Source organism: Desulfonatronum zhilinae (assembly GCF_900182865.1).
Lineage (GTDB): Bacteria > Desulfobacterota > Desulfovibrionia > Desulfovibrionales > Desulfonatronaceae > Desulfonatronum > Desulfonatronum lacustre.
Map to the genome: position 1 here is coordinate 1 of NZ_FXUJ01000024.1, position 53,002 is coordinate 53,002.

General features: G+C 60.2%; 46 protein-coding genes and 2 tRNA genes. 30 read left to right on the forward strand and 18 right to left on the reverse strand.

The window, feature by feature from the left end; translation table 11 throughout:
• Positions 1 to 339: 339 nt before the first annotated feature.
• From AC559A_RS15755 to AC559A_RS15770, 4 genes are all read right to left on the reverse strand, one after another.
• Positions 340 to 415, reverse strand: a tRNA-Ala gene (locus AC559A_RS15755).
• A gap of 83 nt (positions 416 to 498) precedes the next feature.
• Positions 499 to 1,113 carry an NAD(P)H:quinone oxidoreductase gene (wrbA, locus tag AC559A_RS15760; protein ID WP_028571187.1) on the reverse strand — a complete coding sequence of 205 codons (615 nt, stop codon included), beginning with the start codon at positions 1,111 to 1,113 and terminating at the stop codon, positions 499 to 501.
• A gap of 74 nt (positions 1,114 to 1,187) precedes the next feature.
• Positions 1,188 to 2,219 carry a tRNA (N6-threonylcarbamoyladenosine(37)-N6)-methyltransferase TrmO gene (gene tsaA / locus AC559A_RS15765; RefSeq protein ID WP_498818647.1) on the reverse strand — a complete coding sequence of 344 codons (1,032 nt, stop codon included), beginning with the start codon at positions 2,217 to 2,219 and terminating at the stop codon, positions 1,188 to 1,190.
• A gap of 2 nt (positions 2,220 to 2,221) precedes the next feature.
• Positions 2,222 to 3,565, reverse strand: coding sequence for a sigma-54 interaction domain-containing protein (locus tag AC559A_RS15770; protein ID WP_498818686.1), 1,344 nt, complete (start codon positions 3,563 to 3,565; stop codon positions 2,222 to 2,224).
• A gap of 394 nt (positions 3,566 to 3,959) precedes the next feature.
• Here AC559A_RS15770 and AC559A_RS15775 point away from each other — a divergent pair, with 394 nt between their 5' ends.
• The 12 genes from AC559A_RS15775 to AC559A_RS15830 all read left to right on the forward strand — a co-directional run bounded on the left by AC559A_RS15775 (position 3,960) and on the right by AC559A_RS15830 (position 18,095).
• Entirely contained in the window at positions 3,960 to 4,304 is a 345-nt protein-coding gene (locus AC559A_RS15775) for a c-type cytochrome (RefSeq protein ID WP_498818648.1), read from the forward strand.
• Positions 4,305 to 4,610: 306 nt separating this feature from the next.
• The gene (locus AC559A_RS15780; protein WP_498818649.1) at positions 4,611 to 6,803 is read left to right on the forward strand and encodes a molybdopterin-containing oxidoreductase family protein; all 2,193 of its coding nucleotides are present in this window, start codon (positions 4,611 to 4,613) and stop codon (positions 6,801 to 6,803) included.
• Entirely contained in the window at positions 6,803 to 7,579 is a 777-nt protein-coding gene (locus tag AC559A_RS15785; RefSeq protein ID WP_498818650.1) for a 4Fe-4S dicluster domain-containing protein, read from the forward strand. Before AC559A_RS15780 ends, AC559A_RS15785 begins: the two co-directional genes overlap by 1 nt.
• 11 nt (positions 7,580 to 7,590) lie before the next feature.
• Positions 7,591 to 8,316, forward strand: coding sequence for a formate dehydrogenase subunit gamma (locus AC559A_RS15790; protein WP_028571182.1), 726 nt, complete (start codon positions 7,591 to 7,593; stop codon positions 8,314 to 8,316).
• Between the two features lie 134 nt (positions 8,317 to 8,450).
• Positions 8,451 to 9,746: a rhodanese-like domain-containing protein gene (locus AC559A_RS15795; RefSeq protein WP_028571181.1), complete on the forward strand. Its 1,296-nt coding sequence runs from the start codon at positions 8,451 to 8,453 to the stop codon at positions 9,744 to 9,746.
• A 257-nt stretch (positions 9,747 to 10,003) separates the two neighbouring features.
• On the forward strand, positions 10,004 to 11,014 hold the full coding sequence (locus tag AC559A_RS15800; RefSeq protein ID WP_498818651.1) for a rhodanese-like domain-containing protein: 1,011 nt from the start codon (positions 10,004 to 10,006) through the stop codon (positions 11,012 to 11,014).
• A 262-nt stretch (positions 11,015 to 11,276) separates the two neighbouring features.
• On the forward strand, positions 11,277 to 11,849 hold the full coding sequence (locus AC559A_RS15805) for a biotin transporter BioY (protein WP_498818652.1): 573 nt from the start codon (positions 11,277 to 11,279) through the stop codon (positions 11,847 to 11,849).
• Positions 11,850 to 11,915: 66 nt separating this feature from the next.
• Positions 11,916 to 12,137: a DUF8778 family protein gene (locus AC559A_RS15810; RefSeq protein ID WP_498818653.1), complete on the forward strand. Its 222-nt coding sequence runs from the start codon at positions 11,916 to 11,918 to the stop codon at positions 12,135 to 12,137.
• A gap of 40 nt (positions 12,138 to 12,177) precedes the next feature.
• Entirely contained in the window at positions 12,178 to 12,948 is a 771-nt protein-coding gene (locus AC559A_RS15815; RefSeq protein ID WP_498818654.1) for an energy-coupling factor ABC transporter ATP-binding protein, read from the forward strand.
• Positions 12,949 to 12,952: 4 nt separating this feature from the next.
• Positions 12,953 to 13,696, forward strand: a complete 744-nt coding sequence (locus tag AC559A_RS15820; RefSeq protein ID WP_498818655.1) for a hypothetical protein — start codon at positions 12,953 to 12,955, stop codon at positions 13,694 to 13,696.
• Between the two features lie 120 nt (positions 13,697 to 13,816).
• Positions 13,817 to 14,314 carry a phosphate-starvation-inducible PsiE family protein gene (locus AC559A_RS15825; protein WP_498818656.1) on the forward strand — a complete coding sequence of 166 codons (498 nt, stop codon included), beginning with the start codon at positions 13,817 to 13,819 and terminating at the stop codon, positions 14,312 to 14,314.
• A 115-nt stretch (positions 14,315 to 14,429) separates the two neighbouring features.
• A complete protein-coding gene (locus AC559A_RS15830) occupies positions 14,430 to 18,095 on the forward strand; it encodes a PAS domain-containing hybrid sensor histidine kinase/response regulator (protein ID WP_498818657.1) in 3,666 nt (1,221 codons plus the stop codon).
• On the opposite strand, the gene AC559A_RS15835 is transcribed toward AC559A_RS15830, so the two are convergent.
• Positions 18,011 to 18,460 (reverse strand): PD-(D/E)XK nuclease domain-containing protein, encoded by a 450-nt coding sequence (locus tag AC559A_RS15835; protein ID WP_498818658.1) that lies wholly within the window; start codon positions 18,458 to 18,460, stop codon positions 18,011 to 18,013. The genes AC559A_RS15830 and AC559A_RS15835 overlap by 85 nt on opposite strands.
• A gap of 344 nt (positions 18,461 to 18,804) precedes the next feature.
• Here AC559A_RS15835 and AC559A_RS15840 point away from each other — a divergent pair, with 344 nt between their 5' ends.
• The 3 genes from AC559A_RS15840 to AC559A_RS15850 all read left to right on the forward strand — a co-directional run bounded on the left by AC559A_RS15840 (position 18,805) and on the right by AC559A_RS15850 (position 22,971).
• A complete protein-coding gene (locus AC559A_RS15840) occupies positions 18,805 to 20,508 on the forward strand; it encodes a diguanylate cyclase (RefSeq protein WP_498818659.1) in 1,704 nt (567 codons plus the stop codon).
• A 122-nt stretch (positions 20,509 to 20,630) separates the two neighbouring features.
• On the forward strand, positions 20,631 to 20,843 hold the full coding sequence (locus AC559A_RS15845; protein ID WP_498818660.1) for an ATP-binding protein: 213 nt from the start codon (positions 20,631 to 20,633) through the stop codon (positions 20,841 to 20,843).
• A 64-nt stretch (positions 20,844 to 20,907) separates the two neighbouring features.
• A complete protein-coding gene (locus AC559A_RS15850; protein ID WP_498818661.1) occupies positions 20,908 to 22,971 on the forward strand; it encodes a PAS domain-containing sensor histidine kinase in 2,064 nt (687 codons plus the stop codon).
• A gap of 50 nt (positions 22,972 to 23,021) precedes the next feature.
• On the opposite strand, the gene AC559A_RS15855 is transcribed toward AC559A_RS15850, so the two are convergent.
• The 5 genes from AC559A_RS15855 to AC559A_RS15875 form a co-directional block, all read right to left on the reverse strand.
• Positions 23,022 to 23,885, reverse strand: a complete 864-nt coding sequence (locus AC559A_RS15855) for a YitT family protein (protein ID WP_498818662.1) — start codon at positions 23,883 to 23,885, stop codon at positions 23,022 to 23,024.
• A gap of 67 nt (positions 23,886 to 23,952) precedes the next feature.
• A tRNA-Pro gene (locus AC559A_RS15860) sits at positions 23,953 to 24,029 on the reverse strand.
• A gap of 278 nt (positions 24,030 to 24,307) precedes the next feature.
• Positions 24,308 to 24,814: a cob(I)yrinic acid a,c-diamide adenosyltransferase gene (locus tag AC559A_RS15865; protein WP_498818663.1), complete on the reverse strand. Its 507-nt coding sequence runs from the start codon at positions 24,812 to 24,814 to the stop codon at positions 24,308 to 24,310.
• Positions 24,811 to 25,875: an AmmeMemoRadiSam system radical SAM enzyme gene (gene amrS, locus AC559A_RS15870; RefSeq protein ID WP_498818664.1), complete on the reverse strand. Its 1,065-nt coding sequence runs from the start codon at positions 25,873 to 25,875 to the stop codon at positions 24,811 to 24,813. The genes AC559A_RS15865 and amrS overlap by 4 nt, the downstream gene beginning before the upstream one ends.
• A gap of 56 nt (positions 25,876 to 25,931) precedes the next feature.
• Positions 25,932 to 26,360, reverse strand: a complete 429-nt coding sequence (locus tag AC559A_RS15875; protein WP_498818665.1) for a hypothetical protein — start codon at positions 26,358 to 26,360, stop codon at positions 25,932 to 25,934.
• A 311-nt stretch (positions 26,361 to 26,671) separates the two neighbouring features.
• Between AC559A_RS15875 and purM the strand changes: the two genes are divergently transcribed.
• Entirely contained in the window at positions 26,672 to 27,724 is a 1,053-nt protein-coding gene (purM, locus tag AC559A_RS15880; RefSeq protein WP_498818666.1) for a phosphoribosylformylglycinamidine cyclo-ligase, read from the forward strand.
• A gap of 63 nt (positions 27,725 to 27,787) precedes the next feature.
• Here purM and AC559A_RS15885 read toward each other — a convergent pair whose 3' ends face one another.
• On the reverse strand, positions 27,788 to 29,056 hold the full coding sequence (locus tag AC559A_RS15885) for a radical SAM family protein (RefSeq protein ID WP_498818667.1): 1,269 nt from the start codon (positions 29,054 to 29,056) through the stop codon (positions 27,788 to 27,790).
• Positions 29,057 to 29,416: 360 nt separating this feature from the next.
• Between AC559A_RS15885 and AC559A_RS15890 the strand changes: the two genes are divergently transcribed.
• The 3 genes from AC559A_RS15890 to AC559A_RS15900 all read left to right on the forward strand — a co-directional run bounded on the left by AC559A_RS15890 (position 29,417) and on the right by AC559A_RS15900 (position 34,789).
• Positions 29,417 to 32,614 carry an HAD-IA family hydrolase gene (locus tag AC559A_RS15890; protein WP_051434293.1) on the forward strand — a complete coding sequence of 1,066 codons (3,198 nt, stop codon included), beginning with the start codon at positions 29,417 to 29,419 and terminating at the stop codon, positions 32,612 to 32,614.
• A complete protein-coding gene (aroL, locus tag AC559A_RS15895; protein ID WP_498818669.1) occupies positions 32,611 to 33,225 on the forward strand; it encodes a shikimate kinase AroL in 615 nt (204 codons plus the stop codon). The genes AC559A_RS15890 and aroL overlap by 4 nt, the downstream gene beginning before the upstream one ends.
• A 217-nt stretch (positions 33,226 to 33,442) precedes the next feature.
• Complete coding sequence (locus tag AC559A_RS15900) at positions 33,443 to 34,789, forward strand: glutamine synthetase family protein (protein ID WP_028571171.1); 1,347 nt, start codon at positions 33,443 to 33,445, stop codon at positions 34,787 to 34,789.
• Between the two features lie 92 nt (positions 34,790 to 34,881).
• Here AC559A_RS15900 and AC559A_RS15905 read toward each other — a convergent pair whose 3' ends face one another.
• On the reverse strand, positions 34,882 to 35,328 hold the full coding sequence (locus tag AC559A_RS15905) for a hypothetical protein (RefSeq protein ID WP_156932836.1): 447 nt from the start codon (positions 35,326 to 35,328) through the stop codon (positions 34,882 to 34,884).
• A gap of 207 nt (positions 35,329 to 35,535) precedes the next feature.
• Here AC559A_RS15905 and AC559A_RS15910 point away from each other — a divergent pair, with 207 nt between their 5' ends.
• Both AC559A_RS15910 and lptE read left to right on the forward strand, forming a co-directional pair.
• On the forward strand, positions 35,536 to 37,956 hold the full coding sequence (locus tag AC559A_RS15910; RefSeq protein WP_498818670.1) for an LPS-assembly protein LptD: 2,421 nt from the start codon (positions 35,536 to 35,538) through the stop codon (positions 37,954 to 37,956).
• 60 nt (positions 37,957 to 38,016) lie between these two features.
• Entirely contained in the window at positions 38,017 to 38,514 is a 498-nt protein-coding gene (gene lptE / locus AC559A_RS15915) for an LPS assembly lipoprotein LptE (RefSeq protein ID WP_498818671.1), read from the forward strand.
• Between the two features lie 77 nt (positions 38,515 to 38,591).
• Here lptE and lptA read toward each other — a convergent pair whose 3' ends face one another.
• The 4 genes from lptA to AC559A_RS15935 all read right to left on the reverse strand — a co-directional run bounded on the left by lptA (position 38,592) and on the right by AC559A_RS15935 (position 43,314).
• On the reverse strand, positions 38,592 to 39,080 hold the full coding sequence (gene lptA, locus AC559A_RS15920; protein ID WP_498818672.1) for a lipopolysaccharide transport periplasmic protein LptA: 489 nt from the start codon (positions 39,078 to 39,080) through the stop codon (positions 38,592 to 38,594).
• 363 nt (positions 39,081 to 39,443) lie between these two features.
• A complete protein-coding gene (lpxB, locus tag AC559A_RS15925; RefSeq protein ID WP_498818673.1) occupies positions 39,444 to 40,595 on the reverse strand; it encodes a lipid-A-disaccharide synthase in 1,152 nt (383 codons plus the stop codon).
• Between the two features lie 2 nt (positions 40,596 to 40,597).
• The gene (locus AC559A_RS15930; protein ID WP_498818674.1) at positions 40,598 to 41,602 is read right to left on the reverse strand and encodes a Gfo/Idh/MocA family protein; all 1,005 of its coding nucleotides are present in this window, start codon (positions 41,600 to 41,602) and stop codon (positions 40,598 to 40,600) included.
• A 32-nt stretch (positions 41,603 to 41,634) separates the two neighbouring features.
• Positions 41,635 to 43,314: a DegT/DnrJ/EryC1/StrS family aminotransferase gene (locus tag AC559A_RS15935; protein ID WP_498818675.1), complete on the reverse strand. Its 1,680-nt coding sequence runs from the start codon at positions 43,312 to 43,314 to the stop codon at positions 41,635 to 41,637.
• A 428-nt stretch (positions 43,315 to 43,742) separates the two neighbouring features.
• On the opposite strand from AC559A_RS15935, the gene AC559A_RS15940 reads away from it, so the two are divergent.
• The 5 genes from AC559A_RS15940 (at position 43,743) to AC559A_RS15960 (ending at position 47,498) form a co-directional block, all read left to right on the forward strand.
• Positions 43,743 to 43,967 (forward strand): MoaD/ThiS family protein, encoded by a 225-nt coding sequence (locus AC559A_RS15940; RefSeq protein WP_028571165.1) that lies wholly within the window; start codon positions 43,743 to 43,745, stop codon positions 43,965 to 43,967.
• A 4-nt stretch (positions 43,968 to 43,971) separates the two neighbouring features.
• A complete protein-coding gene (locus AC559A_RS15945) occupies positions 43,972 to 44,706 on the forward strand; it encodes a HesA/MoeB/ThiF family protein (RefSeq protein WP_498818676.1) in 735 nt (244 codons plus the stop codon).
• 14 nt (positions 44,707 to 44,720) lie between these two features.
• Complete coding sequence (locus AC559A_RS15950) at positions 44,721 to 46,769, forward strand: alpha-1,4-glucan--maltose-1-phosphate maltosyltransferase (RefSeq protein ID WP_498818678.1); 2,049 nt, start codon at positions 44,721 to 44,723, stop codon at positions 46,767 to 46,769.
• Positions 46,770 to 46,876: 107 nt separating this feature from the next.
• The gene (locus tag AC559A_RS15955) at positions 46,877 to 47,206 is read left to right on the forward strand and encodes a type II toxin-antitoxin system RelB/DinJ family antitoxin (protein ID WP_498818679.1); all 330 of its coding nucleotides are present in this window, start codon (positions 46,877 to 46,879) and stop codon (positions 47,204 to 47,206) included.
• Positions 47,178 to 47,498 (forward strand): type II toxin-antitoxin system YafQ family toxin, encoded by a 321-nt coding sequence (locus AC559A_RS15960; protein ID WP_035261213.1) that lies wholly within the window; start codon positions 47,178 to 47,180, stop codon positions 47,496 to 47,498. The genes AC559A_RS15955 and AC559A_RS15960 overlap by 29 nt, the downstream gene beginning before the upstream one ends.
• A 154-nt stretch (positions 47,499 to 47,652) precedes the next feature.
• Here AC559A_RS15960 and AC559A_RS15965 read toward each other — a convergent pair whose 3' ends face one another.
• The gene (locus AC559A_RS15965) at positions 47,653 to 48,765 is read right to left on the reverse strand and encodes a KamA family radical SAM protein (RefSeq protein WP_051434286.1); all 1,113 of its coding nucleotides are present in this window, start codon (positions 48,763 to 48,765) and stop codon (positions 47,653 to 47,655) included.
• 243 nt (positions 48,766 to 49,008) lie between these two features.
• Here AC559A_RS15965 and cbiM point away from each other — a divergent pair, with 243 nt between their 5' ends.
• The 4 genes from cbiM (at position 49,009) to AC559A_RS15985 (ending at position 52,377) form a co-directional block, all read left to right on the forward strand.
• Positions 49,009 to 49,659, forward strand: a complete 651-nt coding sequence (gene cbiM, locus AC559A_RS15970; protein WP_498818680.1) for a cobalt transporter CbiM — start codon at positions 49,009 to 49,011, stop codon at positions 49,657 to 49,659.
• A complete protein-coding gene (cbiQ, locus tag AC559A_RS15975; RefSeq protein ID WP_498818681.1) occupies positions 49,656 to 50,417 on the forward strand; it encodes a cobalt ECF transporter T component CbiQ in 762 nt (253 codons plus the stop codon). Before cbiM ends, cbiQ begins: the two co-directional genes overlap by 4 nt.
• A gap of 171 nt (positions 50,418 to 50,588) precedes the next feature.
• Positions 50,589 to 51,356 (forward strand): energy-coupling factor ABC transporter ATP-binding protein, encoded by a 768-nt coding sequence (locus AC559A_RS15980; RefSeq protein WP_498818683.1) that lies wholly within the window; start codon positions 50,589 to 50,591, stop codon positions 51,354 to 51,356.
• A 220-nt stretch (positions 51,357 to 51,576) separates the two neighbouring features.
• Positions 51,577 to 52,377 (forward strand): helix-turn-helix transcriptional regulator, encoded by an 801-nt coding sequence (locus AC559A_RS15985; protein WP_498818684.1) that lies wholly within the window; start codon positions 51,577 to 51,579, stop codon positions 52,375 to 52,377.
• 257 nt (positions 52,378 to 52,634) lie between these two features.
• Here the strand turns inward: AC559A_RS15985 and AC559A_RS15990 are convergent, their stop codons facing one another.
• Positions 52,635 to 52,820 carry a hypothetical protein gene (locus tag AC559A_RS15990; RefSeq protein ID WP_498818685.1) on the reverse strand — a complete coding sequence of 62 codons (186 nt, stop codon included), beginning with the start codon at positions 52,818 to 52,820 and terminating at the stop codon, positions 52,635 to 52,637.
• Between the last annotated feature and the right edge of the window lie 182 nt (positions 52,821 to 53,002).

Genomic DNA, 53,002 nt, shown 5'->3' on the forward strand with positions numbered 1-53,002 from the left:
AATCACAAGTTCGGCTTCTGCTATCTTAAGCTTTTGCATGCGCCTAAGATAACCTTGTTCGGAACTATACGCAAATATTTATGACGCTATGTATAATTCAAAGCTTCTCTTTCGGTATCGGTATCGGTATCAGGGTCGAATTAGGGTTATTGGCGAACAAACAGTATCTATCCCGATACCGATACCGACCCCGATAACTGCATTTTCTCAAGCGAAAAACGCATTGCCGAAGTAGAATTGGTAGAAAACCGACAATCCATAGTGGGAAAAAAGTGGGAATGGAAATGGTGGGAACGAAAAAAGGGTTTAAGCATTTCTGCTTAAACCCTTTGATTTTCTTGGTGGAGCTGAGCGGGATCGAACCGCTGACCTCTTGAATGCCATTCAAGCGCTCTCCCAGCTGAGCTACAGCCCCGTGCGAAGAGCCGGAATCTATTCAAATAGCCGGAGAAGTCAAGTGGGTTGAAAGATTTTTTTTCCGGTTCGTTGGGCAATGGATTACGGCTTGGCCAGTTTCGTCGCGATTTCAGCGACATGGCGTCCCTGGAAGCGGGCGCCTTCCAGTTCGTTTTCGCTGGGCATGCGTTCGCCCTGACCGCCGACGATGGTGGAGATGCCGTAGGGGGAGCCGCCGGTGATTTCATCCATGCGCATCTGGCCCTGGAAGGAATAGGGCAGACCGACCACTACCATGCCCTGGTGCAACAGGAAGGGAATGAAGGTCAGGATGGTGGATTCCTGGCCGCCGTGCTGGGTGGCGGAGCTGGTGAACACGCTGCCGACCTTGCCGATCAGTTTGCCCTCGGCCCAGAGCCCGCCGGTGGCGTCCAGGAACTGGCGCATCTGACCGCACATATTCCCGAACCGGGTCGGGGTGCCGAAGATGATCGCATCGGCCTCGGCCAGTTCGTCCACGGTGCAGACCGGGACCGTCGTGAGTTTTTTTTGCGCGTCCAAAGCGCCCATCTTGGCAAGAACCTCTTCGGGGAGCGTTTCCGGAACCCGACGCAGTTCAACGGTCGCGCCCGGCACCTGACCGACTCCCTGAACCATGGCCTCGGCCAGGGCGTGGATGTGTCCGTACATCGAATAGTAGACAACGAGGGCTTTCATAATGGACTCCTTTGGGCTTATGTTCGGACAAACAGATTGAGTCATGTTCACTGTTCCGCGCTGGGAAGTCAACTTCAGCCCACCATGCTCCGATTCAGCACGTCGATCCGAGCCAAGCTCTCCAGCTCCTCGGCCAGGGCCAAAGCCTCGTCCATGTCCCGCCCCCAACAGACCAGACCGTGGCGTTCCATGAACAGGGCCGGGTAGGCCATGGCCGCCCGGCCCACTTGCTTGGCCAGGGCCTCGCATCCGGGCTGGAGCGGGGCCAGACGGATCATTTTCCGGGACCAGACATCCGCTTCGAAGAGCGGCAGTTCCAGCAGGTCGTCCTGGGGCTTGGCCAGACTCAGGGCCAGCAAATGGGGAGGATGGACGTGCAATACCGCCTGGGCCTTGGACTGTGACGCATATACGGCCCGGTGCAGGGCCGCCTCGGTGGAGGGTCGGCCCGGGCCGGTCACCGTTCCGGAGGCCAGGTTGACCAGGGCCAGGTCGCCGGGCCGCAACCGCCCCTTGGCGCTTCCGGAAACCGTGATGATCATGGCATCGCCCTGGCGCAGACTGATGTTTCCGTTCAGACCGGCCATCAGCCCCCGCTGCCAGGCCCGAACCCCGGCCTCGCGAATCATGCCCGCTTCCCGGGCGCTGATCCGGGGGCCCCAGGGCAGGCCGTAGGGCGTTCCGTCGCCGCGGCCCCGTTCCAGGACCGGCTTGACGTCCACAACCGGGGTCCCGTCCACGGCTTCCAGAGGGAAAACGTCCAACATTCCCCGTTCCGCGTCCAGCCCGACAATCCGGACCTGGTGCAGGCCGAGGGGGTTGGGGCGATGGGGCGAGCGCAGGGCGAAGACCCCTTGCAGCGGGTTGTCCGGATTGCCCCGGGCCCTGGCTTTCAAACGATCCCGCTCGGCCAAATGCATCCAGGTGAAAACCAGGATCTCCGCGCCCAAGGCCAGGCCGTCCAGGGCATCGAGAAACGCGGCGTCGATCTCGATCCGGGCCGTGGGGCCGTTCTCCAGCCCCTGTTTGGGGCAGTCCTCCAGACGTATGAGCGGCGAACGAACCACGCCGACGGGAGTCAGAGCCAAGATCAAGTTCTGGTCCATGGCTACACCTGGATCACGGTTTTCATGTCGACCCCGTACTTGCGCATCCGATTAAACACAGTCACCCGATTGATGCCCAGAATCCGCGCTGCCTCGGACTTATTCCCTCCGGTGCGGCGCAAGGCCTCCACCAATTGCGTCTTCTGATCGGCTTCCGCGGGACAGGCCTGGGAAGCGACGGATTCCGTCGGGCCTTTCGTGGGTACCGGAACCTGAATATCCATGGGCAGATGCTCCGGTTCGATCTGTCCGCGGTCGGCCAGAACAAAGGCGTACTCCAATACGCTTTTCAGTTCGCGCACGTTGCCGGGCCAGGAATACCGCATGAACATGCCCAAGGTCATGGGACTCAATCCCTTGATGTCCTTTTCGCTTTTGGAGCGCAGGCGTTGGATGAAAAAATCCGCCAGCAACGGGATGTCGTCCCGCCGCTCGCGCAATGCCGGCAACCGGATGGGGATCACGTTGATCCGGTAGAACAGGTCCTCCCGAAACAGGCCTTCGGAAATCAACTTCGGAAGATATTTATTGGTGGCGGTGATGATCCGCACGTCCACGGAAAGCTGCCGGTTGTCCCCTACCCGCTCGAAGGTCTTGGTCTCCAGAACGCGGAGCAGTTTGACCTGGACGGACATGGGCAGGTCGCCGATCTCGTCCAGAAAGATATCCCCGCCGTGGGCCGCTTCAAACCGGCCCTGGCGATGACGGAACGCACCGGTAAAAGCCCCTTTGACGTGGCCGAACAGCTCGCTTTCCAACAGCGATTCATTCAGGGCCGCGCAGTTGAACTGCACGAAAGGTTCTTCGGATCGCGGCCCCAGATCGTGGATCGCCCTGGCCACCAATTCCTTACCCGTACCGGATTCGCCGCAGATAAACACTGGCGCGTCGCTTTGGGCGGCCTTTTCCACCAGCCGAAAAATATTCTGCATTTTGGCGGAACGACCGACCATGCCGTGGAAAATGGTCCGCTCGTCCAACAGCCGGGAAAGCTGCTGGAGTTCATGTTCCTTGCGGTCCAGCTCAGAGACGTCGGTCAAGGTTTCCACGGCGCCGAAGGGCTGGCCGTCGTCATCGTAGAGCACGGAAGCCGTTTTCAGGATATGTACGTACGTGCCGTCCTTGCGCATGATGTGACATCTTTTGCGCACGAAGTCTTTTTTTTCGAAGAGTTTGCACCAGGCATGGCGAGCGTCGGAGCGGACGCGCTTGCAGGCGTCGCAATTGAAAATGGAGCAGGAGGACTCGATCAGCTCATCGCGGGAATAACCGGTAATATCTTCCATGGCTTTGTTGACCAACTTGATGGTCCCGTTGGCGTCCACCAAAAGCAGCCCCTCCTGCATGACTTCGAGGATCTGCCGCCAATGCGCGTCGAACGGCGGAAACTGCCCGGCCCGGCCCTGAGCCGGGCCGCCGGATTGAAAGGTGTTTTCAAGTAATTTTGCCGGTTGCATGCTCTCTCCAAAAACGTGTATCATGAGTACGAGACTAAAAAAACCGTTGCCTCGTCGAACGGCTGTTCATCATTTTATGGACATGATTAAACACCTGTCAACGCACACCCTCACACATCAGACCCTGTTGGCGGTCCAAAAAGCAGAAGGAGGGAAGATAAAACATATATCATTCAAAAGCTTATAGCAACACACCCCTAACTGGCATACATTCTGCTTAGTGAGGCGTACCAACCGACATTGAACGCACCCCAAATCATATAACCACGAAAAGGAGACGAACATGAGAAAGCAAACACTGATGGGCATCGGCATCGCGGTCATCCTGGCATCCTACATCGGCATTTCCGTCGCCGCCGAAGCTGGCAACGCCCGAAAGGGCCGGTTCTTGTTCCGCCAGGAGTGCCGCCCCTGTCACATGGAAAACCCGGTGGGAGCTGTTCCTTCACACTACCTCGGCCCGGACTCCAAGACCCAGGCCGACTGGAAAGCGGTATTCGACGCCTACACGGAAATGCCTTGTGTTGAACACTGGGGCGAGAAGCTCTCGGACCAGGATCGCCTGGACATCTATCAGTACTTGTATGACGGAGCCATGGACTCCCCGACTCCGGCCAAGTGCGGATAACGGTGTAACACTGAAACTTATGGCAAGGAGAGCCTGGATGCCCGCCTTCGCGGGCATGACGAGCTTCGAAAAGCGTACGAATTGAAGTCATTCCCGCGAAGGCGGGAATCCAGATGCTTAAGGTAACGTTCTGGCTGCACCCGACCTTTTTGAGCAGTACAGGGCAGGATGTTGTAGGCCCAAAAAGGGCTGAACACTCGTCATAAAGCCGATTCGTTGGCTTGTGAACCGAGAACCGACTCCGGACGTATGCCCGGATTCAGCGGGGCCCGCTGAATCCGGGCTGGGTCCCACGAGGAGCTTGGCATGGATGAGACGACGAAAACACTTTCACGACGTAATTTCCTGCGGGCATCCGCGGCGGCCATGACCGCCGCGGCCGGGGTCCCGGCCCTAACGGGCCTGGTGTCCACCGGACACGCCGCGGCTCCGGCCCCCCAGGCCGGGCCGATCACCGATCACTACACGGCCTGCGACATGTGTTTCAACCGGTGCGGGATGATCGCCAGGGTCCAGAACGGTCGAGTGATCAAGCTGGACCCCAACCCGAAATTCCTCAAGTCCCGAGGCATGCTCTGCGCACGGGGCAACGCGGCCACGGCGCACATCTACGACCCGGACCGACTCAAACACCCTTTGCTGCGCAAGGGCGCCCGGGGCGAGGGCAAGTGGCAGCGCATCTCCTGGGATCAGGCCCTGGACCACACTGCCGAGCAGTTCCAGCGCATCGCTGAAAAGTATACCCGCTGCGGAGTCATGTTCTCCCCCGGCTCGGACATGCAGTCCCAGTTCCTGATCCGCTTCGCCGAGGTCTTCGGCTCCTACAACATTACGTCCCACGAAACCTTGTGCCTGCTGAGCAACGCACGGGCCTACCTGGACACCTTCGGGGAGACCCCCTACCCGGACGTGCTGTACACCAAGTACATCATCATCGCCGGGGCCAACCCCTTTGAGGCCATCATCACTCCGGACTCCATCGACCTGATGGAGGCCCGCAAAAACGGCTGTAAGATTGTCGTCCTGGACCCGCGCTATACCAAGACCGCGGCCATGGCCGACGAGTGGTTCTCCATCCGGCCGCACACGGATATGGCTTTTTTCCTGGCCCTGGCCCATGTGATTATTCACGAGGGGCTGTACGATCGCCAGTTCGCGGACGAAATGCTCTTCGGTTTGGACGAGTTGCGCGCCCATGTCCGCGAATACACCCCGGAATGGGCCGCCGGGGAGACCGGAATACCGGCCGAGGACATCCGGCGCATTGCCCGGGAAATCGCCGCCGCGGCCCCCACGGCCATGGTCTATACCGGACGACGAACCTCGGACTATGAGGATTCATCCCAGATTCGCCGCTCCATGGCCATCGTCAACGCCCTGCTGGCCAACTGGGACCGCCCCGGCGGAATCCTGGCGTCACGGGAAGTCGGCGTACGCGCCCCGTACTTCGACATCCCCTGGTACGACGACAACCCGGACGACCGCATCGACCACGGCATGGCCCCGGGTCTGATCCATCACGAGGGCTCGTTCAAGCTGATGCGCGACGCGATCATCAAGGAAGAGCCTTACCCCATCCGGGGCTGGTTCACCTTCAAGACCAACTTCATGCAGACCGCGGCCAATCGCAAGAAGACCATTGAGATGCTCGACCATCTCGACTTCATCGTCAACGCGGACATCGCCATGACCGACACGGCCTGGTACTCGGACCTGCTCCTGCCCTCTCCCAGCTTTCTGGAACGCAACGACCCGGTCTCGGCCCTGCAGGGCTCCTCGGCCTGCGCCTGCGCCATCTGGCGCGACGCCGTGGTCCCGGCGATGTACGAGTCCCGGGACATGCGCTGGATATGTACCGAGCTGTCCAAGCGCCTGGGTTTTCCGGAAACGTTCGACTTCACCATCGACCAGTACCGGGAATGGCAATTGGCCAGCATCCCCGAAGCGGCCCAGGCCATCAAGGAAGACGGGGTCTACTACAACCCCAGCAAGGTTTACGGCATCTACTTCGACGTGCCGCTGAAGACCCAAGCCCAGAAGATCGAGCTCTACAACCAGCGTTACGCCAACATGGGCCTGGACCCCATGCCGACGTACAAACCACCGCGTCGGGAAGAGGGCAAGCTCCGTCTGGTGGTGGGCCGCACGGCCTTCTTCACCCACAGCAATACCAACAACGCCCTGCTCATTGAGTTCGAAGAGGAAAACACCCTCTGGATTCACCCCAAAACGGCCACGCGGATGGGCTTTGGCGACGGAGAGCGGGTCTTCGTGACCAGCGGTGTCGCCCAGGTGGAACTGGCCTTGAAATTCTTCGAGGGCATTGAAAAAGACACCGTGTACATGGCCACCGGCTTCGGGGCGCTCTCTCCGGGCCAGCGCTTGGTGCACAACCGGGGAGCCAGCATCGCCGAAGTCCTGGAGGATCACGTGGACCATATTTCCGGCAACATGGCCATGCATGAGACCCTTGTAACCGTGAGCAGGAAGGTGGGCTGATGAAAAAATACGCCATGGTCGTGGACTCTTCCGTCTGTATCGACTGCAAGGGCTGCATGGTTTCCTGCAAGGTCCAGAACAACGTGCCCAAGGGGTACTGGCGCAATTGGATCAAGCACACCACCCCGGACTTTTCCCTGGGCAAGCTGACCCGGACCCATTTCCAGCCCGGCGGGTGCATGCAGTGCGACGTGCCCACCTGCGTCACGGCCTGTCCCAGCGGGGCCACGTTCAAGGATCGGGAAACCGGGATCGTCCACGTCAATGAATCCCTATGCATCGGCTGCGGCAACTGCGTGCGGGCCTGTCCCTACGGGGCCCGGTACCGGCATCCGGAAAAACGCGTTCCGGACAAATGCGACTTCTGCTTCAGCTCGGGCAGACTGGCCCGGGGACTGGTTCCGGCCTGCGTGGACACCTGTCCCACCAAGGCACGGGTCTTCGGGGATCTCAACGATCCGGACAGCGAAGTCTCCCGGCTGCTGCGGGAAAAAACCACGGTGCGGGTGACCAGTAAAAACATCGATACCCAGCCCAACCTGTACTATATCGCGGCCACGGAGCCCGCGGACTGGCCAGGAGACGTGGAGTATCCACAGGCCTATTCAGTCATGGCCTCGCTGGTCAATCCGCTGGTCACGGTCGCCGTGGGGCTGTCCGCCCTGGGCGTTGCCGGGATGTGGGCCAAGCAGGCCTTTGCTCCGGACCCGCCAGATCCAGAGGACGACGAGCACGAAGCAAAAGCCCCTGAATCGACAGTCTCCAAGCAGGACTAAAGGTGTGTGCCATGAGTGAAAAACTGATTCATCGACATGACAAGTTGTCCATTTTCATCCACTGGTTCAACGCCTTCTGCTGGATCGCCCTGCTGCTCACCGGCCTGGGGCTGATCAAGAACGACCAGCTCAATCCTCTGGGTGCGTGGTGGCCGAACCTGATGCGCGCCCTGTTCGGGGGCGGCGAGAACCTACTGGCCGTACACCAGTATCTGGGCCTGATCTGGGCCGGGGTGTTCGTGCTTTACGTGCTGCTCAAGCCCAGGGAGACATGGCTCTTCCTGAAAGAAGTCTTCACCGTCTCCCCGTCCAGGGACATGACCTGGTTCATGAAGATGAACCTGAAGATGACCATGGGCAAGAAGGGCTTTCAGCGCTTCGGCATGACCCCGGACATGCCGCCCCAGGGTTTCTACAACTTCGGACAGAAGCTCTTCGCCCAGGCCACGGTGCTGGGCGGGATCGTCATCGTGGTCACGGGCGTGATCATGTTCCTCTCCCCCATCATGCTCGACAACCCTGATCCCGCGGCCTGGTCCCGGACCATCCACTACCTCACGGTCGGCCTGGTCACCGCCGGAATGCTGGTGCACATCTACATGGCCGCCATTTCCAAGGAGGAAAAGCCGGCCTTCAAGTCCATGTTCACCGGCACCGTTCCCGAACACTACGCCAAGCACCATCACCAGTTGTGGTACGAGGAAGTGGCTGGGGAGGAAAGAAAGGTCGAAGGGTGAAGGGTGCGGAGGGGCGGTTCGCGAATCGCCTCTGAGCGAACCGCCTTTACCTGAAAAACCTGGCACTACACGCTGAAAAAACATGCCGCGGGAGAGACGCCCGCAGCGAAACCATCAACCCAAGGAGCGAGAACATGCGAAAATATTCGATTACCATGCGGCTGATCATCTCCGCCCTGGCGGTCCTGTTTCTGGCCGGTTGCGCCGGGCACCACGGCCCCAAAACCGCGAAATTCGACCTGGACCCGGCCCAGGTCCCGGAACCCTACCACACCCTGGTGGACATCGAGTTCGTCAAGCCGCTGGTCTTTGAGGCCATGCTGCGTAGCGAATCGCCCACGGATTTCATGATCATCGACTCCCGGCCCAAACAACCCCGCTACGACGTCGGGCATATCCCCACCGCCGTCAGCATGCCGGACAGCCAGTTCGACAGCCGGGCAGCGGAAGTCCTCCCCGCAGACAAAAGCACGCTGCTGGTCTTCTACTGCGGCGGCCTGCACTGCCCCCTGAGCCACCAGTCCGCCTGGAAGGCCGAGGCCCTGGGCTACACCAACGTGGCCGTGTATCCCGCCGGGGATCCGGAATGGGTCAAGCTGGGCTACCAAGTCTGGACCGCCCGCGACGTGCGCACCCCGCTCCCCGAATTGGACAAGGCCCAGGTTCCTGAACCCTACCACACCCAGATCACCATCGACACCGTCCGGCCCATCGTGGCCCGGGCCGTGCTCTCGGCCACTCCGGTGACCGACGTGATGATCATCGACTCCCGGCCCAAGCAGCCCCGCTACGACGTGGGCCACATCCCCACCGCCGTCAGCCTGCCGGACAGCCAGTTCGACCGGATGGCCGCCGAGGTCCTGCCAGCGGACAAAAACACCAAACTGATCTTCTATTGCGGCGGGACGCACTGCCCCTTGAGCCATCAGTCCGCCTGGAAGGCCGAGGCCCTGGGCTACACCAATATCGCCGTTTACCCCGCCGGGGATCCCGAGTGGGTGGAACGCGGCTACGTGGTCTGGACCGCCGACGGCCCGCACATGACTGTCGCGGCCCCGGCCGCGCCCAAGGCTCCGGCTGAAGAAGGCACCCTGAAAAGCGGTTCGGCTGAAGGGACCATTGACAACGACTTCTTCGTCCAACTGATGAAGGACAACCCGGGGAGCATCCAGCTCATCGACGTCCGTTCCCCGGCAGAGTTCGCCGCCGGACACATCCCCAGCGCCCTGAACATGACCGTGAACGAACTGGAAGACCAGATCGCTGTCTTCAGCACGGATGACAAGCCCATCGTCTTCATCTGCTCCACGGGCGCGCGCAGTGGAGAAGCCTATTACCTCTTCCAGTTCATGCGTCCAGACCTGAAGGACGTCTACTATGTCGACGCCAACGTCAGTTACACTCCCGCGGGTGAATTCACGATTAACTAATGTCTTGATCGAGATTCGCTCGAAGAGATAAACTCAGGCCGTCCAAGCCCCGTACACGGGGGGAGGACGGCTTTTTTGTTCACCTTAGGGATCTGGTTGATATTGTATTACCATTTGTGAATTTGGTGGTGCAGGCAAGATGCCTGTCCTACCATTTAAACATGACTCCGGTTCACACTCGCGGAATTGTAAAGCGCGGGCGGGGCTAAAAAGGTAAATTGAGACCAGCCAACTCCTTGCGACACGGGAGGCTTTCCATGCTCATGAATCGAAACCACTTCGCCAACCGTTTCAAAGTCCTGGCCATCTCCCTCTTTCTGCTCGTTACCGTCTGGCCAGCCTTAGCCGCCGAAGAAACCTCGCCCCTGTTCACCCAGGCCCAGCGCAGCGCGGACCGAGACGGCTACGCCCTGATCACCACCCCGGAACTACGCCGGCTGATGGACGAAACCCCTAACGTGCTGCTGGTGGACGTGCGCTTTTCCTACGAGTTCGTTTCCGGGCATATGCCCGAGGCCGTGAGCCTGCCCGTGGACCTGCGCGACCGGGGCGACCTGCCCCCCGAGCGCCGCCAGGCCATGCTGGACACCTTCGGGCCGGACAAGGATCGGCCCATCGTGATCTACTGCCGGGACTTTCGCTGACTGCTCAGCGAGATCGCCGCAGCCTGGGCCGTGCGCCTGGGATACGCCAACGTCATCCGCTACCCCGCCGGGTACATCGCCTGGCGCGAACACTACCCGGACCTTCAAGTCTGCGAGGTCCGATCTCATCGGCTCCAGCCCGGTCAGTACTTCCCGCCCTGCGTGCTCACCGCCTCGGACAGAACGTCGGATTTCGCCTACCTGGGGCTGGAGCAGGAATCGGCCAATTTTTTCCTGGCCGACGTGCCCGCGGAGTTCGTCCTGCTCAAGTACTACGGCGAGCACTGCCATCAGTGCGTCCAGGAGGTGGACCAGTACAACCGTCTGTTCACCGTGCTCCGCGACGACCCCGAACTCGGGCCACGCCTGAAAATGATCGGCATCGGCGTGGGCGACACCCAGCGCAGCGTGCTGCGCTTCAAGCGCTCGCACCACGTGCCGTATCCGCTCCTGCCCGACGAACGCCAAGTCATGTTCGAATCCGTGGGCGCCGGAGAAATCCCGCTGATCTACCTGGTCAAAATCCTGCCCGACTCCCGGGTCCAGGTGGTGCTGTACCACGAAGGAGGATTGGAGGACGTGGACGGGTTATTTCAACAGATCAAGGGGGCCGTGGTGGAATAGGGAGGAAAGGTGGGGCTTGTGCGATTCTGAGAGGTCTCTTAACATACTTCGGTTACGCGGCCTTGTAACTACTCAGCACAAAGCAATGCTTTTGTCGGGGTCGGAATCGGAATCGGGATCGAAAACGCTGGGATGCGTTCTTATTTTTTCCTGTTTCGATTCCGACCCCGACCCCGATTGCCGGAACAAGAGCGGACGTAAAATGTGCTGAGTAGTTACGCGCCCTTTGTTGATCACCTTCAACCAGGAAGAATCACTCACCATGCCCGCCACCACATCCTTACAATCCCTCCACGTCATGGTCTGGACCGCCTTGATGGCCTCCTTGATCGCCGTGGGGTCGTTTTTGTCCATTCCCCTGGGGCCGGTGCCCTTTTCCATGCAGCCCTTGTTCATCATGCTGGCCGGTTTTCTGTTGGGCTGGCCCCACGGGATGATCGCGGTCCTGCTCTTCGTCGCCGCCGGGACCATCGGCCTGCCCGTGTTCGCCGGGGGGAAATCCGGCCTGGCCGTGCTTTTCGGCCCCACGGGCGGCTACCTGATCGGCTTCGTCCTGGCCGCCGGGGCCATCGGCCTGCTCACCCAGGCCCGCAAGACCGCCCGGACACCCACCCGGACACCCAGTTGGGCCCTCGGCCTGCTGGCCGGTCTGCTGGGTCTGGCCCTGCTCTACGCCTGCGGCCTGCTCAACCTGGTCCGCGTTTTGGACATCGGCTGGAACAAAGCCCTGACCATCGGCTTCCTGCCGTTCATCCTGCAGGATCTGGTCAAGCTGGTCATGGCCGTGGCCACCTGGCGGATCATGCACGGTCGGGGACTGCTGCCACGTGTTTGAGGGCTTGTGTCGCTCATTTCATCCAATGGCCGATGACGAGAAAGCTAAACTATCCCGGGGGGCACCATGCAGAAGAACCTGACCATCACCATCGACGAAGATGTCTATGAAGGGATTTATGCGACCGTCGACCCTGACGACGTCAGCTTTTTCGTAAAGGAACTCGTCAGGCCGCATCTTGCGAAACAAGATATGGATTCGGCTTATGCGGAAATGGCCAAGGACCTTCACCGCGAACGTGAAGCCCTGGAATGGGCGGAAGCCACATTCAAAGACGCCGACCAATGAAACGAGGAGAAGTCTGGTGGGTGATAAATAGGCGACTTCGATGATGACAGCGGGCTTTGTCAACGCGGAAGCACTAACCTATTCTTATCATGCAAGGAACGCCGTTGCTCACGTTGCCTTCACTCTGGACAAAGGGCGAATCCTCGGCCTCGCAGGTCCCAACGGAGCGGGCAAGTCGACGCTGCTCGCTCTGTTGGCCGGACTGCTGCCGCCTTCATCCGGCACCCTCCGGGTCGCTGGAAAGGACGCGCTTCAGGACGGCGAGACGGTTCGGCGCACAACCGCCCTGGTGCTCCAGGAGGCGGATCTGACCATTATTGGGACCACCATCGACGAGGACATTTGTCTGGGGCTGCCGTCCGAGCGACGCGACGAGGCCTTGGATCTGGCCGCCCGCCTGCACCTGCCCGCACCGGACACCCCGGTGCACACCCTTTCCCACGGCCAGAAACGCAAACTCTGCCTGGCCACGGCCCTGCTGCGCCGCCCGGAACTGCTGCTCCTGGACGAACCCTTCGCCGGGCTGGACTATCCGGGCATCCGGGAAATCCGGGCCATGCTCCAGGCCAACCGGGACAGCGGCCTGACCCAGATCATCGCCTGCCACGACCTGGAACCCCTGGCCGATCTGGCCGACCTGTGGCTGGTCCTGTCCGGCGGTCGCCAAACGGCCTTTGGCCCGGCCCGGGAGGTCTTCCCCCTTCTGGAATCCATGGACGTGCGCCCGCCTTGCTCCTGGCGAGCCGGGCTGGGCATCCTGCCCTGGGACGATCGCCACGCCCCATCTCCGGCCACGACCCCACTCACCTGAAAGCATGACCTTCATCCCCCTGCTCGCCCCAACCCCACGCGACGGACTCGGCCGCGCCCTCCTGGCCCTGGACGCCCGCCCCAAGCTGGCCTTTGCCCTGCTCGTCGGCATGATCCTCTGGCAGCTTCCCCTGCCGATCTTGTTTTTTCTGACGCTGTTCGCCGGGGCGTCCTGCCGGGCCCTGGGGGGATTCACCAGGGCCAACGGGACGTTGTGGCGGATGGCGTTTCTTTTTGTTTCGGTCTGGTCCGGACTCAAGTGCGGACTGGATATCTGGGCAGGGGCCGAGCTGCTCGCCGGATTGGGAGCGGGAGCCGAGTTGGGGGTCAGGCTGACAACGCTGTTCCTGCTGGGCTTCACCCTGACCTTGTCCACCTCCCCGCGTCGGTTGGGCCTCGGCCTGGCCTGGTACCTGCGGCCCGTGCTCGGCTCCCGAGCCTGGAAAACCGCCCTGGCCCTGAGCCTGATGATCCATTTCCTGCCCCTGGCCCTGGCGGCCGTCGGCGGACTGCGCCAAGGCCTGACCATGCGCTGGCCGGACTGCCCCTGGCGAGCCCGCCTCCGGCTGATTCCCCTGGCCCTGCTCCGGATACTCAGTCAGACCACCTGGACCCAAACCCTGGCCGTGGCCGCCCGAAACCTGGATTGCCCCGAGGCCTGGCTGCCGGAAAGAGCGGTTAAACCTGAAGAATGGGCCGCGGTCCTGATCCCGATTCTGGTCTTGGGCCTGCCTTGGCTTTGGCCATGAATCCCGATAGATTCAATTGCGAATTGCGATATAAGTCTTGTAACGACTCCAGGGCTTCAGTACTCTTTGGCAACCTTCCCGGCCCTTAGCCGTTATCATCACCCCATGCGAGGGACGCCCATGAAATTCGACTGCGACGACAAACTGCTGTGCAGCTTGCAGTACGTCATCCATTTCGCCGTGCGCGTTCTGGCTGTTTTGATGGTTTTCGTGATCGTCATGGGCGTCATCGACGTCGCCTGGATGCTCTACCAGAAGCTCAACACGGCGCCGCGATTCATTTTGACCATTTCGGACATGCTGGCCACTTTCGGCGCGTTCATGGCCGTGCTCATCGCCATTGAAATTTTCGTAAACATCACGATCTACCTGCGCGAGGACATCATCCACGTCAAGATCGTCATGGCCACAGCCCTAATGGCCATTGCCCGGAAGGTCATCATCATGGACATCGATAAGGTCGAACCGCAATACATCTACGCCATCGGCGCGGTGGTCCTGGCCATGAGCGTCGGATACTGGCTGGTTCACAAGCTGTCCGCCAAGGAGCACCACGAGGAAGACGACTGCATTGCAACCATCGTTCCCCGAGATCGGGAGCCGAAAAACCAAAAGTAACCGAAAGAGTGCATGCCTCTGCGCAGTATCTTCGCCGCTTGAGAACCCGAATACTTTGGACGCGTAAAGTCGGGCCCCGTGGCCCCGTATTCGGGGCCGGCCCCAGGAGACCGGAATGACGTCGAGAATTGACGCGAAAAATGAGCCGGCAAGGCCCGCCGGGACCTCTGAAAAAGCCGCGCTGTGTCGCCTGGCCGAGCAGCGGGTAAGGCCGGAGGTGCTTCAGGAGGTGGAGAATCTTTCCCCGGACGAGGTCCAGCGGCTGTTTCAGGACTTGCTCGTCCACCAATACGAATTGGAGATGCAGAATGACGAACTGCGTCGGGCCCAGTTGGAAATCGAGACCGCACGGCAACGTTACTTCGAGCTCTACGACTTGGCTCCAGTAGGCTACTGTTCGGTGGACGGCAGCGGAGTGATCAACGAGGCCAACCTGACTCTTGGCCGGATGCTGGGCCTGGACCGGAGCGCCCTGCTTCGAAGGCGGATCAGCCAGTTCATCAAAGGAGAGGATTACGGGCGATACTATGCGCTGGTTAAAAACCTGTCCAAAGACCTGAGCAGGAGTTTGACCGCCAATCCGGCCAATCAGAGCGGTTCCGGTCAGTGCGAGGCGCGGATGCATCGTTCTGACGGCACGTCGTTCTGGGCCAAGCTGGAAGCCGTTGCCGTGACCAACGACGATGTTCAGCCCGGGTTTCGGGTGGTGATCAGCGACATCAGCGCCTCCAAGCGGATGTCGGAAGAAATCCTGGAACGGGAGGAATTCTTCCGAATGAGCTTCGAGGAGCACGGCGCGATCAAGCTGCACATTGATCCGGTCGATGGCCGGATCGTGCGCTGCAACAAGGCCGCGGCGGCCTTTTACGGTCTTCCGGCCCAGATCCTCATGGAACGGCGCATCCAGGATTTCTGCGCGGATGGGCCGGAAGCAGCCGAGCGGGAGCTCGAAAAAGCTTGGAACCAGAACAACATGGTGCTTTTTTTCCGTCAGCTGGTCAAAGACCATGTGGACCACGACGTCCGACTGTATTGCAGCCGGATCGTCTTTCGCGGCAAGGAACTGCTGCACTGCATCGCCCACGACGTCACCGAACAGCTTCGGGCCAAGCAAGCCCTGCTGGAAAGTGAAGGCCTCTACCGCGCTCTGAGCGAAGACATGCCCATGATGGTCTGCCGGTTCACCTTGGACCTGCGCCTGACCTACGTGAACACGACCTATTGCGATTTTTTCGGCAAGACGCCCGAAGACCTTGTGGGAAGCTCCTTTTTGGACTTGATACCCGGGAAGGAGCACGATGCGGCCCGACAGGTCATCGCATCCATGACCCCGGAGGCCCCGACCATTGTCCACGAACACCAGGTTTTCGATGGATCTGGAGGTCTGCGCTGGCTACGTTGGACGAATCGCAACCTGATTAACGAGCAGGGAATCGTCACCGCCTACCAATCCGTTGGCGAGGATATCACGGAGCGGAAGAGGGCCGAGGAAAAGCTGGCCGAGTTCGCCCGGATGCTCAAGGAGCAAAACCGCGAACTGGAGCAGGCCAGGGCCAGAGCCGAACAGGCCACCCAGGCCAAGGGGGAGTTTCTGGCCAACATGAGCCATGAAATCCGAACGCCCATGAACGCGGTGATCGGAGTGACCGATCTGCTTCTGGACACCGAGATGGCCCCGGAACAACACCGCTTCGCCCAGACCATCCAGTCCAGCGCCCAGGCCTTGCTCTCCCTGCTCAACGACATTCTGGACTTCTCCAAGATCGAAGCCGGAAAGCTGGAGTTGGAAGAGCTGGAATTCGACCTGGTCTCCCTTCTGGACGACCTCACGACCTCCATGGCCCTGCTGGCCCACCAAAAAGGACTGGAACTGATCAGCTTCCCGGACCTGGACACTCCCAGGCTGCTGCGGGGCGATCCGGGCCGCCTACGCCAGGTGCTGACCAACCTCGTGGGCAACGCGGTCAAGTTCACCCAGCAGGGGGAGGTGGTGGTCAGAATTGAAGAGGTTCACGGTTCACGGTTCAGCGGTTCAACGGTTGAAGAGACGGAGGATGGAGGTGTTGGCATAGGGGCGAAAAATCTTTCGCCCGACGGTGTCACGCCAAACGCAACATATTCTCACGCTACCACAGCCCCAACCGTGAACCGTGAACCGTTGAACCTGGAACCCCTGACAGTGAAGCTCCGCTTCACTGTCAGGGACACCGGCATCGGCATCCCCCAGGACAAGATCGACCTGCTGTTCGACAAATTCACCCAGGTGGACGCCTCCACCACCCGCAAGTTCGGCGGCACCGGCCTGGGACTGGCCATTTGCAGGCAGCTCGTGGAGATGATGGGCGGAGAAATCGGGGTGCGCAGTCAGGAGGGGCAGGGCTCGGAATTCTGGTTCACGGTGCGGCTGGCTCCGGCCGAGGCCCGGGTCCGGACCATCGAGCCTCCGCGACAACTGGACCCCGTGACCACGCTGGTGGTGGACGACAATGTCACAAATCGGGAGATCCTTTCCCGGATGCTGGCCAAATGGGGCCTGCCCGTCCTGAGCGCCCCAAGCGGCTCGCAAGCCCTGAAAATTTTGAATTCGGCTCACGCCCAGGGCGCGTTGCCCGGACGAATCGTCATGGACATGCAGATGCCGGGCATGGATGGAGCCCAACTAGGCCGGGCCATCCAGGCAGACCCACGTTTTCGCGACATCGCGCTGATCATGCTCTCCACCGTGGGCGAGGTCGGGGATGCCCGGCGCTTCGCGGACATGGGCTTCGCCGCCTACCTGAACAAGCCGGTCCGGTCCCTGGAACTGTTCGACGTGCTGGCCATGCTTCAGGCCTCCGGGAACAAGACCGCAACGGGGCCGATCATCACCCGCCATTCCGCCAGGGAAGCCATGCACCCCCACGAGGCCCTGCCCCGGTTGCGCGGGCGCGTCCTTCTGGCCGAGGACAACCAGGTGAACCAACTCGTGGCCCTGGGTATCCTGAGAAAACTCGGATTGACCGACGTGCTGACGACCGAGGACGGATCACAAGCCGTGGATCGCCTGAAACAAGGAGACGTGGACGTGGTCCTGATGGATGTGCAGATGCCGATCATGGACGGCCTGGAAGCCGCCCGGGAAATCAGGATATGGGAAGCAACCCAAAGAGCCCAAGCCGAGAACGCTTCCCGGTCCAGGACGCCGATCATCGCCATGACCGCCGGAGCCATGGCCCAGGACCGGGCACGCTGCATCGCCGCGGACATGGACGATTACGTGACCAAGCCGGTGAATCCCTGGGAACTGGCCAAAGCCCTGAGCAAATGGCTGCCTCAAAGCGATGATGACGCCTTGGCCCGGGGCCGGAGCAAAAGGGACCTACAGGAACCGGACCGACCGACGACAAAGGATCAGCCCAGGCAGGATCATGTTGCCGCCAAGCCGACCCAACCGGATCTGCCCGTCATGAACCGTGAGGATCAGTTGGCCCGATTCATGGGAGACGTCGAACTCGTGGACGAGGCGCTCCGAGTCTTCCTCCAAACCCTCCCCGAACGCATCAACGCACTGCGACAAGCCGTCGCCGCCAAGGACCTCCAGGCCGCCGGACTGGTCGCCCACACCCTGCGCGGCACGGCCCTGAACCTCTCCTGCGCGGCCCTGGCCCACGAGGCCAAGACCTTGGAACAGGCCTGCCACGACCATCACCCCGATCTTCAGGAATCGATGCACCGGGTGGAACGAGAGGCCGAACGGCTGCGCCTGTTCGTCGAAGAATCCTTACGTCCGGCTTCTTCATAACAGGACCGAGGGGGGCGTTCAGAGCCCCCTTCCGCCTCCATCCTCCACTCCCCGACATTGCGCTTCCCGGTATCGAAATTGATGCCTAAAAGCACCACCTTCCTGCCCGGTTGGCGATACGCCTGGGCATAGCCTTTGTCCCGAATCTGCCGCAAAGCCGCGTCCGCATTTTGATTGCACTTGAATTCGATGATGTAGACAGTTTCCCCGGCATGCATCACCAGATCAATCCGCCCGTCGCAGGTCAGCACCTCGCTTCGGACGTCCACGCCCGAGGCGCTGACCATCAGGTAAAAAACAGTTTGGAAAGAGGCCTTGTCGCGGTCATCCTGGGCTGATATGCGATTATGCCGAATAGTTACCACGTTGCTTGATCCTTCGCTCAAAGAGACATCAAGGGGAACGACGCATGATTGACATCAACGTAATTCGTGAAGATTGTGAACAGCGTAAAGCAACCCTGGCGATCCTTCGGTTTGCCAGGAACAAGAAAAGTGAACAATTCGCCGACTGGCTGCGAAAATATACATAAAAAACTGGCCGGAGACCATGAAAACGCTTTTTTCTGGAAAAAACGGCCTGATAAACTGAAATGGGGCGAATCGGCGAACAAGCGCCATGACCTAATGGCGACGGCAACGTCGACTGGAGTCAGAGTGCGTCTCTTCCGCGTGTCTCCCTCCAAAACACCCCTGCAAGAACAGAAGCCATGAGCCTCATCACCACCCCCCAACAAAACCAAACCATCCTGGTTATCGACGATGATCCGGCAATAGTGATGCTGCTGAAAACAACCCTGACCCAAGTCGGCTACAGGGTGTTCAGCGCGGATACCGGAACCGAAGGGCTGGAAATCGCGCGGCGCGAAAGTCCGGACATGGTGCTGTTGGACGTCATGCTTCCGGACGGCAGCGGTTTGGATTTTTGTCTTGAGCTGAAGGAACTGGAGCTCCGCCGCCCACTCTCCGTTATTCTGATGTCCGGCCTGGCCACCACCGCAGAGGAGCTGGCCCAGGGATTGGATATCGGGGCGGACGACTATATGGCCAAGCCCCTGGCCGTCAACGAATTGCTGGCCAGGGTCAAAGCCCTGTTCCGGCTGAGACGGGCCGAAGCGAATTTCCGACGCAGCGACCGACTGCTGAACATGACGCAACGCCTGGCCAAAGTCGGAGGGTGGGAATGGGACGTGGACCGGGAGAGTCTGGACTGGACCGAGGAAACGTACCGGATTCACGGCTTCTCGCCGGATGAACAGCTTTCTTCCCGGCAATGGCTGGAAAAATGTCTGTCCTGCTACGCCCCGCGGGACCGGGAGACCTTGCGGACCGCCTTCACCCGTTGCGTGGAGCAAGGCCAACCCTTTGACCTGGAACTGCCCTTCACCAGCGCGGACGGTCGCCGGCTTTGTATCCGCGCCACCGCGGAGGCCGTGCACCGACATGGCCGGGTGGCCAAAGTCCTGGGAACCATCATGGACATCACCCGGCAAAAGGCGAACCAGCGACAGTTCGAGCAAATCTCCAGCGAATACGAGCGTGTTTTCCAGAGCACCCAGGACGCCATGTTCCTGATCCGGGTGGATGAAGGACCGGAGTTTCGATTCATTCGCAACAACCAAAGCCACCAGGAACGCACCGGGCTGAGCCTGGACGTCCTCCGCGACACAACGCCCCAGGAACTGTTGGGTCCGGAGATCGGCGACGAATTGGAGGCAAACTATCGGCGGTGCATGCAGGCTGGAAAGCCCATCTCCTATGAAGAACGGCTGGCCCTGCCCGGGGGAGAACGGCTCTGGCATACCACCCTGACGCCGGTTCACGAGAACGGCAAGGTCACCTTCATCGTCGGTTCGGCCCAGGACATCACCCAACGCAAGAAGGCCGAGGAAAAGCTGCGCATTCTGTCCATCACCGACGAGCTGACCACGCTCTGGAACCGGCGGCACTTCATGAGCGTCATCCGGCAGGAAACCCAACGCGCCAAACGCTACGGCCTGCCGCTGACCCTGCTTATGCTGGACATCGACTATTTCAAGCAGGTCAACGACGACCATGGCCACGACGTCGGGGACCAGGTATTGCGAGAGTTCGCCATGTCTCTGAAGAAACATTTTCGGGAAGTGGACATCCCCGCGAGGCTGGGTGGCGAGGAGTTCGCGGTCCTGCTTCCGGCCACCGGACCGGGAAACGCGTGGATCACGGCCGAACGATTCAGGGAATACGTCCATGCCTTCCCCATCTTTACCGCCAATGCGGCCATTCACATCACCGTGAGCATTGGCGCGGCCGGGTACGAAACAGACGTCTTCACTCCGGAAATCCTGCTCAAACGAGCCGACGAAGCCCTGTACCAAGCCAAGAACACCGGACGCAACCGCACGGTGGTCGCCGGGCAAAAGGGCCCCGGCTGAGTGATAACGCCAAAACCGGCATATGACCCGCAAAACGGACTTCGGCCTCTGATCTGCGTCACGGACACGGGCATCGGCATACCGAGGACAAACTCGATACGCTCTTCAAGCCATTCACCCAGGTGGATGGATCGTACACCAGAAAATACCAGGGCGCGGGGCTGGGATTGGCCATTTTCAAACGACTTGTCGACTCCATGGGCGGAAACATCAGCGTGGTCAGCACCGTCGGCGAAGGTACGACGGTCCATGTCGTCCTGACGTTCACGTCGCCCTTTGGCGAAAATGGCCACCAGGAACGCACCGGACCGGAGCCAGGCGCCCATTTCGTTTGAGTCTCCGAATCCAACCGTCGCCCCTCGTTGTATCTAAAATTCAATGGACACGCATGGAGGAACCATGAGCACGACCGACGATCTTGCTCTAAAGAAACAGCAACTCCGGAAACAGGCCGAAGCTCGTGTAGCCGAGGACTCCCGGTCCGTGGAAAACCTCTCTTCCGACGAACTGAAGAACCTGATTCACGAATATCAGGTCCATCAGATCGAACTGGAACTGCAAAACGAGGAACTGCGCGCGACCCAGCTCCGCCTGGAAGAGGTGCGGGACCAGTACGCGGAACTGTTCAACAACGCACCGGCCGGATACCTGGTCGTCAATGCCCGGGGACTGATCACAAAAGCCAACCAGACCTTCGCCCGGGTGATCGGCAGAGAGGGGCATGGGTTTACGGACAGGCTGCTGACCGAGCTGGTCGTTCCCGAGGATCGACCCGCTTTGCTCGGTCGTTTCAAGGCCTTTTTCAACAGTCCCGAGGGAAAGCGACTGGATTTCAGACTGTTCGGCCCAAACGACGAAACGGTGCATGTGCGTTGCGTCGGCAGGCGGGACATGCTGGCAAAGGTGCTCCCCCAGAACGATGAAGACGATGCGGACCAGAAGCTTCTGCTCATGGTCTCGGACATTACGGACCAGGTCCGATCCGATGAGGCGCTGAAAAAAAGCGAGGCAAAATACCGCGAGCTGGTTGAAAACGCGCCCATGGGCATTTTTCAGTCAACTCCGGCAGGACGGTACCATACGGTCAACACGGAGATGGCCCGTCTGTGCGGGTACCCAACCGCAAAAGAAATGGTCGAGACGGTCACGAACATCGCCAGGCAACTCTACGCCCGACCCGAGGACCGGGAAATCTACAAGAAGAAACTCCTGGCCGACGGAGAGGTCAAGAACTTCGAGACGGAACTGCTCCGACGGGACGGGACGACTTTCTGGGCGTCCATGAACACCAGGATGCAACACGGGAAGGACGGTGAGGTCATCTTTGACGGATTTCTCCTGGACGTCACGGAACGCTGCCTGGCCGAGCAGGAACGCCATCTTTCCCACCAGAGGCTGATCACCGTCTTGGACGGCATCGAAGCGCTGATCTACATCGTGGACATGGACACCTACGAGATTCTGTTCATCAACGCCTACGGCCGGAAACTGTGCGGCGACTCCGCCGGGAAAACATGCTGGAAGGTGTTGCAGCAGGGCCAGGACGGGCCGTGCGCCTTCTGCACCAACGACAAGCTGCTCAAGGACGGCAAACCCACCGGAACGCACGAATGGTCGTTCCAGAACACGAGAAACCAGCGCTGGTACTTGTGCCAGGACAGCGCCATCCCCTGGATCGACGGGCGCTTCGTGCGCATGGAGATCGCCACGGACATCACGGATCGCAAACGCATCGAGGACGAAGTCCGCCGGTACAGCGCGGAACTCAAGGCCCTCCTGGCTGAAAAAGACAAGTTCTTTTCCATCATTGCCCACGACCTCAAATCCCCGATGTCCGGTTTGCTGTCCTTGGCGAAAATATTCGCCGAAGAGGCTGAGGATATGACCACGAAGGAGCTGCAAGAGGTTGCCTCGGCAATGCATAAGAGCACCGAACGCTTGTACGACCTACTGGAAAACCTTCTGCACTGGGCCCTCGTTCAGCAAGGGCTGATGAGCTTCTCCCCAAAACAGGTCAGCCTTCATAAACTGGTCCACGGCAGCATCGAGTCCCTCCGCTCCGTGGCCGAATTGAAACGGATCGCCATCAAGAATATCATTCCTGACAAGCTGGAAGCCATTGTCGACCAGCCCATGATCACCACCGTTGTCCGCAACCTTGTCTCCAATGCCCTCAAATATACAGGCAGCGGAGGGGCGGTGACCATCTCCAGATTTATGAATGGCGACATGGTCGAGGTTGCCGTGCGGGACACCGGCACCGGCATGGACCAGAAAACCCAGGCGAATCTCTTTGTCCTTGACCGAAAAACAATCCGCCCCGGCACCCACGGCGAACACGGCACCGGCCTGGGCCTGATCCTGTGCAAGGAGTTCATCGAAAAGCATGGAGGGAAAATCAGGGTGAAAAGCGAGGTCGGCCAAGGGACGACCTTTCACTTTTCCCTCCCCGCGCACGAATGAGGGACTGCCATCCTCTCGTCGCAGGGGCGACCGGCCGGTCGCCCCTGCGGTTAATATATCTTGCGCTTGGCGAAGCTGGAGCCCAGCACGTTGAATGTGTTTTCCACGACGAAAATGGCGTGCTCGTCCTTGGAAAAAACAAGCTCTTCCAGGCGTTTTAAGACGATGTTGTTGGTGATGGCCATGATGATGTCCTTATCCTTCCGGGAGTAAGCCCCGTGTCCGCGGATGAACGTCGCGCCCATCTTCAGGTGGTTGATCATTTCGTCGGCGATCTCCTGGCTGCGATCGGAGATGATCAGGACGAGCTTGCGTTGGTTGAACAAGCCCAGGGTGGATTCCAGGACCACGGAGGTGATGAATACAAGAATCAGGGAGGCAATGATCAGGTCAATGTCCAGCACCAGCAAGCTGACGCTGAACAAGGCAAAATTGAAGATAAAGTAGGTTTTCCCGATGCCGATGTTGTACTTCTGGTTCAACAACACGGCCACCACGTCCAGCCCTCCGTTGGACCCCAGGGAGCGCAGCACGATGCCCGCCCCGAAACCGATGATCCCTCCGGCGGCAATGGCCGCGTAAAGCTGGTCCTGAATGCCGAAGTCCAGATTGATCAGCTCGTAGGTCAAGGTGGCCACAACCATGGCATACAGACTATAGAAAAAAAATCGCCGACTGACATTGACCCAGCCCACGACGAACAAGGGTATGTTCAACAGAAAATACAGAATACCGGCGGATACCACCGGGAACGCATAAAAGATCAGCAGTCCGACGCCGAACACCCCGCCGGGAACGAACGCGTGATGCACCACGATGCCCTTCATCGCGGCGGAAATGATCACCGACCCAACGGTGATCAACAAAAGGTTCCACCAGATCGTATACGTAAATCTCTCAACCCGCTTCGTCATCCTCGGCCTCCAAAAAAAAAGGAAAAGGGTCGCGATGATCACCCATCGCAACCCTTCGTTGTTCCACTGGTCGGGGCGAGAGGATTTGAACCTCCGGCCCCCTGCTCCCAAGGCAGGTGCGCTGCCAAACTGCGCTACGCCCCGATCCGCGAACAACTAGTCGAATCAATGAAGTAAGGCAAGTCCGTCGCGGACTTGCCCCAGGCCAATTTTGTTCTCAATCCCTGCCCGCTATCTGAATCGGTATCGGAAATCGAAATCGCGATCGAAATCGAACAGCATCTCCAATAACGATGGTGTAATCACGAGGTGTTGCACTGCATTTTCCAATTCCAATTCCAATTCCGATTCCGATTTCGATCGCGACGTGGATTTTGATGAGAACAGATTGGCCCTGAGTATTGCCCGTACGACCCGACGCGTCAAAAATCAATGCCTTTTAACGCCCCCTGGCCCTGGTTGAAGGGGTGTTTGACGGGGAGCATTTCCGTGATCAGGTCCGCCTGGCGTCCGAGCCATTCCGGGAGACCGCGCCCGGTAAGGACCAGATGCACGTTTCGCTCTCGGGCCCTGTCCAGCAAGGCTTGCAGTTCTTTCTGCTCCAGCACGCCCGCGCCCAGGGCGTACAGGAGCTCGTCCAACACCAGGACCTGGACGTCGGCTTCGACCTTGGACGAGACCCAGGCCAGGGTGCTCAGGGCCGCCTCCCGGTGCCTGGTCCGGTCCTGGTTGTCCCGAAAAAATCCCAGACCGCCGACAAGGAAGTCGTCACCGAGCTGGGACGCCAGAAACCGTTGTTCCCCGGCAACGTCGTCCCGTTTCATGAACTGCGCGCAGGCCACGCGCAGGCCGTGTCCCAGTGCCCTGATGATCTGCCCCATGGCCGCGGAAGTCTTGCCTTTGCCGTCTCCGGTGTACACCACGATCACGTCGATGCCTCCAGCGGCATGATTTCCATGCCGTGTCCTTCCACCGGAGCGCCGCACGCTCGGCACGTTCCGTCACGCATTCCAATGTTGGCGGCCTGAAACCCGTTACGACGAAGCAGAGCCGCCCCGCATCCGGAACATTCGGTCTGTTCGCCGGCAACCCCGGTGATGTTGCCGACATAGACATGAAACAATCCGGACTCCTTGCCGATCTCCCAGGCCCGCCGCAAGGTTTGCGGCGGAGTAGGCGGTCTGTCCAGCATGACATGGTCCGGATGAAAGCGCGACAGGTGCCATGGTGTTTGGGGCCCCAATTCCCGGCAAATGAAGTCGGCCATGGCCCGCAATTCGCCAGGGTCGTCATTCAGTCCGGGGATGAGCAAGGTGGTGACTTCCAACCACCAGCCCAGCCCGGGAATAATCTTCAGATTGTCCAGGACAGGCTGAAGCCTGGCCCCGCAGATGTCTTTGTAGAATCCCTCGGTAAACGCCTTCAGATCGATGTTCGCCGCGTTGATCAACGGCCCCCAGGACTCCAGACATTCCCTGCTTTGAAACCCGTTGGAGACAATGATGTTCCCCAGCCCACGCTCCCCGGCCCGCGTGGCGATGTCTTCCACCAGTTCGAAAAAAACCGTGGGCTCCGAATAGGTGTATGAGATGCTGGCGGCCTTGGAACGCACGGCCAAGTCCACCACGGCTTCCGCTTGCACCCGCTCCCCCCGCACGGCCTCACCCCGGCGCGGCGGCTGGGACAAGCTGGAATTCTGGCAAAAGGAGCAGGACAGATTGCAGCCCATGGTTCCCAGGGAGAGGGTCTTGGTACCGGGGAAATAGTGATACAGCGGCTTCTTCTCCACCGGGTCGAGGTTCAACGCAGCCACGGTGTCCCGAACAAGGGTATCCAGCCGACCTTTTCGATTGAGCCGCACGCCGCATCGTCCCCGCTCGTTTTCGGCGATCACGCAAAAATGTGCACAAAGCCGACACTGGACCTTTTCATCCTTGAGCGACTTCCAGAGACGGGCTTCATGCGTTGAACAATTCAGGGACGTGTTCATCGCCACCTCCTCGATGGGCTTTGATCCGATGGTTCCGATTCGGGCCTCTCTCGGCCTTACTCCTGCTTTCCGGATGTCCCTTGCTCCCTGAGCATGCGACCGTGGGGCACGCGCGGGTCCGGCTTGGTTCTGTCAGGCTTGGTGCTTCCAGGCCAGGTGATTTCCGGAGTGATCAGCAACGGTCCGAAAAGCACCTCGGTTTCCTGCTTTTCCTCCGGGGGCGGGACCACATGGATCACCCTGTCCCCCAAGTCGCCGCCGGGACCGGGATTCCTGTCCATGTACATCCGGGTTCCCGGCTTTGCTTCCCCGGAAGGGCCGACTCGGATCACGGAGTCGCCCGAGCGCTCGTCCGTGCCAATGTACGCTCCACCTGCCGCTTGAGCCAGGATGTGCGACCTCCATGACTCCTCGGCGGTCGCGAAACACGGAAACACGACCACGACGAATCCAAGCCCGAATATCCATATCCATCGACAAAGCATCCCATACCTCCTTATCCTGACGCTACACTCATCGAAATCCAAATCGAAATCCAAATCGAAATCGAACGCATGTCCAAGAAGATGACGTAATCACGAGGTGATGAACTGCATTTTCCAATTCCAAATTCCGATTCCCATTCCGATTTCGATTTCGATTTCGATTTCGATTTCGATTCCGATCCAGATAGCGGGTGAGGATCGAGAAGAAATCCGTCCTGGACGAACCCGAGTATTTTCCTTGAACAATGATCGCGGGAGTGGTAGTTCTCCCGAATCGTTCGTCATCACCTTCTCAAGGAGCAACCGTCATCATGATGCCTCATCGCTCTCAGGCCTATCAACAGGCCGGCGTTGACATCCAGGCAGGCAATCGGCTTGTCGATCGGATCAAGAAAGCCATTTCGACCACCCACACCAAGGGCGTCATTTCGGACATCGGCGGGTTCGGCGGTCTGTTCAAGCCGGACATGAACCAGTTCAACGAGCCCGTGCTGGTCGCGGCCACGGACGGCGTGGGCACCAAACTGAAGCTGGCCTTCGCCTTTCAGCGCCACGACACCATAGGTATCGACCTGGTAGCCATGAATGTCAACGATATCCTCGTCCAGGGTGCCAAGCCGCTCTTCTTCCTGGACTATTTCGCCACGGGCAAGCTGGACCTGGACCAGGCCGAACAGGTCGTGACCGGCATCGCCGCGGGTTGCAAGGAGGCAGGGTGCGCCCTGTTGGGCGGAGAAACCGCCGAGATGCCGGACTTTTATGCTCCAGGAGAGTATGATCTGGCCGGTTTTTGCGTCGGCATCGTCGAAGACACCAAAATCATCGACGGCTCACGTTCCAGCCCCGGAGACCAACTCATCGGGCTGGCCTCCTCGGGATTCCACGCCAACGGCTACTCCCTGGTGCGTAAAGTGCTTGCCGAATCCAGGCTGCAAGGCCAGGACACTTTCCCCGGAACCCAGAACTCTGTGGCCGACGTCCTGCTCAGCCCCACCAAGATCTACGTCAAGCCGGTGCTGAACCTGCTGCGCGACCTGCCCATCAAAGGCATGGTCCACATTACCGGCGGCGGATTTTACGACAACATTCCCCGGATCATCCCCAACCAGCTGCTGGCCTCGATCCAGTTCGGCTCCTGGCCCGTGCCCCAGGAATTTCTGTGGGTCAAACAGGCCGGTCGGCTTTCCTGGGAGGAAATGCACCAAATCTTCAACGTCGGCATCGGCTTCCTGCTCGTGGTGGACAAACAGCACGCCGAAGAGGTCATTTCCCGGCTCAACGCCCAGAACCAGGAAGCCTTCCTGATCGGCGAACTCCAAGAGCGCAAGGATAAGGACGAAGAACAGGTGCGGATCGTCTTCTGATCCGAGACGACTGGCGGCATGTTGATACAGCCCGATTCCGCGGGCTGTTCAAAAGCCCGCCCCTCAGCCCAGATATGGATTGAAGTAGCCGAAGCGAATCCACGGAGCTTGATGTCGCAGCTCCTGGATCATTGATCGCAAGTCCATTCCGGTCTCCCGCTCCTCGCTCATGTCCCCATACAAACCAAGATATACCTCCGGATCGAGATTCATGTTCCGGAGCTGGATGAAATCCACTCGTTCGGCCCTGACCAAGTCGATCAGGGCCGCGACGTCTTCGGGCCTGTCGCTGATCCCCGGAAAAAATAGATAATTCAGGGACACGAACAGGCCACCTTGCTTGGCCTTGCGGATGCTTTCCCGCACGTCACTGAAGGCGTAGCCCTGGGGGCGATGGTATCGCGCATACACCGCTTCCCGAGCGCTGTTCAGGCTGACCCGGATCGAGGACATCCCGGCCCGGACCAGATCCGGAATCGTCTCCGGCAGACCGGCGTTGGTGTTCACGTTCACGGTCCCTTGGCCGCCGGAGGCCCGAAAATCATGTACCGCCCGGGCGATCAATTCCGCCTCGGTCAAAGGCTCGCCCTCGCACCCCTGGCCAAAGGAAAAAATGGCCCGGGGTTCCCGTTGTCCATGCTGGTTCATGATTTCCACGATTTCCCGGGCCGAAGGCTGAAACCGGATCCGGTTCTGGGTGGAGGGAAAGCCCGAGTCCGGCGGTTGCAGGGACAAACAGCCCACGCAGCGGGCATTGCAGGAACGCGACGTGGGCAAGGGCGCTTCGTACCGCCCCAGGGCCAGGTTTCGAGCCGCCGGGCAGGACGAGACCAGGGCGCAGTCGGCCAGATGCCGAACCAGCCGATTGTTGGGAAACGTCTTCAACCATTGCCTGGCCCCGGCCTGGATCCGCTTCGGAGAGATGCCCTCAAATCGTTGTCGCGGGTCTTCATCCACCCGGGTCGCGCAGACCCAAAACCGCCCCCGGGCATACCCCACCGCGCCGTACGCGAACAGCGGCAGAACCGGAGCGCCGGAATCCGTCTCATAGGCGCAAACCGCGCTCAGCGTATGCCCCGGACTGACAAAGGCCGCCACTGCGGTCCGATCTCCCGCCTCGATCCGCCCTCGGTCCCCGTCCCAGCCCAGGGCACGCCGACCAGGGAGCAAAAACAACTCGCATTCCTTCGGTAGCGGGATCAGTTCCTCGGGCTTCGGACGTCGAAATTCCCAGCCACTCCGGCACACCATACCCAGGGAAGGATGATCGAAGATCCGTCCGCGCCGGTCCGCGAAGACCATGCGGGGATTGACGTCGACGTGCTTGTTCATGTTCGGGCCTCTCTCCATCAGCGTTTTTTCCGCCCCGACGGATAGGACATCCTCCGTTCCTTGGCAATCCGTGGTTGATCTCGTTTTTTCAAGAGAATTCTCTCCACAAGGTTGACCTGATCCGTTTCGTTGCTCAGAATACGCGACCAGAACCTTCAGACGACGTAACCATTCGGCTGATCCGTGAAAAGGCTGGATACCCGCCTTCGCGGGTATGACTGGTTCCAAGACGCCACGGCAAGACAAGTCATTCCCGCGGAGGCACGAATCCAATGCCGAAATGAGGCCGCACGCAAAATGCGCTGACTTGGTTACTCCGATTTTAAACCTTTGCAACCCTTATGCCTTTCGGGAGGAATCATGACCGGAATAAAACCCAAGGCGGCCATCTTCGATCTGGGCGGCGTGTTGACCAGCACCGACCATCTGCACGCCAAGGCTTGGGAGCAGATCCTCAATCCGTTCCTGGAAAACGTCGCCGAAAAGGAAGGCAGCCCGTTCCGGCCCTTTGACCCCCAAGGCGACTACCGCAACCATCTGGAACGCCGTCCGGGCTTTGAAGGAGCGCTGAGTTTTTTCAAATCCCGAAACATCGAACCGCCCTATGGTCGCTCGGATGACTCGGCCGAAGCCCAGACCATCCACGGCTTGTGTCGTCGAAAAAACGACCTGTTCCTGGACATGCTCAACACCCATGGCCCGAAAATCATCGACTCCTCGGTCGAACTCCTGAAATCCCTCAAAAACGATGGCTTTCAAATCGGAATCACCTCTTCCAGCCTGAACTGCGACTGCATTCTGAAGCTTGCGGGTCTGGAAGGCCTGTACGACGTGCGCATGGATGACGAAATGCTCCGCGAACAAAGCCTGCGGGAAAAACCCCATCCGGACATGCTCCTGGCCGCGGCCAAGGCCATGGGCCGGTACCCCGGGGAATGCCTGGTGGTGGACGACGCCCTGGCCGGGGTCCAGGCCGGACGGGCCGGCAACTTCGGAATGGTCATCGGCCTGGCTCGCAACGGCGAAGGAGAAATGCTGCGCCAGTTCGGCGCGGACATGGTCTTGGGCGACTTATCGGAAACCTGCCCCGAGGACATCCGGGCCTGGTTCGAGCACGAACTGCCCGGGGACGGCTGGAAGCTCGCCTATGTCGGCCTGGATCGCGGTGACGAGAAGCTGCGCGAAACCCTGACCACCGTGGGCAACGGATACATCGGCACGCGAGGGTGTTTTGAAGGCGAGCGGGCCTCCTTCAACCATTACCCCGGAACCTACATGGCGGGCATTTTCAACCGCGTCCCGAGCATGGTCCACGGCAAGGAAATCTTCAACAACGACTTCGTGAACTGCCCGAACTGGCTGCCCGTGGAATTCAAGATCGGCAACGGCAAATTCCTGAGCCCGCTGCAAATGGAACTGCTCAGCTACAAGCAGGAGTTGGATCTGCGCCGCGGCGTGCTCCAACGGACCATGATCTGCCGGGACGTCCACGGCCTGATCACCCGGATTCAGTCCAAACGTCTGGCCAGTATGGCCGAGCCGCATCTCTGCGCGCTGCGCTTCGAGCTGACGCCCATCAACTACTCCGCGCCCATCACCATGCGGGTCAGCCTGGACGGCAACGTGGAAAACGCAGGCGTGCCCCGGTATTCCCAGCTGACGTCCAAGCACCTGGAGCTGATGCACTCCGGCCGAACTTCCGGCGGAGTCTGCCTGCGGGTCAAGACCACCGGCTCCGGCTACCAGATCCACATGGAGGCCCAAAGTCGTCTGCTGGAGGAGAACAAGCCCCTGTCTCCGGAACGTGAGGTTTTCAAGAACGACGCGGAAATCGGGGAGGAATTGCGCTTCCATGCCCATGAGAACCGAACCTACGCCCTGGAAAAGATCGTCGCGGTGTACAGCTCCCTGGACGGAGTCCAGGATCTGGGCAGTGCGGCTTCCAACCTGGCCGGAAAACAGGCGTCCTTCGCCAAGATTTGCAGCGCCCACGAACGCGCCTGGGCCGCGCTGTGGGACAAGGCGGACATCCGCATCCAGGGCGACCGCTTCATTCAGCGCACCACCCGGCTGCACATCTACCACCTCCTGACCACGGCCTCGCCCCACAACCGTCTGCTCTACACCGGGATGCCCGCCCGAGGGCTGCACGGCGAGGCCTACCGCGGTCATATTTTCTGGGACGAGATCTACATCCTGCCGTTTTTCGATCTCCACTTTCCGGAAATCTCCCGTTCCCTGCTGCTCTACCGCTATCACCGACTGGACGGGGCCCGGGAATACGCCCGGCAATACGGATACAAGGGCGCCATGTACCCCTGGCAGACCGCGGACGGCGGGGACGAGGAAACCCAGGAAATCCACTACAACCCCGCCGGCAAGACCTGGGACCCGGATCTCAGCCGCCGTCAACGCCACGTTTCCATCGCCATTTTCGCCAATGTCTGGCGCTACGTAAACTGGTCCAAGGACGAGCGATTCCTGCGGGACCACGGCGCGGAAATGCTTCTGGAAATCGCCCGGTTCTGGGCGGACATCGCCAGGTTCGATCCCGAGACGGACCGCTACCACATCGAGGGCGTGATGGGACCGGACGAGTTCCATGAAAAGCTGCCTGGATCCGAGGAGCCCGGCATCAAGGACAACGCCTACACCAACGTCATGGTGGTCTGGCTCCTGGAACGGGCACTGGAACTGGTGGAGCGCCTGCCCGCCGCGACCATGAAGAAGCTGCGCGAGCAGATCGGCTTCGACCTCTCGGAGACGGAGAAGTGGCGGGACATGATCCACAAACTGAACGTGCTGCTGTCTCCTGATGGCATCATCCACCAGTTCGACGGATATATGGACTTGAAAGAGCTGGACTGGGACGCCTACCGCCGCCGCTACTACGACATCCATCGCATGGACCGCATCCTCAAGGCCGAGGGGGACAGCCCGGACCACTATAAACTGGCCAAGCAGGCCGACGTGCTGATGATGTACTACCTGCTGGACCCCGGCGAGGTGGCGCACATTCTGCGCGAACTCGGGCACGAGATCGAAGACCCCTTGGAACTGCTCCAGAAGAATTACGACTTCTACGAACCGCGCACCAGCCACGGTTCCACCTTGAGCAAGGTGGTCCACGCCGTGGTTTCCTACTTCATCCACTCCGACGCCGGAACGTGGCGCTGGTTCGTGGAAGCCATGAAAAGCGACGTCTACGACACCCAGGGCGGGACCACCAAGGAGGGCATCCATACCGGAGTGATGGCCGCCACCCTGGACATTATCTTGCGCTGCTTCGCCGGGCTGCAACTCACCGGAGAGCATCCCGTGATCCAGCCCCGGCTGCCGGAGCACTGGCAAAAGCTGTCCTTCCGCTTCCAGCTCCAGCGGACCTGGTACGATGTGGAGTTGGAACACGGCCGAGCCAGGCTGTCCATCACCGGCCGCGAGGGCGAGGAACGGACCATCGCCCTGGACGACAAGACGTTCCACCTGCTTCCGGGCCGATGCACCGAAGCTGATTTTCCGGATGACCCCATGCCCATGGATTGGCGGATCGAGGTATGAACAGGTTCATCCAAAACACCGTACAGGTGGGCGATCCCGACGCCCGAATGGTCCACGCGCCGGAAACACGAAAACGAGACGTCTTCGATCCACAATCGACCAACATTTTCCTGGTCGGGCTCCGGGCCAGCGGCAAGTCCACCCTGGGCAAACTCCTGGCTGAGCGCCTGGAGATGCGCTTCGTGGACACCGACGCTCTGGTTGTGGACAAGGCCGGACGGAGCATCGCCGACATCGTGGCCGAGGACGGCTGGGATACCTTTCGCGTCCTGGAGTCCGAGGCCTTACGGGAGGTCTGCGCCCGGCGCGGCCAGGTCGTGGCCACCGGTGGCGGCATCGTCCTGGCCCCGGATAATCAAGAACTGATTCAACAATCCGGAACAACCTTCTATTTGATGGCCGAAATCTCCACCCTGCTCGGACGATTGAACGCGGCACCCACCCCGGACCACCGACCGCCCCTCTCCGGCCTGACTCCGGAGCAGGAACTGATCCAAAGCAATATCCAGCGCAGCCCGATCTACATGAATCTGGCCGACCATATTCTGCGCTCCGAGGACAGCCTTGAGAATACCTTGCGGGACGCCCTGGACAAGCTCGACGTCCGGTGAGACCTGTCCTGCGGAGCAGGCCGGAGGCCGAGTTTGACAAAAACGCAAACACCAATCACCGCGATGCCACGGAGTTTACATTTTTGAAGAGTTTTCCTCGGCTCGACATGGAAGAGCATCCTTCACGCTCCTTGTTTTCATGACTTTTTCCATCATGGCCTTGAACTTGAAAGTCCCTCCCATCATTATTCAAATTTAACATTCGGAGGTTTCCCGCATGACCGATTCACCCGTATTCAACTGCAAAAATGCCGACGACGTGATGAAGGCGGTGCGCGACTACAATGTCAGCTTCGTTCAATTCTGGTTCGTGGACGTCATCGGAACCCTGAAGAGCTTTCAGATCACCATCAGTGAATTGGAAAACGCTTTTGAAGAAGGCATGGGCTTCGACGGATCTTCCATTCTCGGCTTCGCCCGGATCCACGAAAGCGACATGGTCGCTATTCCGGACCCGACAACCTTTCAGATGGTCCCCTGGCGTCCCATGGACCGCCCGGTGGCCCGGATGTTCTGCGACATCAAAAACCCCGATGGAACATCCTATGTCGCGGACAGCCGGTACGTTCTCAAGCGCATCCTGAGCAAGGCCGCGGAAAAGGGGTACACGTTCTACGTCGGCCCGGAACTGGAATTCTTTCTGTTCGACTCCGCCCACGAACCGATCATCATCGACCAGGGCGGATACTTCGACGCCCCGCCTCTGGATCTGGGCAACGATGTCCGCCGAGACATCATCTTCGCCCTGAACCGCATGGGCATCACCGTGGAGTACAGCCATCACGAGGTGGCCCCCAGCCAGCACGAGATCGACCTGCGCTACGCCGAGGCCCTGCAAATGGCCGACATCGCCGTGACCTACAAGGTCGTGTGCAAGGAGATCGCCCGCAAGCACGGCTGCTACTGCTCCTTCATGCCCAAGCCCATCTTCGGTCAGAACGGCAGTGGGATGCACACCCACCAGTCCTTGTTCAAGAACGGCAAGAACATCTTTTACGACGCCAACGACAAGCATTTTCTCAGCGCTGAATGCAAGAGCTACATCGCCGGCCTGCTCAAGCACGCCCCGGAATTCTGCGCCGTCACCAACCAGTGGGTGAACTCCTACAAACGGCTGGTTCCGGGCTACGAAGCCCCGGTCTACCTGGCCTGGGCCCGTCGTAACCGCTCTTCCCTGGTCCGGGTGCCGCTGTACAAGCCCGGCAAGGAGGTCGCCACCCGCGTGGAACTGCGCTCCCCTGACCCGGCCTGCAACCCCTACCTGGCCTTCGCCGTGATGCTCGCCGCCGGCCTCAAGGGCATGGAAGAGAACTACAAACTGCCGGACCCCGTGGAAGAGGACATCTTTGAAATGTCCGCCTCAGAACGTTCCCAGCACCATATCGACGCTTTGCCGGGCAGCCTCGGGGACGCCGTGGCAATCCTTGAGCAAAGCTCTCTGCTCAAGGAAGCTCTGGGCGAACATATCTTTTCCAAGTTCATCGAAAACAAGAAAAAGGAATGGGACGACTACCGCATCCAGGTGTCCCAGTACGAGATCGACCGGTACCTGCCTCTGCTGTAGATTTCGATCAAGCCCGAGAACCAGAACGCCCCGGCACCTTTGAAGGCGCCGGGGCGTTCTCGTTCTTAGCGAACCCTGTAAATACGGTATTATCAGCGGGAGAACTCTACCTGGGAGGGTACCGAGCCCAATCCGCGGTGGACGTTCATGCCCACCAACCGCCACCTGTATGAAGCGTCGGGATCCCACTCGCAATATAAGATCCGGATCACCCCGTTTTGCCGTTTGAACTCGCTGGAACCGTCGCCCAGGCGAACCCTTTCGGTCACCTCAAAGGGGCAGTCCGGACAATCCTCCGCGGTGTCCAGGCGCATCCACTCCAAATAGACGAATCCGAGCTTGTTGGCAGCCCCGTGCACCAGAGCCCTCGCGTCCAGACACGCTCCCTGACGCTGATGCTGGATTTGGCCCCAGGAAAAGCGGTCCTCGTCCAGTCGCGGCTCGGGCCAGCCTTTCTTGCCGCACCCCGTGACGATCACCAGCAGACTCACCGCCACGAAACAGATCATGTACCATCGTCCGAACTTCAGCATGTTCACCTTTATCCTCCACGGCTTCAAAATGTTGCCGGGCCTTGCGGCCAAACCACGCGCGACCAGGCACCGCAAACAACCCCCAAAGTCCATGTGCGCATCTCTAAACCATGTCCTACCTGGAAACAAGACCTTCTTTACTCAAATCCTGAAACGGATTAAGGGAATGCAGTTTTGTCATCATACTGCTTTCGCCAAGGAGTCCTTTTCCCCATGACGAACTCGTTCCATCCCCCCCTCCGCTTCCGGCCCTCCGCGCTTCCGGCCCTTCCGAACCATCTCTGGGCGCTGCTCTGGGTCTTGCTCTGCCTGTTGCTCGCCTGGCCGCGCCCCGGAAACGCCCAGTCCATGTTCCAGCAAGATTTTTCCATGGACTCCGAGCTTCCCTGGACCCTGGAGGCCGACCGGGTCGAGTCCCTGCAAGCCGAACAGATTTTCGAAGCCCAGGGCAACGTACTGATCCGGCAGGGCCCGAACCTGATCCAGGCGGACACGGCCCGTTATTTTCGGGAGACGGGCTTCGCTTTTCTCGACGGCAACGTCCGGATCGAATGGGACGGGGATATTCTCGTGGGCCGGAAGGCGGACTTCGACCTGTTGAACAACGTTGGCTGGGTAACGGACGGGGAGATGTTCCTGGCCCAGGACCACGTGTATATTCGCGGGGAACTGCTGGAAAAGCGCTGCGAACAGACCTACGCCTTCAGGGGGGCGCACCTCACCACCTGCGACGGTCCGGTTCCGGCGTGGTCCATCAAAAGCAGCGAGGGCGAAGTCACCACCGGCGGCTACGCCCAGATGTGGCACCCCCGCTTTCAGGTCAAGGACACACCCGTTCTCTACTCCCCGTACATGATTTTTCCGGTCAAGACCGAACGCCAAAGCGGCTTCCTGATCCCCGAACCGTCCTTCAGCTCCCGCTTGGGAGCCGGCCTCACCCTGCCCTACTACTGGGCCATTGATGAGGAACAAGACGCCACCTTCTACGCCAACATGATGAGCAAGCGCGGCGTGATGACCGGTATGGAATACCGTCATTTCAACAATCTGGACTCCAAGGGCGTCTGGCAGGCCGACTGGCTGCACGACTCCAAAACCGCCTCCACCGAAGCCGACGAGGATCCCCAGTTCCGCGGGGACGGCCTGACCCGGGACAACAAGCACCGCTATTGGATTCGCGGCAAGTACGACGGCTACCTTGGCGACCCCTTGTGGCGGACCAAGCTGGATCTGGACATGGTCTCCGACCAGAACTACCTGCGCGAATTCAAGCACGGACATACCGGATACACACGGGTCCATAACACCATGCTTCGCGACTTCGGGCGAGGAATGAACAACATCGACTCCCTGTACCGGAACAACGCCGTGGAACTCAGCCGTAACTGGAGCCAGGTCGGATTCCGTGGGTCAATGCACTACACGCAGGCTCTGCAGTACTGGACCGACAACAACCCCAGCAACGAGAACCCCACCTTGCAGCGCCTCCCCGAGTTAAGCCTGGATTTCTACAAAACCACCATTGGAGAGACTCCGTTTGAGCTGGAGGCCACTACCAATGCCGTCTATTTCTGGCGAGAAAAGGGGACCACCGGCGCCAGGGCCGAAATATTTCCCCGCCTCAGCCTGCCCTGGACCACCGGCTTCGGCACCGTAACCCCCAGCGCCGGTTGGCGGCAAACCCTCTACGCCATTGACAAGCATCAGCAAGTCGGTGGAATCCCGGACAGCGTGAACGAATCCAAGGACTTCAACGAGCGCGGGCTTCCCGACTTTCGCGTGGACGCCTTCACCTCTTTGTTCAATATTTATGACTTCGAAAAACAGGACCAGATCACGCCGACCCTGGACAATATCGGCAATGCGCACTGGACCAGGATGAAGCACACGATCCAGCCCGAATTAACCTACTCGTACATTCCCCACGTGGACCAGGACGAAAACCCGCTTTTCACCCGCGACGACCGGATCAACAAGCGCAATCTGCTCTCCTATAGCCTGCACAACATCTTCAATCGACGCATGGACCAGGTCGTCGTGCGACGTCCAGGACCCGAAGACACGCCTCTTACCGAGGACATGCTCCGGGTCGAGACCACCTATCGCGACTTCCTGCGGGTTCGCTTCGACCAGGCGTACGACATCGAAGAGGCCGATCGCAGCGATAATCTGGATCAATACGAACGCCGCCCCTTCTCCGACATCCGGACGGACGTGGTCTTTTCGCCGGGAAGATACATCGATTTGATCACCCGATCCTGGTATTCGCCCTACATGAACACCATCACCGAACATGAACATCTGTTGTACGGGAGTTATCCCGGCCTGGGTTCGGCCTATTTCGGGTTCGACTTCCGGTCCGAAGTCACCGACGACATTTGGCGCCAGAACCAGCAAAAACGCGAGATTCTCCGCATCGGCGGCCTGGTCCATCTGCCTCGGGGCTGGTTCGCGCGTGCGGATTTCAAGCGAGACATGTTGGCCAAGGAAGACCTCGAAAAGATTTTCGGTATCGGCTTCACCCACCAGTGTTATTTTCTGGATTTCCTCTTTTCCCAGACCCAGGACGAAGATCGCTTCGAACTGCGAGTATCCCTCAAGGGGTTGGAGGACATGCTGGGCTTGGGCCTTTAGTCGTCCTCACAAACGCCGACGCACCATCATTCACCCACGACAACGCAAAGGACAGCAAGAATGCAACGGACTTTCCCATACCTGACAATAGGCCTCTTCCTCCTTCTGGTGGGTTGCGGCTACCACTTCAGCGCCAGCGCCCCGATCACCCTCCCCAGCGGAGTGGTGAACATTCATATTCAGGAAGTGGACAACCCAACCCTTGAAGCCTGGATTGATCCGTATCTCCGCTCGCGATTTCGCGACGAATTCACCCGCCGCGCCCAGGTGAACTGGGTCGACGCCGAGCAGGCTCAAGCGCACGTCGTCCTGCGCATCATCGCCTATTCCACGGACACGGAACTCTCCGGAGCCCAGGATCAGACGCTCAGAGAGCGCGCCACCGTCATCCTGGAGACCGAGTTTCTCAGCGCGGTCGACGGCTCGCGGATCTGGTCCTCCGGCCATATTTCCGATTATGAAACGTTTGAGACCGGGACCAATGAAATCGCCGCCGGAGAACGGGCCATTGAAAACGCCATCCGCCGCACGGCCGACGCCCTGGGCGCGGACTATTGAAAACTTCCCGCGAAACGAAATAAAAAAGGCGGCTCCTCGAGGAGCCGCCTTTTTTATTTGTTGTCCCAATGCGCCGATTAAGGCGTGGGCGGAGCCATAAAAATCGCCTGGACCCGCTGACGCTCACCGCCTTCCACCACCCCGCGATTGTCTTCCAGGTGGTAGGTGATCACTTCGCCGCTGATGGAGCTTTCGCCGTCCTTGAGCACGGGATTTCCTTCCATGACCACGACGCCGCGCTTGGTCCAATACGTGGCCTTTTCGCTGGTGCCCACCTGCTTGTCGCGCTCGATGCGCACGGAGCCTTCGGCCAGCAGCTTCTCGATGTCCTGGGAGCCGTCCGGACCCATGGACATTTGCCCCTGCTCTCCGGAAGATTCCATGAACACCGTCAGCTTGTCGCTCCAAATCTGGAAGTCCTCGCGGTCCACATGGACGTTGCCGCGAAAAATGACGGTGTTGTTCTCCTGAACATAGTCCATCTGGTCGGAGAGGATCTTCACCGGGACTTGATCCTGGGCGTGGCCATACGCGGCAATGCACACCAAAACCAAAGTGGTCGTCATGATTTTCACTAATCGTACCATCTCGCTGTTCTCCTGCATTGAGGTTGAATTGACTGGAACTGTTGGCGCCTTGTGTGGAAGCCCCGTAAAGGCACTGTGAAAAAAGCTACTCTGGAATCGTCGAGGATGTAAAGCGCCAAAAAACGTCACCTCAGGGCAATCTGTTCTCATCAAAATCCAAATCGAAATCAAAATCGCAATAAAAAAATGCTGTGCATCAACCTGTGATTACGTCATCTTCTTGGACATGATGTTCGATTTCGATCACGATTTCGATTTCGATACCGATTCAGATAGCGGGTGAGGATCGAGATCAATCTTCCTGAACGTCACCGCTCTCGCTGTCAGCGAAATAATCAAAAATCAGCCCCGACCTGAAAGATCGCGCAGGATCATCGCGGCGGTGCGTTGAGCCGGAGCTTCCCGTGGCTCTTCGAAGGAGCCGGAGGAAGAGGCAAGAAGTTCGGGCAACCGGGCCAACTCCTGGCGAATATGATCCATCCGTTTTGGGTGAGCGAGCCATTCCCGGGCCTGGGCCGCGATGGTCTCGGGGCGGGCTTGGTTCTGGATGAACTCCGGAAGCACCGCGCGACGGAGCACGAGATTGGCCAAGCTGATGGCCGGTACCCTGACCAGCCGTACGCCGACCAGGAAGCTGAGCCGGGAGAAGCGATAAGCCACGATGGTCGGCACCTGGAGCAGGGCGCATTCCAGGGTCGCGGTTCCGGAGGTGGCCAGGATCAGGGCGCAGGAACGCATGGCCGCGTAGCGGTCCTTGGCTTCGATGAAGCGCAAGGGAAGCTGAGCCGGGCAGTGCTCGCGAAGCAGTTCCTCGCCGACGCTGGGCGCCTTGACCACGCAAAACTCGAGCTTCGGGTTCTCCGTGAGCAGTTCCTGGGCCGCCTGGCCGAAAATCGGCATCATCCGCTGGATTTCCGATTTGCGGCTGCCAGGCAGAATGCCGATCCGGTTCGGCTTTGGGACGATGGACAGAATTTCGGGGCGCGACAATTCACCGACCAGGGGATGGCCGACGAACTCCGCGTCCATCCCCCGTGCGCGATAAAACTCCGGCTCAAAGGGCAGGATGCAAAACACCCGCCGCACGTGCCGCTTCAGGAACTCGACCCGGCCTTGCCGCCAAGCCCAGACCTGGGGGCTGATGTAGTAGAAGACCGGGATGCCCAGGGAGGAGGCCATTCGGGCCACCCGGAAATGAAAGTCCGGCGAATCCACCAGAACCACGGCGTCGGGTCGCCACGCGGCCAACTCTTTGCGGATGGTCCGCCACATCCCGAACACTCGGGGCAGATAAGCGAACACTTCGGAGACGCCCATCACCGAAAGCCCCTCCATGCGCAGCCGCAGGTCGACTCCCTGTTCCTCCATGGTCGGACCGCCCATGCCGGAGAGCTGGATTCCTGGGTGCAGCTCCCGCAGCGCCCCGGCCAACAGCCCGGCGTGCAGGTCCCCGGAAGGTTCGCAGGCGCTCAGCCAAACCCGGAGCGCGGCCATGCTCAGAACCCGATGGGCTGGTACGAAACCGGCGCGGTGGCGTTTTCCGTGATGCTTTTGCGGATCACCTCGGCCAGTTCCATGGACGCCACCGCCGCTTCCACCGTGGGCACGGAGGCGGGGATGGAGCAGTCCCGACGACCCCGGCAGTATCCGGCAAAGGCCAGCAACTGCCCCAGCAGGGCCTCCTCATGGGGCACGAAAACGGCCTCGCGCACCGAGGCCAGGGACAGATCCGCGTAGCGCTGGGCCACGGTCTTGCGATGCAGGACCAGTTCCTTTTGCAGCAGGTCCGCCTCCACGTACATCTCCGGACAGGTCACGGCGATCTGACGGATCCGTTTTTCGGTGATCTTGCTGGCCATGACCCGGGAAATGGTCCCGTTGCTGTGGACCAATACGGCGTGCGCCAGGGCGGTCAGCCCGTCCTGGGCATGCCCGAAGGCCTGAATCCGCTCCACCGGACCGCGCAGATGCAGGGCCAGGTCCAGGTCGTGAACCATCAGATCCAGCACCACGTCCACGTCCAGATTGCGGTCCGGCACCTTGTCCGTGCGGGTCAGATCCATGTTCACCACGTCCGCGGAGCGGCCGACGATCTTGACCAGTTCCGTGACCACGGGGTTGAAGCGCTCGATAAAGCCCACCTGGATGCGCAGGCCCTTGTCACGGGCCAGCCTAGCCGCGGCCCGGGTGGTCTCCAGGCTGTCCGTGAGCGGCTTTTCCACGAACATATTGGTTACGAACCGGCTGGCCAGCTCGATGTACTCCAGGTGGGTGGAGGTCGGCGTGGCCAGGACCACGGCGTCCACCAGGGCCAGATCCTTTTCCAGGTCCTCGGCCGGTCGCGTGCCGTATTCCTCGGCCAGCCTGGCCTCCTTGTCCCGGTTGCGGTCGTGAATGAAGACCACCTGCACCGGTTTCATGTAGGACAGCACCCGTAAATGGTTGCCGCCCATCTTGCCGACCCCGATCAGGCCGACTTTGAGTGGTTGGGAATCGTTCATGATGCTCTCATTTTCGTGATGTGCCACGGCGTTCAATTCCGCGGCGCGATATCGCACAGAATCCTGGCGATCCGCTCCTGGGTTCGGCTGGGCAGATAGGGGTGCATGGGCAGGCTGAAAATGCGTCGCGACGTGGCCTCGCAAACCGGCAGGTCCCCCGGCGCGTAGCCCAACGGCAGGAAAACGCGTTGCAGATGCAGGGGAATGGGGTAGTAGATCACGCTGGGAATCCCGGCATCCGTCAGGGCTTGACGGCAGGCGTCCCGATGGGCCTCGTCCCGAGCCAGCAGGGAGTACTGGGCCCAGGCCGAGCCGAACCCTTCGGGAATGTACGGAGGAGTCAGGGCGCAGGGTTCCAGAAGCCGGGAATAGGCGGCGGCCAATGCTTCGCGACGCTCCAGTTCCAGGGGGAAGACGTCCATCTTGGCCAGCAAGACGGCCGCTTGCAGGCTGTCCAAACGGGCGTTGGTGCCCAGCCGAGCATGTTCATAGCGCGACGTACCCTGACCGTGGACCCGGATGGACCGCATCCGCTCGGCCAACTCCGCGTCGTCCGTGAAGCAGGCCCCGCCTTCGCCGTACCCGCCCAGAGGCTTGGCCGGAAAAAACGACGTGCAGCCGATGTCGCCCAGGGCGCAGGCCCGTCGGCCATGCTCCATCCCGCCGAAGGACTGGGCCGCGTCCTCGATGACCCGCAAGCCGTGCCTGACCGCGACCTCGCGAATGCGGGCATGGTCCGCGGGCAGACCGAACAGGTCCACGGTGATCACGGCCCGGGGCGTCAGCCCTCGGGCCGCATCGGGCAACGGGTGATCGCCCTTTTCGGAAACCAGGGCGGTCACGGCCGCGTCCAGCTTTTCCGGGTCCAGATTGAAGGTCCGGGGATCGATGTCCACGAATATCGGCGTGGCCCCCCGCAGGCAGATCACCTCGGCCGTGGCGATGAAACTGAACGGCGTGGTGAAGACCGCGTCTCCGGGCCCGATGTCGTAGGCCATCAGGGCCAGGGCCAGGGCTTCGGTGCCCGATGAGCAGGACACCACGTGCCGCGTTTTGGTGTAGTCGGCCAGGCGCTGTTCCAGCTCCTCCACTTCCGGCCCGAGAATGAACTTGCAGCTCTTCACGACCTGGAAGATGTTCGCTTCCAGGACCGGGTAGATGCTCATCTGCTGGGCCTTCAAATCGACAAAGGGAACGGGGGGCAAGGGAGTCGCCCCGTTTTCGGACAATTCGGATTCCAATTCCTCGGCCACCAGGCGCACGCAGGCTTCCGGGGTGAGCCGTCGGACCGACGAGTCTTCGGCCAGACGCGAAACAAGCACGAAGCTTTCAAGGTACTCTTCAGCAGCGAGAAGGGTCAGGTCCAGCAGCGGGTCCGCGGCTTCCTGATGCAAAACCTGCAACAACTGCACGCCTGGAGCGGGCAGCAGGCGGACGGTCTCCAGCAGGGCGGCCATCCCCCCCGCCAACTCCGAGACGGATTCCTTCTCTTTCGTCGGAAAGATACCTTCCAGGGCGAGCTCTCGTCGCCTTCGGGTCAAGCGGTCGGACACCGTGTGCGGATGAACCCACAACCCGAGTGTCTCGTCCCCGGCCATGGCGAGCAGAGAAGCCATGGCCGTACGCTCCCGGTCCTCGTCCGGGACGGAGTCCGACGCCGCGATCTCCAGCGCCAAGGCCAGAGCATCGCTATCCAAAACAAACTGATGCATGGTTATTGTACCTCGAAATGATATAGGGCGGGCAAAAGAGGCGAAATTTAGGTTGTTGCCCCACGGATGTCAAAAGGTTCTTTCACATGCCCGCGCGCCTCCCTCCCGTCTCCGCGAAAGATTTTCAATATCCCTCTTTCCGATCCAAATCGGTATCGAAATCGCTATCGAAAAAATACTGTGCATCATCCTGTGATTACGATATCTTTAGTGCCATTGACGTTCGATTTCGATAGCGATTTCGATTTCGATACCGATCCGATAGCGCGTGAGAATCGAGATCAAATTTGCCCTCCTTTCCTCCTCCACTTCCAGTTGACCATCCGCCCCGGCTTCTTTACATTTTTTATCGTGTTGCGGAGAAAACCCCGGAACGGCTCCCTCCCCGCCTCGACGGGCCATCGTTCATCATCAACCAAGGATCTCCCATGCTGCTCGAAGTCAAATGCTACGCCACCCTGGCCAAATTTCAGCCCAAAGAGAGCGAATTCCATCTCGGACCAAAGCCCATGCTCCGGGACCTGATCGCCTTTCTGGGCATTCCCGAGGGCGAGATCAAGATTTCCTTCGCCAACGGCGTGATCGTCGGCCCAGAATACGAACTGCAGGAGGGCGACCGGGTCGGTCTCTTTCCAGCGGTTGGAGGTGGTTGAGGCCATGTCCGCATCCCTTGACCAGCGTTATATCCGAAACTTCTCCATGCTTTCCGAGGCGGATCAACAGCGGCTGCACGCGGCCAGGATCTGCCAATTGGGTCTCGGTGGTCTGGGAGGAACCCTTTTGGAAATGCTGGCCCGGATGGGCTTCGGCCGCAGGGACCAGGGGTGGATTCGAGCCGCGGACGGCGACGTGTTCGAGGCCAGCAACCTCAACCGCCAGTTGTTCTGCCTGGAGTCGACCATCGGACGGCCCAAGGCCGAGGCGGCCTTGGAGCGAATCCAGGCCGTGAACTCGGAAGTGGACCTCTCCACCCGGCAGGCCGTCGTCGCCCCCAAGGACATGCCGGACTTCATCCAGGGCGCGGACATCGTCCTGGACGCCCTGGGGGACCTGCCCACCAAGCTGGCCCTGCGCAAGGCCGCGGCCGAAGCCGGCCTGCCCGTGATCAGCGCGGCAGTGGCCGGCTGGACCGGTTTCATCACCACCCAGCTTCCAGGAGACCCGGACGCTGGCCTCTTTCAAGGCTTGCTGGGCCAAAGCGACCGGACAGAAGGCGCGGAAGTCCCCCTGGGCACCCTGGCCCCCTGCGTCTGGCTGGTCGCCGCGTTGCAGTGCCGCGAGGCCGTGGCCGTGGCTTGCGGCCATCGCCCCCTGTTTCACGGTTGCCTGCAACTCATCGACCTCACCGACCCTTCCTGGGAGCGCATCACACTGCCTTCCACCTCCCAATAACCCCAGGAGACGCCATGCACCCATCCAGCGGACGCCACCGCGTGATCATTGAGCAGGTCCGTCCGGAGATCGAAGACGGACAATTCGCCGCCAAACGGGTTGTCGGCGAAGAGTTCGTGGTCCGGGCCGACATCTTCACCGACGGCCACGACCAGATCCAGGCCCGGCTGCTCTTCCGCCCTCGCGGCACGGGTCAGGCGGGACAGACAGATCAGGCGGATCAGGCGAACGAGACGGATCAGTGGACCCTCCACCCCATGCGCCCCCTGCCCAACGACCTCTGGGAAGCCCGGGTCACGCCGGAGCGCACCGGGGAGTACGAATACGCCTTGGAAGCCTGGGTCGACCACTACGGCACCCTGCTCCACGGCATGCACAGAAAGCTGGACGCGGGCCAGGACATTTCCGTGGACCTGCTCTCCGTCGCGGCCCTGTTGCGGGCCATCGCCGCTCGGGCCAGGCAAGCCGAACGCCCGGACCTGGAAGACCTCCTGCGCAAGGCAGCGGAAGCGCTGCATTCCACCCAAGCCCACCCACCAGCCGCCCTGGCCCAACTGGAACACCCCGCCCTGCTCCAAGCCGTCCACGCCCTTCCGGACCAGGAACTGATCACCCGCCATCCTCGTGTTCTCAGTCTGCATGTGGAACGAGAACGTGCCTTGTACAGCACCTGGTACGAACTGTTTCCCCGTTCCTGGTCACCGGAGCCGGGTCGTCACGGAACCCTGCGCGACGTGATCCGTCTGCTGCCCGAGATTTCCCGGATGGGCTTCGACGTGCTCTATTTCCCGCCGATCCATCCCATCGGCCGGGCCAACCGCAAGGGCAAGAACAACGCGGTGGCGGCCAAGCCCGGCGAACCCGGCTCCCCCTGGGCCATCGGCGCGGAGGAAGGCGGGCATACGGCCCTGCACCCGGAACTGGGCTCCTGGGACGACTTCGCCGAACTCACGGCCCAGGCCCGGGCCCACGGTCTGGAAATCGCCCTGGACCTGGCCTTTCAGTGCGCCCCGGACCACCCTTATGTCCGGGAGCATCCGGACTGGTTCCTGTGGCGACCCGACGGCACGGTGCAGTACGCGGAGAATCCTCCCAAGAAATACCAGGACGTGCTGCCCTTTCACTTCGAAACAAAGGATTGGGAGGCCCTGTGGCGGGAACTGGCGGACGTGGTCCGGTTCTGGATCGCCAAGGGCGTCCTGATCTTCCGGGTGGACAACCCACACACCAAGCCCTTCGCCTTCTGGCACTGGCTGATCTCGACCATCCGCGCCGACCACCCGGACGTGATCTTCCTGGCCGAGGCCTTCACCCGGCCCAAGATCATGGCCAGACTGGGCAAGCTGGGCTTTTCCCAGTCCTACACCTACTTCACCTGGCGCAACACAAAGGCCGAGCTGACCGAATACATGACCGAACTGACCCGCACCGAGCTGCGGGACTGCTTCCGCCCCAACTTCTGGCCCAACACTCCGGACATTCTTCCGGAATACCTCCAGTACGGCGGACGACCGGCCTTCATGATCCGCCTGATCCTGGCCGCGACCCTCTCCAGCAGCTACGGGATCTACGGCCCGGCCTTTGAGCTGTGCGTGGCCGAGGCTCTGCCCGGCAAGGAAGAATACCTGGATTCGGAAAAATTCGAGTGCCGCCGCTGGAACTGGGACCAGCCCGGCAACCTCAAGGAACTGATCGCCCGGGTCAACCGGATCCGCAGCGACCACCCGGCCCTGCGCCGCACGGACAATCTGCGCTTCGTCCCGGTGAACAACGACAACATCATCTGCTACCTCAAATCCACGGACGACGGAGCGGACACCCTGCTCATCGCGGTGGTCCTGGACCCGTTCCAGCCCCAAACCGGCCAGCTGGACCTGCCCTTGGAAGAGCTGGGCCTGACCGAAGGCCGCCCCTTCCTGCTCAAAGACGAACTCAGCGGCGAACGCTTCATCTGGCAAAACCGACACCCCACCCTGGAACTCAACCCCCACACCCTCCCGGCCCGCATCCTGACCCTGAAACGCACCATGAAGCGCGAACACGACTTCGACTACTTCCTCTGATCCAGCGGAGGCTCTTCGAGAACAAGTCAAACCGCAAACCAGTTAATGTGTCGCAACAAGGTACCCATTGAAGACTGAACGAAAAGCAACTTTCACGGAGTCAAGACTTGACCGTATACCAAAAGAGATACATTGTGGATCGGAAGGAGGCTTTAATTATGCAGCAAACATCCATGCTTCATGTCCGCGTCGATACGGCAATGAAGGATCAAGCCGTTCAGGCCTTGGGTTCCATGGGGCTGACGGTTTCTGACGCCGTGCGGATTCTCTTGAAACGCATCATTGCTGATCAGGCCTTCCCCCTGGAGCTCAAGGTTCCAAACGCCGAGACGCAGGCTGCGATGGAGGAAGCGCGTGAAATAATGGCTTCCCGGTCTTTGCGGTTCACCACACCCGAGGCTTTGATGGATGACCTCGAAAAAAGCGCCCGGAAGTAAACGAACCCGTCCGCCTCGCGCGACGGACTACGCCAAGCAATTCTTGAAAGACTGGGAACGACTTTCCCGCAGCGCCCGATATGACATGAACCTTCTCAAAGGTGTGATGCTTCAGTTGGTGGCCAATGACGTGCCGCTTGGCCCGGAATGGAAGGATCATCAACTGAAAGGGAATTGGAGTGATCATCGGGAATGCCATATAGGCGGCGATTTTCTCTTGATCTACCGCCTTGCTGGCGACTCCATCGTTTTCGTCCGTGCTGGTACGCACTCGGAGCTTTTTGGAAAGTGAACCGCCCGATACAATCTTGAAGAGATGCCGACGGATGAAGTATTTCTCCGTATTTTGAAGCTCCCCAAAGTGTCTCCCCCCCAAAAAAGCCGGGGCGCCGCGATATTCCATCGCGGCGCCCCGGCTTTTTGCTTGCCTCTGTTGCGGACGAAAATTACCCGTCACCCAAACTGACCACTTCCATGATCTCCTGATAATCGTCGAACCAGTAGGCTTCGGGGTTCTTTTTGCAGATGACCACTTCCGCGCTCTGCTCCGGGGTCGCGGCCCGGTGGTAGCGGAAGATCATCTGGTCCGAGGTGGAGGCCAGGACCTCGATCTTGCCCGTGGCGTGGGACATGGTCAGCCGGGGCCGTTTGGCCAGACCCGAACACATGCTCTTGGCCCCCAGAAAAATGTTATGCGCCTGTTCCACGGGCACGGCAAAGGGCAGGTTGCCCACCGTGGGCCGACACAGGAACACGTAGTAGGGCGGCACGCCGATGTAGGAGAGCTTGTTGAACAGTTCGCCCAGGACCTCCGGCGTGTCGTTCACCCCGCGCAGCATGGGGGTCTGGTTGCAGAGCACGGCTCCGGCTCTGAGCAGCATGTCGCAGGCGGCAATGCTTTGCTCGGTGATCTCCCGGGGATGATTGAAATGGAGCATGAAGTACATCCGCCGATCCGGCAGGCTGTACCGCTCCACGAGTCGGATCAGTTCCGGATCATTGAGCACCCGGTACGGGTTGTAGGCCATCAGCTTGGTGCCCACCCGGATGATCCGGACGTGGTCGATCCCCCGCAGCCCGGAGACGATCCGTTCCAACCGGGCCGTAGGCAGCATCAGACCGTCCCCGCCGGTGATCAGGACGTTGTTGATTTCCGGATGGCCGCGCACGTAGTCCAGGGCCGCGTCCACGTCCGTCAGGAATTCGCGCTGCTCCGGGTGGATGAACAGCCGCTTGCGGAAACAGAACCGGCAGTATCCGCCGCAGGCGTCGCTGGCCAGAAACACCGCCGTGCTCTCGTACTTGTGCTGCACGCCCTGCATCACGGAGTACTTGCTCTCGTTGGACGGGTCCAAGTGCCCCCACTCTTCCAGTTCCTCGACGCAGGGCACGATGACCTTGCGGATCGGGTCATCCGGATCGGTCCAGTCAATGAGCGACAAATAATATTCGTTGGACAGGAAATCGAACGTATCCATAACCGGACGCAGGCGTTCCCGCTCTTCCGGGGACAGTCCGGACAGCGCGGCGATGTCGGTGATGTTCTTGGGATGGGTCATATGCAGGCCTCCTGGGCTGGAAGGTGAAAAAAGCCTCCTGCTCGGTGCAGTCTGCGGCAACTCTTCCTTTTGTAATCGATTCAAACGGAATGTCAAAACAACCGAAACACGGGAAAAACAACACATCTATATATTTTTTACGAAATAGTGGCACATTCAGCGCCCTTGACACAAACATTTCAGAATTGGTAGGCACCTCCTGTCATTGAGGTTTTGATTCACGATCCAAAAAGGACCCCGCGCATGCACATCCCCGACGGAATCCTGCCCCTGCCCGTCACCCTCGGCGGCTATGCCGCGTCCATTTCCATCTGCTGGCTGTGCATCCGGGCCATCAACAAACGCGAGGATCCCCGAGCCGACATTCCCAAGGCCGCCCTGCTCACGGCCGCTTTTTTCGTGGCCTCCTTGATCCATATCCCCATCCCGCCGGCCAGCGTCCATCTTGTGCTCAACGGGTTGCTGGGCGCACTGTTGGGAGTATTCGCCTTTCCGGCCATCCTGATCGGCCTGTTCCTCCAAGCCGTGATGTTCGGTCACGGCGGGCTGACCACCCTGGGCGTCAACGGCGTGATCCTCGGCCTGCCGGCCTTGGCCGCGGCCTGTGTGTTTCACCTCCGCGCACGCGGCGGAGCAATCCACCCCGCGTCTCCCAGGCGGACCACCGTGTTCGGCTTTCTGGCGGGTTTTTCGGGCATTGCCCTCTCCGTGCTGATTTTCGCCCTGATCCTGCTCACCAGCCTTCCGGCCCACCTCAGCGCCGCGGCCGAACGCTCGGCCATCCTGGCCCTGGGCCTGGCCCACGTTCCCCTGGCCGTTCTGGAAGGTCTGCTCACCGGCCTGCTGGCCGGATTCCTGTTGCGGGTCCACCCGATGATTCTGGACGGCGTATGATCGCCCACACCATTTCCATCTCTCCGGAGTCACCCTTCGTGCATCGTTGGGACCCCCGGATGAAGCTGATCGGCCTGCTTCTGCTGGCCTTCACCTTTTCCTTCGTCTCCAATCTCCGCGTCCTGCCGGTGATGATCGCCCTGACCCTGACCGTCGTCGCCATGTCCCGCTATCCCCTCGACCTGCTGCTCCGGCGGCTGCGCTACCCTTCGCTGGTACTTCTGTGCCTGATCATCCTGCTGCCGCTCATCAGCGGATTCACCCCCCTCGTGGAATGGGGCGGACTGACCGTCACCAGGGAAGGGTTCCAGGCCGCGATGCTCGTGGCCACCCGCTTTTTCTGCATCGTCACCCTGGCGGCGGTCTTGCTGGGCACCACGCCCCTGCTCAGAACCATCAAAGCCATGCAGGCCCTGGGGCTGCCGTACGTCATGGCCGACATGGCCCTGCTGGTGGTCCGCTATCTGGAGGTGCTCTCCGCGGATCTGCGTCGGATGCGGATTTCCATGCGTCTGCGCGGCCATGTGGAGCAGAGATGGCCCTGGCGCAACCTATCCACCCTGGCTTGGTTGACGGGCAGCCTGATCCTGCGCGGATATGAACGTTCCCAGGGCGTGTACAACGCCATGCGCCTGCGCGGATACGGTCACCAACCCGTCTCCCGGGATGAATTCAAGGCCGCTCCGGCCGACCTCCTGGCCCTGGCCGGAGTCTGCGTAGCGACCGGGCTTCTGATCTGGCTTGACATGACCCTCTAACAGACTGTTGAAAAATCCCCGCTAGCTGCGTTGCTGCAAAAAGTTCAAACCCTCACGTATGACGAAATACGCTTCGGCCTTGAGCTTTTTTTGCGCCTTGCCATCGGTTTTTTTGAACAGCCTGCAGAATCTGGCTTTTTTCAACACACTGCTAACCCCACTCATCTTTTCGTGACCCCGCCCACCGTGACCTCATCCCCGACATCCGCCATCCGGCTCAACGATCTGTGCTTCTCCTACCCGGACAAGCCGGACGTGCTCCAAAACCTGCGCCTGGACGTGGCCCCCGGCGAACGCCTCGGCCTGATCGGCCCCAACGGCGCGGGAAAAACCACGCTGTTTTTGATCATCAGCGGCATCCTCAAGCCCACCTCCGGCGAAGTCCTGGTCCAGGACCGGCCAGTGGTCGGCGGGAGATTCAATCCCGAAATCGCCCTGGTCTTCCAGAAGTCCGACGACCAGCTTTTCTGCCCGTCGGTCTGGGAGGACGTGGCTTTCGGGCCGCGCAACATGGGATTAACCCAGGAACAGGTGGCCGAGCGGGTCCAGACCGCCCTGGTCACCGTAGGCGCCCAGAACCTGGCCCAACGTCCGGTCCACCACCTTTCCGAGGGCGAAAAACGGATCGTGGCCATAGCCGGCGCCCTGGCCATGCACCCCAAGGTGATCATCTACGACGAACCCAGCGCCGGCCTGGACATCCGGGCCCGTCGCCGCCTGATCGGCCTGCTCAAGCAATCCGATCAGACCCTGCTCATAGCATCCCACGACCTGGAACTGACCCTGGAAGTCTGCACCCGGGTCGTGCTCCTGGACCAGGGCCGGATCGTAACCCACGGACCAGCCCGAACCATCATGGCCGACGAAAGCCTGATGACCGCCCACGGCCAGGAAAAACCCCACTCCCTGATCCCCCACGCCCTGCCCCACGACCACTGACCCGCCCGGACCAAGGATCGCGGCGCGCCAAGCCACCACTGACTTCCACAGGAGGGAGGCATGAACCGCGCCCAACGCATCTACGCCCTGCATCGGCTCTTTCGCACCCACAACCAGCCCGTTCCCCGCACCCGCATCCAGGACGAACTGGAATGCTCCCAGGCCACGGTCAAACGGATCATCGCCGAGATGCGCGACATGCCGGGCGCGCCCATCGTCTTTGATCGCGACGCCGGAGGCTATCGGTACGATCCGGCGGCCGGAGCCTTCGAGCTGCCCGGATTCTGGTTCAACGAATCCGAACTCCACGCCGCTGGCGGCCATCCAGTTCCTGGAGTCCACCCAACCGGGCCTGCTCCAGCGGCCGTTGCAAGATCTCCTGAAGCGCCTGCGCCTGGCCGTGCAGGACATGGGGCTCAACGTGGACGACTTGATCCACCGCGTTCTGCTGCATCCCATGCGTCCCCGTCCGGTGCGTCCGCCGGTCTTCGAGGCCCTGGCCGCCGGTCTGCTAGGCTCCCGCAAGATCCGGCTGCTCTATCACGGACCGGACAAACAGACCCCAAGCCCACGAACCATCCACCCCTTCCGCCTGCTCCGCTACCGGGACGCCTGGTACCTCCTCGCCCACTGCGACCAGGCCGACGACCGCCGCACCTTCGCCCTGGACCGGATCGTCGAAGCCCAGGTGCTGCCCGAACAGGCCAACATGCCGGACAACAAAACCCTGGACGCCCTGATGCACGACTCCTTCGGCATTTTCCTGCGCCCCCCGGAACGCACCGCCGTCTTGCGCTTCACCGGCCAGGCGGCCCGCTGGGTGGAAAGCGAGGTCTGGCACCCGGACCAGCTCGGCGCATGGTGCGGCGAGGCCTACGAACTGCGCCTACCCTACGGGGACCAACGCGAACTGGTCATGGAAATCCTCAAATACGGTCCGGACGTGGAGGTCCTGGCCCCGGAGGAACTGCGCCTGGCCGTGCGGGAACGGGTCCTGGCCGCGGCAAAACAATATTTTTGACTGGGTCAGGTTTTGAGCCTGTGCCATGGTAGGTATGGATCACGTCCATGATCCGACCATCCGGCAATCACCACAGGCCGCCGAGACAATTTGATTTTTCCGGATTAATCACAATACTGTTCATTTAAAATATTTCGACGCAGATTTCGTAATCTGAAACAGGCTCAGGTTTTGAATTTCTCGGCCTCACAGGGTAGTTGCTCATTTTGCGTTTTACTCCCCGCGGACATTTACAATTACGACTCGAGACAACACGTTCATCCAGAATTTCCTTCAGCACGGATTTGTGAAACGTCATCCACTGCTGAGGGGGGAAAAGCGCCGAAAAACGGCAGCTTTCGCCGCACAACCTTTACGGAATGGACAAACGACAATTGGTCAGGGTCAATGTCCTCGCTCAAGGCCGCTTCATGCATCAAGCCACGAATCGCGAAATGAGTCATCAAAGATCTCCCTGCAAAAAGTCCGGGCAGGCATTCGATTTAACTAAATATTTTGCTTGCATTGTATGCTATAGTAGTGATATTAAGATTTAAAAAACGAGGTCACTGCTATGTTGCGATATAAGAATAGAAATAGGCTAAGCCTTATGGACGATACATTTTGGCTTCCAGGTAAACAGTCA

What these genes read in the sequence shown, in the direction of transcription:
- wrbA (WP_028571187.1), bottom strand. Translation starts at nt 1,113, where the DNA reads ATGAAAGCCCTCGTTGTCTACTATTCGATGTACGGACACATCCACGCC.
- tsaA (WP_498818647.1), bottom strand. Translation starts at nt 2,219, where the DNA reads ATGGACCAGAACTTGATCTTGGCTCTGACTCCCGTCGGCGTGGTTCGT.
- AC559A_RS15770 (WP_498818686.1), bottom strand. Translation starts at nt 3,565, where the DNA reads ATGCAGGAGGGGCTGCTTTTGGTGGACGCCAACGGGACCATCAAGTTG.
- AC559A_RS15775 (WP_498818648.1), top strand. Translation starts at nt 3,960, where the DNA reads ATGAGAAAGCAAACACTGATGGGCATCGGCATCGCGGTCATCCTGGCA.
- AC559A_RS15780 (WP_498818649.1), top strand. Translation starts at nt 4,611, where the DNA reads ATGGATGAGACGACGAAAACACTTTCACGACGTAATTTCCTGCGGGCA.
- AC559A_RS15785 (WP_498818650.1), top strand. Translation starts at nt 6,803, where the DNA reads ATGAAAAAATACGCCATGGTCGTGGACTCTTCCGTCTGTATCGACTGC.
- AC559A_RS15790 (WP_028571182.1), top strand. Translation starts at nt 7,591, where the DNA reads ATGAGTGAAAAACTGATTCATCGACATGACAAGTTGTCCATTTTCATC.
- AC559A_RS15795 (WP_028571181.1), top strand. Translation starts at nt 8,451, where the DNA reads ATGCGAAAATATTCGATTACCATGCGGCTGATCATCTCCGCCCTGGCG.
- AC559A_RS15805 (WP_498818652.1), top strand. Translation starts at nt 11,277, where the DNA reads ATGCCCGCCACCACATCCTTACAATCCCTCCACGTCATGGTCTGGACC.
- AC559A_RS15810 (WP_498818653.1), top strand. Translation starts at nt 11,916, where the DNA reads ATGCAGAAGAACCTGACCATCACCATCGACGAAGATGTCTATGAAGGG.
- AC559A_RS15815 (WP_498818654.1), top strand. Translation starts at nt 12,178, where the DNA reads ATGATGACAGCGGGCTTTGTCAACGCGGAAGCACTAACCTATTCTTAT.
- AC559A_RS15820 (WP_498818655.1), top strand. Translation starts at nt 12,953, where the DNA reads ATGACCTTCATCCCCCTGCTCGCCCCAACCCCACGCGACGGACTCGGC.
- AC559A_RS15825 (WP_498818656.1), top strand. Translation starts at nt 13,817, where the DNA reads ATGAAATTCGACTGCGACGACAAACTGCTGTGCAGCTTGCAGTACGTC.
- AC559A_RS15830 (WP_498818657.1), top strand. Translation starts at nt 14,430, where the DNA reads ATGACGTCGAGAATTGACGCGAAAAATGAGCCGGCAAGGCCCGCCGGG.
- AC559A_RS15840 (WP_498818659.1), top strand. Translation starts at nt 18,805, where the DNA reads ATGAGCCTCATCACCACCCCCCAACAAAACCAAACCATCCTGGTTATC.
- AC559A_RS15850 (WP_498818661.1), top strand. Translation starts at nt 20,908, where the DNA reads ATGAGCACGACCGACGATCTTGCTCTAAAGAAACAGCAACTCCGGAAA.
- AC559A_RS15855 (WP_498818662.1), bottom strand. Translation starts at nt 23,885, where the DNA reads ATGACGAAGCGGGTTGAGAGATTTACGTATACGATCTGGTGGAACCTT.
- amrS (WP_498818664.1), bottom strand. Translation starts at nt 25,875, where the DNA reads ATGAACACGTCCCTGAATTGTTCAACGCATGAAGCCCGTCTCTGGAAG.
- AC559A_RS15875 (WP_498818665.1), bottom strand. Translation starts at nt 26,360, where the DNA reads ATGCTTTGTCGATGGATATGGATATTCGGGCTTGGATTCGTCGTGGTC.
- purM (WP_498818666.1), top strand. Translation starts at nt 26,672, where the DNA reads ATGATGCCTCATCGCTCTCAGGCCTATCAACAGGCCGGCGTTGACATC.
- AC559A_RS15885 (WP_498818667.1), bottom strand. Translation starts at nt 29,056, where the DNA reads ATGAACAAGCACGTCGACGTCAATCCCCGCATGGTCTTCGCGGACCGG.
- AC559A_RS15890 (WP_051434293.1), top strand. Translation starts at nt 29,417, where the DNA reads ATGACCGGAATAAAACCCAAGGCGGCCATCTTCGATCTGGGCGGCGTG.
- aroL (WP_498818669.1), top strand. Translation starts at nt 32,611, where the DNA reads ATGAACAGGTTCATCCAAAACACCGTACAGGTGGGCGATCCCGACGCC.
- AC559A_RS15900 (WP_028571171.1), top strand. Translation starts at nt 33,443, where the DNA reads ATGACCGATTCACCCGTATTCAACTGCAAAAATGCCGACGACGTGATG.
- AC559A_RS15910 (WP_498818670.1), top strand. Translation starts at nt 35,536, where the DNA reads ATGACGAACTCGTTCCATCCCCCCCTCCGCTTCCGGCCCTCCGCGCTT.
- lptE (WP_498818671.1), top strand. Translation starts at nt 38,017, where the DNA reads ATGCAACGGACTTTCCCATACCTGACAATAGGCCTCTTCCTCCTTCTG.
- lptA (WP_498818672.1), bottom strand. Translation starts at nt 39,080, where the DNA reads ATGACGACCACTTTGGTTTTGGTGTGCATTGCCGCGTATGGCCACGCC.
- lpxB (WP_498818673.1), bottom strand. Translation starts at nt 40,595, where the DNA reads ATGGCCGCGCTCCGGGTTTGGCTGAGCGCCTGCGAACCTTCCGGGGAC.
- AC559A_RS15930 (WP_498818674.1), bottom strand. Translation starts at nt 41,602, where the DNA reads ATGAACGATTCCCAACCACTCAAAGTCGGCCTGATCGGGGTCGGCAAG.
- AC559A_RS15935 (WP_498818675.1), bottom strand. Translation starts at nt 43,314, where the DNA reads ATGCATCAGTTTGTTTTGGATAGCGATGCTCTGGCCTTGGCGCTGGAG.
- AC559A_RS15940 (WP_028571165.1), top strand. Translation starts at nt 43,743, where the DNA reads ATGCTGCTCGAAGTCAAATGCTACGCCACCCTGGCCAAATTTCAGCCC.
- AC559A_RS15945 (WP_498818676.1), top strand. Translation starts at nt 43,972, where the DNA reads ATGTCCGCATCCCTTGACCAGCGTTATATCCGAAACTTCTCCATGCTT.
- AC559A_RS15950 (WP_498818678.1), top strand. Translation starts at nt 44,721, where the DNA reads ATGCACCCATCCAGCGGACGCCACCGCGTGATCATTGAGCAGGTCCGT.
- AC559A_RS15960 (WP_035261213.1), top strand. Translation starts at nt 47,178, where the DNA reads ATGACCTCGAAAAAAGCGCCCGGAAGTAAACGAACCCGTCCGCCTCGC.
- AC559A_RS15965 (WP_051434286.1), bottom strand. Translation starts at nt 48,765, where the DNA reads ATGACCCATCCCAAGAACATCACCGACATCGCCGCGCTGTCCGGACTG.
- cbiM (WP_498818680.1), top strand. Translation starts at nt 49,009, where the DNA reads ATGCACATCCCCGACGGAATCCTGCCCCTGCCCGTCACCCTCGGCGGC.
- cbiQ (WP_498818681.1), top strand. Translation starts at nt 49,656, where the DNA reads ATGATCGCCCACACCATTTCCATCTCTCCGGAGTCACCCTTCGTGCAT.
- AC559A_RS15990 (WP_498818685.1), bottom strand. Translation starts at nt 52,820, where the DNA reads ATGACTCATTTCGCGATTCGTGGCTTGATGCATGAAGCGGCCTTGAGC.